51 protein-coding genes (2 of these 51 running past the window's edge) are annotated in these 56737 nt (G+C 71.2%); 18 read left to right on the forward strand and 33 right to left on the reverse strand.

Annotation, left to right across the window (positions count from 1 at the left end; all coding sequences use genetic code 11):
• The 14 genes from DEJ13_RS16450 to DEJ13_RS16515 form a co-directional block, all read right to left on the reverse strand.
• On the reverse strand, window positions 1-1094 hold the 5' portion of the coding sequence (locus DEJ13_RS16450; protein WP_056121391.1) for a hypothetical protein. 76 nt of this gene lie to the left of the window's left edge; the window shows 1094 of its 1170 coding nt (coding positions 1-1094); its start codon is at window positions 1092-1094; its stop codon lies beyond the left edge, outside the window.
• A gap of 49 nt (window positions 1095-1143) precedes the next feature.
• Entirely contained in the window at window positions 1144-1581 is a 438-nt protein-coding gene (locus DEJ13_RS16455) for a DUF6121 family protein (RefSeq protein ID WP_056121389.1), read from the reverse strand.
• Window positions 1582-1624: 43 nt separating this feature from the next.
• Window positions 1625-2215 (reverse strand): CBU_0592 family membrane protein, encoded by a 591-nt coding sequence (locus DEJ13_RS16460; protein ID WP_146245160.1) that lies wholly within the window; start codon window positions 2213-2215, stop codon window positions 1625-1627.
• A gap of 186 nt (window positions 2216-2401) precedes the next feature.
• Window positions 2402-3127: a type IV pilus inner membrane component PilO gene (locus DEJ13_RS16465; protein ID WP_111105948.1), complete on the reverse strand. Its 726-nt coding sequence runs from the start codon at window positions 3125-3127 to the stop codon at window positions 2402-2404.
• Between the two features lie 3 nt (window positions 3128-3130).
• Window positions 3131-3730 carry a hypothetical protein gene (locus tag DEJ13_RS16470; RefSeq protein ID WP_146245161.1) on the reverse strand — a complete coding sequence of 200 codons (600 nt, stop codon included), beginning with the start codon at window positions 3728-3730 and terminating at the stop codon, window positions 3131-3133.
• Window positions 3731-3915: 185 nt separating this feature from the next.
• Entirely contained in the window at window positions 3916-4968 is a 1053-nt protein-coding gene (gene pilM, locus DEJ13_RS16475) for a type IV pilus assembly protein PilM (protein WP_111105950.1), read from the reverse strand.
• Between the two features lie 42 nt (window positions 4969-5010).
• Entirely contained in the window at window positions 5011-5853 is an 843-nt protein-coding gene (locus DEJ13_RS16480; RefSeq protein WP_258374014.1) for a prepilin peptidase, read from the reverse strand.
• The gene (locus DEJ13_RS16485) at window positions 5850-7682 is read right to left on the reverse strand and encodes a hypothetical protein (RefSeq protein ID WP_258374015.1); all 1833 of its coding nucleotides are present in this window, start codon (window positions 7680-7682) and stop codon (window positions 5850-5852) included. The genes DEJ13_RS16480 and DEJ13_RS16485 overlap by 4 nt, the downstream gene beginning before the upstream one ends.
• The gene (locus DEJ13_RS16490) at window positions 7682-8389 is read right to left on the reverse strand and encodes a PilW family protein (protein ID WP_111105951.1); all 708 of its coding nucleotides are present in this window, start codon (window positions 8387-8389) and stop codon (window positions 7682-7684) included. Before DEJ13_RS16490 ends, DEJ13_RS16485 begins: the two co-directional genes overlap by 1 nt.
• Window positions 8386-9774, reverse strand: coding sequence for a type IV pilus modification PilV family protein (locus DEJ13_RS16495; protein ID WP_181436936.1), 1389 nt, complete (start codon window positions 9772-9774; stop codon window positions 8386-8388). Before DEJ13_RS16495 ends, DEJ13_RS16490 begins: the two co-directional genes overlap by 4 nt.
• A 97-nt stretch (window positions 9775-9871) precedes the next feature.
• Entirely contained in the window at window positions 9872-10330 is a 459-nt protein-coding gene (locus tag DEJ13_RS16500) for a type IV pilin protein (RefSeq protein ID WP_111105953.1), read from the reverse strand.
• A 244-nt stretch (window positions 10331-10574) separates the two neighbouring features.
• A complete protein-coding gene (locus DEJ13_RS16505) occupies window positions 10575-11798 on the reverse strand; it encodes a type II secretion system F family protein (protein WP_111105954.1) in 1224 nt (407 codons plus the stop codon).
• Window positions 11798-13441, reverse strand: a complete 1644-nt coding sequence (locus tag DEJ13_RS16510) for a PilT/PilU family type 4a pilus ATPase (protein WP_111105955.1) — start codon at window positions 13439-13441, stop codon at window positions 11798-11800. Before DEJ13_RS16510 ends, DEJ13_RS16505 begins: the two co-directional genes overlap by 1 nt.
• 15 nt (window positions 13442-13456) lie before the next feature.
• The gene (locus tag DEJ13_RS16515; protein ID WP_056121375.1) at window positions 13457-15124 is read right to left on the reverse strand and encodes a GspE/PulE family protein; all 1668 of its coding nucleotides are present in this window, start codon (window positions 15122-15124) and stop codon (window positions 13457-13459) included.
• A gap of 247 nt (window positions 15125-15371) precedes the next feature.
• Between DEJ13_RS16515 and DEJ13_RS16520 the strand changes: the two genes are divergently transcribed.
• Window positions 15372-15770 carry a VOC family protein gene (locus tag DEJ13_RS16520; protein WP_111105956.1) on the forward strand — a complete coding sequence of 133 codons (399 nt, stop codon included), beginning with the start codon at window positions 15372-15374 and terminating at the stop codon, window positions 15768-15770.
• Between the two features lie 76 nt (window positions 15771-15846).
• Here DEJ13_RS16520 and DEJ13_RS16525 read toward each other — a convergent pair whose 3' ends face one another.
• The 6 genes from DEJ13_RS16525 to DEJ13_RS16550 all read right to left on the reverse strand — a co-directional run bounded on the left by DEJ13_RS16525 (window position 15847) and on the right by DEJ13_RS16550 (window position 26828).
• Complete coding sequence (locus DEJ13_RS16525; RefSeq protein ID WP_111105957.1) at window positions 15847-19728, reverse strand: DNA-directed RNA polymerase subunit beta'; 3882 nt, start codon at window positions 19726-19728, stop codon at window positions 15847-15849.
• 46 nt (window positions 19729-19774) lie between these two features.
• Entirely contained in the window at window positions 19775-23263 is a 3489-nt protein-coding gene (rpoB, locus tag DEJ13_RS16530; RefSeq protein ID WP_056121369.1) for a DNA-directed RNA polymerase subunit beta, read from the reverse strand.
• Between the two features lie 360 nt (window positions 23264-23623).
• Window positions 23624-24205 carry a hypothetical protein gene (locus DEJ13_RS16535; RefSeq protein ID WP_111105958.1) on the reverse strand — a complete coding sequence of 194 codons (582 nt, stop codon included), beginning with the start codon at window positions 24203-24205 and terminating at the stop codon, window positions 23624-23626.
• 276 nt (window positions 24206-24481) lie between these two features.
• Window positions 24482-25138, reverse strand: a complete 657-nt coding sequence (locus tag DEJ13_RS16540; RefSeq protein ID WP_111105959.1) for a response regulator transcription factor — start codon at window positions 25136-25138, stop codon at window positions 24482-24484.
• The gene (locus DEJ13_RS16545) at window positions 25135-26331 is read right to left on the reverse strand and encodes a sensor histidine kinase (RefSeq protein ID WP_056121362.1); all 1197 of its coding nucleotides are present in this window, start codon (window positions 26329-26331) and stop codon (window positions 25135-25137) included. Before DEJ13_RS16545 ends, DEJ13_RS16540 begins: the two co-directional genes overlap by 4 nt.
• Window positions 26328-26828, reverse strand: coding sequence for a hypothetical protein (locus DEJ13_RS16550; RefSeq protein ID WP_111105960.1), 501 nt, complete (start codon window positions 26826-26828; stop codon window positions 26328-26330). Before DEJ13_RS16550 ends, DEJ13_RS16545 begins: the two co-directional genes overlap by 4 nt.
• A 130-nt stretch (window positions 26829-26958) precedes the next feature.
• Here DEJ13_RS16550 and DEJ13_RS16555 point away from each other — a divergent pair, with 130 nt between their 5' ends.
• From DEJ13_RS16555 to DEJ13_RS16575, 5 genes are all read left to right on the forward strand, one after another.
• Window positions 26959-27801, forward strand: coding sequence for a spermidine synthase (locus DEJ13_RS16555; RefSeq protein ID WP_056121358.1), 843 nt, complete (start codon window positions 26959-26961; stop codon window positions 27799-27801).
• Window positions 27802-27916: 115 nt separating this feature from the next.
• A complete protein-coding gene (locus tag DEJ13_RS16560; RefSeq protein ID WP_111105961.1) occupies window positions 27917-28657 on the forward strand; it encodes a DUF4064 domain-containing protein in 741 nt (246 codons plus the stop codon).
• Window positions 28658-28739: 82 nt separating this feature from the next.
• On the forward strand, window positions 28740-29624 hold the full coding sequence (locus tag DEJ13_RS16565) for a hypothetical protein (protein ID WP_111105962.1): 885 nt from the start codon (window positions 28740-28742) through the stop codon (window positions 29622-29624).
• Complete coding sequence (locus tag DEJ13_RS16570; RefSeq protein WP_111105963.1) at window positions 29621-30094, forward strand: SprT-like domain-containing protein; 474 nt, start codon at window positions 29621-29623, stop codon at window positions 30092-30094. Before DEJ13_RS16565 ends, DEJ13_RS16570 begins: the two co-directional genes overlap by 4 nt.
• A gap of 42 nt (window positions 30095-30136) precedes the next feature.
• Window positions 30137-30832: a CGNR zinc finger domain-containing protein gene (locus tag DEJ13_RS16575; protein ID WP_111105964.1), complete on the forward strand. Its 696-nt coding sequence runs from the start codon at window positions 30137-30139 to the stop codon at window positions 30830-30832.
• 7 nt (window positions 30833-30839) lie between these two features.
• Here DEJ13_RS16575 and DEJ13_RS16580 read toward each other — a convergent pair whose 3' ends face one another.
• Window positions 30840-31409, reverse strand: a complete 570-nt coding sequence (locus DEJ13_RS16580; RefSeq protein WP_146245162.1) for a hypothetical protein — start codon at window positions 31407-31409, stop codon at window positions 30840-30842.
• Between the two features lie 119 nt (window positions 31410-31528).
• Between DEJ13_RS16580 and DEJ13_RS16585 the strand changes: the two genes are divergently transcribed.
• A complete protein-coding gene (locus DEJ13_RS16585) occupies window positions 31529-32794 on the forward strand; it encodes an Nramp family divalent metal transporter (protein WP_502868703.1) in 1266 nt (421 codons plus the stop codon).
• Window positions 32795-33011: 217 nt separating this feature from the next.
• Here DEJ13_RS16585 and DEJ13_RS16590 read toward each other — a convergent pair whose 3' ends face one another.
• On the reverse strand, window positions 33012-33314 hold the full coding sequence (locus DEJ13_RS16590) for a DUF427 domain-containing protein (RefSeq protein WP_056121346.1): 303 nt from the start codon (window positions 33312-33314) through the stop codon (window positions 33012-33014).
• 46 nt (window positions 33315-33360) lie between these two features.
• The gene (locus DEJ13_RS16595) at window positions 33361-33957 is read right to left on the reverse strand and encodes a 2-phosphosulfolactate phosphatase (protein WP_258374016.1); all 597 of its coding nucleotides are present in this window, start codon (window positions 33955-33957) and stop codon (window positions 33361-33363) included.
• Window positions 33958-34052: 95 nt separating this feature from the next.
• Between DEJ13_RS16595 and DEJ13_RS16600 the strand changes: the two genes are divergently transcribed.
• The 4 genes from DEJ13_RS16600 to DEJ13_RS16615 all read left to right on the forward strand — a co-directional run bounded on the left by DEJ13_RS16600 (window position 34053) and on the right by DEJ13_RS16615 (window position 36486).
• Window positions 34053-34685, forward strand: a complete 633-nt coding sequence (locus DEJ13_RS16600; protein WP_111105967.1) for a GNAT family N-acetyltransferase — start codon at window positions 34053-34055, stop codon at window positions 34683-34685.
• A 59-nt stretch (window positions 34686-34744) separates the two neighbouring features.
• Complete coding sequence (locus DEJ13_RS16605) at window positions 34745-35221, forward strand: hypothetical protein (protein ID WP_111105968.1); 477 nt, start codon at window positions 34745-34747, stop codon at window positions 35219-35221.
• 298 nt (window positions 35222-35519) lie between these two features.
• Window positions 35520-36089 carry a DUF1684 domain-containing protein gene (locus tag DEJ13_RS16610; RefSeq protein WP_111106172.1) on the forward strand — a complete coding sequence of 190 codons (570 nt, stop codon included), beginning with the start codon at window positions 35520-35522 and terminating at the stop codon, window positions 36087-36089.
• A gap of 10 nt (window positions 36090-36099) precedes the next feature.
• Window positions 36100-36486 (forward strand): GntR family transcriptional regulator, encoded by a 387-nt coding sequence (locus DEJ13_RS16615; RefSeq protein WP_111105969.1) that lies wholly within the window; start codon window positions 36100-36102, stop codon window positions 36484-36486.
• Window positions 36487-36689: 203 nt separating this feature from the next.
• On the opposite strand, the gene DEJ13_RS16620 is transcribed toward DEJ13_RS16615, so the two are convergent.
• A complete protein-coding gene (locus DEJ13_RS16620) occupies window positions 36690-37511 on the reverse strand; it encodes an endo alpha-1,4 polygalactosaminidase (protein WP_111105970.1) in 822 nt (273 codons plus the stop codon).
• Between the two features lie 342 nt (window positions 37512-37853).
• Between DEJ13_RS16620 and DEJ13_RS16625 the strand changes: the two genes are divergently transcribed.
• The gene (locus DEJ13_RS16625) at window positions 37854-39458 is read left to right on the forward strand and encodes a DEAD/DEAH box helicase (RefSeq protein WP_111105971.1); all 1605 of its coding nucleotides are present in this window, start codon (window positions 37854-37856) and stop codon (window positions 39456-39458) included.
• Window positions 39459-39590: 132 nt separating this feature from the next.
• Window positions 39591-39791, forward strand: a complete 201-nt coding sequence (locus DEJ13_RS16630) for a CsbD family protein (RefSeq protein ID WP_111105972.1) — start codon at window positions 39591-39593, stop codon at window positions 39789-39791.
• 226 nt (window positions 39792-40017) lie between these two features.
• On the opposite strand, the gene DEJ13_RS16635 is transcribed toward DEJ13_RS16630, so the two are convergent.
• Window positions 40018-40566, reverse strand: coding sequence for an NUDIX hydrolase family protein (locus tag DEJ13_RS16635; RefSeq protein ID WP_056121333.1), 549 nt, complete (start codon window positions 40564-40566; stop codon window positions 40018-40020).
• A 73-nt stretch (window positions 40567-40639) separates the two neighbouring features.
• On the opposite strand from DEJ13_RS16635, the gene DEJ13_RS16640 reads away from it, so the two are divergent.
• Window positions 40640-41257: an alpha/beta hydrolase gene (locus DEJ13_RS16640; RefSeq protein ID WP_111105973.1), complete on the forward strand. Its 618-nt coding sequence runs from the start codon at window positions 40640-40642 to the stop codon at window positions 41255-41257.
• 79 nt (window positions 41258-41336) lie between these two features.
• Here the strand turns inward: DEJ13_RS16640 and DEJ13_RS16645 are convergent, their stop codons facing one another.
• Window positions 41337-41963: a PadR family transcriptional regulator gene (locus tag DEJ13_RS16645; protein ID WP_235515447.1), complete on the reverse strand. Its 627-nt coding sequence runs from the start codon at window positions 41961-41963 to the stop codon at window positions 41337-41339.
• Between the two features lie 168 nt (window positions 41964-42131).
• Between DEJ13_RS16645 and DEJ13_RS16650 the strand changes: the two genes are divergently transcribed.
• Window positions 42132-46859, forward strand: a complete 4728-nt coding sequence (locus tag DEJ13_RS16650; protein WP_111105974.1) for an ATP-dependent helicase — start codon at window positions 42132-42134, stop codon at window positions 46857-46859.
• A gap of 8 nt (window positions 46860-46867) precedes the next feature.
• Window positions 46868-47647, forward strand: a complete 780-nt coding sequence (locus DEJ13_RS16655; protein ID WP_111105975.1) for a DNA-formamidopyrimidine glycosylase family protein — start codon at window positions 46868-46870, stop codon at window positions 47645-47647.
• A gap of 42 nt (window positions 47648-47689) precedes the next feature.
• Here DEJ13_RS16655 and DEJ13_RS16660 read toward each other — a convergent pair whose 3' ends face one another.
• Window positions 47690-48727 carry an aldo/keto reductase gene (locus DEJ13_RS16660; RefSeq protein WP_111105976.1) on the reverse strand — a complete coding sequence of 346 codons (1038 nt, stop codon included), beginning with the start codon at window positions 48725-48727 and terminating at the stop codon, window positions 47690-47692.
• 134 nt (window positions 48728-48861) lie between these two features.
• On the opposite strand from DEJ13_RS16660, the gene DEJ13_RS16665 reads away from it, so the two are divergent.
• Window positions 48862-49407 (forward strand): TetR/AcrR family transcriptional regulator, encoded by a 546-nt coding sequence (locus DEJ13_RS16665; RefSeq protein ID WP_056121325.1) that lies wholly within the window; start codon window positions 48862-48864, stop codon window positions 49405-49407.
• 36 nt (window positions 49408-49443) lie between these two features.
• Here the strand turns inward: DEJ13_RS16665 and DEJ13_RS16670 are convergent, their stop codons facing one another.
• On the reverse strand, window positions 49444-50361 hold the full coding sequence (locus DEJ13_RS16670; RefSeq protein ID WP_056121323.1) for a LysR family transcriptional regulator ArgP: 918 nt from the start codon (window positions 50359-50361) through the stop codon (window positions 49444-49446).
• Between the two features lie 69 nt (window positions 50362-50430).
• Here DEJ13_RS16670 and DEJ13_RS16675 point away from each other — a divergent pair, with 69 nt between their 5' ends.
• On the forward strand, window positions 50431-51282 hold the full coding sequence (locus tag DEJ13_RS16675; protein ID WP_258374018.1) for a LysE/ArgO family amino acid transporter: 852 nt from the start codon (window positions 50431-50433) through the stop codon (window positions 51280-51282).
• A 97-nt stretch (window positions 51283-51379) separates the two neighbouring features.
• On the opposite strand, the gene DEJ13_RS16680 is transcribed toward DEJ13_RS16675, so the two are convergent.
• The 5 genes from DEJ13_RS16680 to DEJ13_RS16700 all read right to left on the reverse strand — a co-directional run.
• Window positions 51380-52855: an APC family permease gene (locus DEJ13_RS16680; RefSeq protein WP_056121318.1), complete on the reverse strand. Its 1476-nt coding sequence runs from the start codon at window positions 52853-52855 to the stop codon at window positions 51380-51382.
• A gap of 124 nt (window positions 52856-52979) precedes the next feature.
• Window positions 52980-53852 (reverse strand): hypothetical protein, encoded by an 873-nt coding sequence (locus DEJ13_RS16685; RefSeq protein WP_111105978.1) that lies wholly within the window; start codon window positions 53850-53852, stop codon window positions 52980-52982.
• A gap of 79 nt (window positions 53853-53931) precedes the next feature.
• Window positions 53932-54741: an alpha/beta fold hydrolase gene (locus DEJ13_RS16690; protein ID WP_111105979.1), complete on the reverse strand. Its 810-nt coding sequence runs from the start codon at window positions 54739-54741 to the stop codon at window positions 53932-53934.
• Window positions 54742-54905: 164 nt separating this feature from the next.
• Complete coding sequence (locus DEJ13_RS16695) at window positions 54906-55418, reverse strand: methylated-DNA--[protein]-cysteine S-methyltransferase (protein ID WP_056121313.1); 513 nt, start codon at window positions 55416-55418, stop codon at window positions 54906-54908.
• A protein-coding gene (locus DEJ13_RS16700; RefSeq protein WP_111105980.1) for an AlkA N-terminal domain-containing protein crosses the window boundary here: on the reverse strand, window positions 55415-56737 show its 3' portion. The gene runs 228 nt beyond the window's last position; only the last 1323 of its 1551 coding nucleotides appear in the window; its start codon lies off the right edge, out of view; the stop codon is at window positions 55415-55417. Before DEJ13_RS16700 ends, DEJ13_RS16695 begins: the two co-directional genes overlap by 4 nt.

Raw genomic sequence — 56737 nt, forward strand, 5'->3', positions numbered from 1 at the left:
TAGCCGCTGGCGTTGACGTTGATGGGCCCGGCAGTGGCGGTGCCGGCTCCGGCGGGTCCGGTGAAGTCCGCGGTGTACGTGGCGGAACCGAAGGACGAGGTCGTGACGGCCCACCCCTTGGACAGCCAGCCGTCGACGGAGATCGTGGGTCGGGAGTCGAGCGTCCACTTCTGGTTGGTGTACGTGTTCGCCGGGTTCTCGCCGTACGCGTAGAAGCTGCAGCCGTCGGGCTTGGTCGACGTCGACGCGACACAGCCGTCCACCCAGGCGTTGACCGCGTCCGTGGCGGCCTGTCTGCCCGCGTCGGTCAGCGTGGTGCTGAGCGACACCGGACTGCTCGCCGTGCCGGAGAAGCCCCGGACCGCCGCGGTCTGGGTGTCGGCGGTGAACCACTTGCCGCCGTCGACCGCCACCGGGTAGGAGCCCGGCAGGGCCGTGAGCGTCAACGCGCCGGACGCGTCGGTGGTCGCCCGCTGCCCGGCGACGGTGACCGTCGACTTCGGCGGCCCCTGGACCTGGACGTCGACCGCGCCGAGACGCGGAGCCTGCAGCTGCCACTTCGGGAACACGCCCCAGTCGGTGCCGGTCTTGTCGAGCGTGAAGGTCGCGGGGACCTGTCGGCCGGCCTGTGTCATGTACGCGCCCACCGTGGCGGTGTCGCCGTCCTGTCGCACGGCGGTGATGCGGTACCCGGTCACGCGGTCGTTCGCCTTGCGGTAGGCGGCGTCGGTCAGCAGGACGTCGGACTTGGTGTGCCGGACGCCGGCCGCGGTGAGCGCGTCGTCGACCCGGCCGGCCGACAGGTCGTCGAGGAAGGCCCGGACCGGACGGTCGGCAGAGTGCGAGTCGGTGCCGACGGCGTACCCGACGACACCGGCGACCAGCAGGAGGACGACGGCCGCGCCCCCGGCGACGATGCCGACCAGGGCGCCGCGTCCGAGGCGACGGCGCGGTCGTGACGCCGGTCCGGCGAGGGGCTGCGGGACGTCGTGAGCGCCGCTGATCGAGGACACCTCCGGGACGGACCCCCACCCGTCGCGGTCGTGTGCGTCCCCGGCGCCGGGGTTGTCCGGCGTGTGCTGCTGATCGGTCATCGGTCCCCCGTTGCGTCGTCGCCGGAGTCGCGCTCCGGCATCCTGCAGCCTAGCGACGACCCGCGTCACCCGGACTGTCGCGCTGGTGCCTGGCGACCGTGACACCGCCGACCACGGACAGGATCGCGACCACGACCGAACCGACGACGAACGGCCCGAGTGCGTAGCCGGCGGGGAAGACGAGCAGCTCCGTCACGTCACGGCGGATCAGGGCGTAGCCGACGGCGCCGACGCCGAGCATGACGAGGTACGTGGTCGCGGCGGCGACGAGCCCGGTGACGCCGGGGTTGCCCTCGCGCACGCCGAGCGCCGTCGCGATGAACACCACGACGGCGCCGCCCACGACCATCGCGGGGCCGAGGTAGGGGGTGGCGTCGGTCTGCGCGATGACCTCGACGTTCGCGAGCAGCGCCTCGAAGCCGGTCACCGCGATCACGAGGGCGATGAAGAGGACGGACGTCATCGTCGCCACGAGCCATCGGGACATGGGGTGATCGTATCGCCGGGGAGGGGCGGGTGCTGCCGGATGGTCAGCCGACGCGGTCTGCGGCCGTGGCCTGTTGGTCGTCCCGCCGGGCGCCGGGCTGCGCGTCGCGCTGCGCGCGGTGCTGCTCCTGGGCTGCGCTGACGAGGGCCAGTGCGATGGTCGCGGTGATGACGGGGACGCTCGCGGTCATCGGGGCGGCTGGCTCACGGTGGGCTCGCTCCGATTCGGTGAGCGCCGGCACGTCCTGGAGGCTCGGGGTGGCGTCCGTCACGGCCGTCGCCGCGGCGTCGTGCGCGTGGACGGCAGGGCCGATCACGGGCAGCACCGCGGTCGTCGCCGGCGGCTCGGCGTGCAGTTCTCTGGTGGGCTCGAGGCCGGTCCGTCGGGCGGCCCGGCGTGCTCTGGCCATCCGGACCAGGACGACGACCGCTACGATCGCCCAGATCCCGTTCACGATGGTGGACGGGACGGCGTGGTGGGCGGCGACGTTGATCGCGACCGAGACCCCTCCGACCAGGTTGAACAACTGGTAGACGGGGCCGTTCGGGAGCTTGCCCGTCGAGAACAGAATGTAACCAGCTAATACGGTTACGGCTCCGAACCAGCCGAGGAACTCCACGATTCCAGACAACACGCGCGACTCCGGGCACGACGAGGAACGACCGGATCGAGCTGGCCGTTCGCGAGGGTGGGGTGAGCCGCGGGACGCGGCATCACGAGCATCGTACGCACAGCGACAGGCGTTGCGGAAGAGGACCCGGCGCGGTGTGGACGGCCCCAGTTGGCGGGGTGCTGTGGAGGGGTGGTGTGGACGGGTGGGTCAGCCTGCGGCGGGGGTCACGGAGGAGGTCGTCGATGGATCAGCCAAGACGTAGATCGACCCACCGAAGGTCCATGTCGAATCGTCGGACGTCGAACCGTCCTCCCCGCTCTTCGCCGCGGACGAGACATTGGTCACGAGGAACAGACGACTGCCGTGCTGGATGCCGTCGACGAAGGTCAGGGCCTGGTCGAAGGTGCCGTCGACTGCGACCGTGACCGGGATGACCGAGAAGTTCTCGCCCGTGATCGCGCCGTTGGTGACCGCCTGGGGTGCTGCGGGCGCAGTCGGGACCGACGATGCCGTCGCGGAGGGAGACGCGCTCGGCGCAGGAGTGGCAGAACTCGCGGCACCCGACGTGCCGGCGGCAGCAGCGACCGGCGCGTAGGCGACGGCGTCGCTGGTCGTGTACGAGGAGATCTCCATGCCCGACGACGCGGCGACCGTGTTGAGGTCGGCGATGAACGAGGACAGGTCCGCAGTGTCGGGGACCGAAGCGGACAGCTGGGCGAGCTGCTCCTGCATCGCCGGGAGCTCGGCGGATCGTTCGCGCAGTCGTGTCAGTTCGGAGCGACTCGTCGAGTTCGTCTCTTCGACGCTCGACCGCTGGTCAAGGGCACTCGACGCGAGCGCCAGCTGCGGCTGCACGGCGAGGAAGAAGCCACCGACGGCGACGACGGCCATCGCGACGAAGGCGAGCAGCAGGCTCAGGCGGTTCCGTGACATCGATCAGTCCTTCTTCCGCGCTTCGGCGAACCGACCGTCGAGCGCTTTCTCGTCGAGGTGGATCGTGAGGTTCACCGTGTACTCGCCCGTCGTGTCGTCCCGGGTCACGGAGTTCGCGGTCGCGTCGACGAACCCGGTGACGGACTGCACCGAATCGAGCCACTCCGGCACGGCCGGGAGGCCCGAGGTCTTCGCGTCGATGGTCAGGGTCGCGATGCGCTGACCCTGCAGCGGGTCGAGGGACTGCACGTAGGCCGTGGTCGCCGACGCGGAGTCGATCGTGACGCCGCTGATCCGGACTCCGGTCGGCAGCTTGGACTGGACCGATCCGAGCATCTGCGACCAGTTGATCTCGGTCGATCCGCCGACCTGCTGAGCCGCCTGCAGCAGGCTGGTGTCCGACTCGGCGGTGCGCACGTCGCTGAACTGCCGCTGCTGCTGCAGGAGGCTGACCGTCTCGGCCTGCGCCGCCGCGAGTTGCGTGTCCTCCGAGCTCTTCGCCAGGCCCGCTGCGACCGCACCGATGCCGACCGCCATCGCGACGATGACGACACCGGCCCACGCTCGGCGGACGGCAGCGCGCTGCCGCCGGTGGACGTGCACCTCGGTCGGGAGGAGATCCGCGCGAGGCGCACCCCCGATGATCAGCGGCTGCTTGTTCTTGCCGGCTCTCGTCCGTTGCGCGACGTCCCGGATCGCCCGTTGTGCGGGCGCGGCGGCAACGCGTTTCGCTCCCGGGCGCCGACCGGGACGACGTCCCCCTGCGGGCGGTGCTTCGATCGTCCCGGTCATGCTGCACGGCTCCCGACTGCGAGGCTCCACGCCACCGCGATCGCGCTGCCTCGTTCGCGCAGGACTTCCGGCGTGATGCCGCGTGCGGTCCGTGCTGCGGCGAACGGGTCCCCGACCGCGACCGGCAGACCCGATGACTCACCGAGGCCTTCCCGGAGTCCGGGCATGGCCGCACCGCCGCCGGCGAGCAGGACGCCGCGGACCGGCTCGTCCGGACGGGTGTTCACGAAGTAGTTGACCGTGTTCCGGATGCTCTGCATGAGCTCGGCGACCGACTCACGGGTGACCGCCACGGCACGAGCGTCATCTGGCGTCTGCGGGATGCCCGCGAGACCGAAGTGGCGCTTCACCGCCTCTGCCGCCTCGACGTCGACCTCGAGCCGCGCGGCGATCGACTTCGTGATGTCCCATCCTCCGGTCGGGATGATCCGGACGAACTTGGGGACGCCGTCGGTGGCGATGACGACCGAGGTGGTCGTCGCACCGCAGTCGACGATCGCGAGCGTCCCGGCGCCAGCGACGCGGGGCGCGAGCACGCGGGTCAGTGCGAACGGGATGAGGTCGACCCCGACGGGGTTCAGGCCCGCGAGCTGCGCTGCGTTGACGTTCGCGAGGACGGCTTCCTTGATCGCCGCGACCAGCAGCCCGTGCACGACCGGCCCCCCGTCACCGTCACCCTCGGCGGTCGGGTAGAAGTCGAGGATCGCGTCGCCGACCGGGACCGGGAGCATGTCCTGCACCTGGAACGGCAGCGACTCCCGGATCTGCGCGAGGGGGGCCCGCGGGACCGTCAGGTCGCGCGAGAGCACGCGCTGGTTGCCCATGCCGAGCACGACGTCCTTGCTCTTGAACCTGCCGAGCGACCACAGGGAGCGCAGCGCACCCGCGACCGTGTTCGCATGGAGCACCTCGCCGTGCTTGGTCGACTCCGGCGGCGACGCGATCTCGGCCAACCGGAGGATCGTCGGCTGCGCCTTGTCGACGTCGGCGACCTCGACCGCGCGGATCACGTCCGCGCCGATGTCGATGCCGACGATGCTCTTCGCCATGTCGTGTCCTTCTGGGTCGAGTGCGGGTCTGCGGGGCCGGCGTCAGGCCAGGCCGAGGAGTGCGAGGTAGGCGTGCCAGAGCGGCACACCCACGAAGGCGCCGATCCAGGCGCCGAGGAGCATCCATGGTCCGAACGGGATACCGTTCCGACGACCCGTGCGACGCACGATCATCAGGCCGATGCCGAAGGTACCGCCGAGCAGGAACGCCGCGAAAGCACCCACTGCGAGGGGGCCCCATCCGAGGTACGCGAGTACCAGGCCGAGTGCGCCGGCGAGCTTCACGTCGCCGAGTCCCATGCCCCGTGGCACGGCGACCGCCAGCCCGAGGTACAAGCCGCCGAGCAGCGCCATGCCACCGACGGCGCGGATCAACGCCGACCAGTCGCCCGTCAGTGCGCTGCTGCCGGCGAGGAGCGTCGCGAGCACCGGGTACATGGGCAGCACGATGGCGTTCGGCAGCCGCTGGGTGTCGATGTCGATGAGCGCCAGGGCGACGCTGACCGCCGCCAGGTACAGGAGGGCCACGAGCAGGACGGCATGCCCCGCGATCGTCGCTCCGGTCGCAGCGGGGTCGGGCAGGAACCGGATGCCGACGACCAGGAAGAACACCCCGGTCAGGAGCTCCACCAACGGGTACCGGACCGAGATCGGTTCCGCGCAGTCGCGGCACCGCCCGCGGAGGACGAACCACGACAACACGGGCACGTTGTCGATGCTGCGGATCGGCGTACCGCACCTCGGGCACGCCGACGCGGGCGCGATCACGGACAGGCCCGCAGGGACCCGGTACACGACGACGTTGAGGAAGGACCCGATGGCGAGGCCGAAGACGGCACCGAGCGTGAGGACGGCGCCGGCCAGGGGCGCGAGTGACGCGGTCACGAGATCGGTCCTCCGTCCGCGTCGTACGCGGTCTTGGACTCGACCTGCGTCGCCACGCGGTAGGTCGTGACGGTCGGCTGGGGGAACTTCGGCGGGGTGTAGGTGGCGAGGCTCGAGTCGAAGCGGTAGTTCTTGTCGAAGCCCTGGCCACTCGCGAGCCCCACGGCGCCGCGGAAGTTCTGCGCGATGGAACCGCTCACGGTGAGGGTGCCGCGACCCGCGGTCGAGCCGCGGGTCCAGTTCTGCACGACGAAGGTGCCGAGGTTCGAGAGGATCGCGGCATCGACCTCGCGGTCCGCGGGGAGCAGTGGGGTACCAAGGGCGTTGACCGGGTTCCACACCCAGACGGCGCGCTGTCCGATCAGTCCGAGGACGGTCGACGCCGAGCGCGTACTGGGGTACTTGATGTCGCCCGTCACGTAGAGGTAGTTCTCCGCTGCGATCGTGACCGCCTTGTCCACCGTGCCCTGCACGAACGCGTCTCCACGATCGCAGCCGTAGGGCGTCGAGATGGTCGCGCCGCCACCGGCGGTCGGGTCGGCCTCCGAAGCCGAGGTCGAGCTCCCCACGTACGGGAACCCCACACCGTTCGACTTCAACGAGGTGGCCAGACTCGCTGTTCCCGGCGTGTCGCAAGCCGTCGGCAGGTTCTTCGTCTCGGAGTTGCCCTTCCAGTAGTTCGGGTCCTGCGCACTGCCGGCCGCGCGGACGCCCGGTTCGTTCTGGATGTAGATCATGTTGTTCTTCGGGACGGGGACGACCGCGCCGGACGCGCTCCTGAGCGCGGACACAGCGCCGCACTTGTCGGAGACGTCGCCCGCCGTGATCACCGCGCCGGAGGTCGCTGTCACTCCACGGACGACCGTCTTGATCGTGAGCGGTGAGACCACGGTCATCGTGCCGTTGCCGTTGAAGGTGATCTTGGTCGGGCCCGTGTACAGGCAGCCGGTGCCTTCGACCGTGTTGACGGTGGACGGCAGGTCGCTCCGCATGTAGTCGCGCAGATCGCCGATGGTGGACGGGGGCGTCAGGGTCGAGACGGTGGTCGGGTTGGCGGCGAACTTCGCCGCAGCCGTGCCGCACCCGCTGCTCGTCCACCCGTACACGCTCTGGAACGTGCTCTTGAACGTCGCCCCGCATGCCTTGATCTGGTCGTTCGATCGGACCGGGCCCTCGAGCACGTCGTTCTGCCCGAACTGGATCTGGTCACAGGTCGACGTGGTCGCGACAGGCCGGTACGCGCTCGTGCAAGCGCTCGTCCCGACACCCTTCTCGTTCGTCACGGTCGGGTCACCGGACTCGTAGTTCGTGAAGTAGAGGTAGTTCGAGAAGCCGTCCGGGCGGACGTTCGCCACGACGGTCCGCGTCGTGGCGCCGGAACGTCCGGTGGACTGCACGCGGATCACGCCCTGCGTCGAGAGCTTGCTGTTGTCGACCGCGTACCGGAACCCTGCGTTGCTCCCGCTCCCGTCTGCCGTCGGGACGGTCACCCACGGGGCTCCGGACTGGTAGTTGAAGGCGGCATTGCCACCGGTCCCCTTCGTGAAACGGCTGCCGCTGGCTTGGCTGAAGGGCGCGTTCGGCTGTCCGTAGAAGCCGTAGGTGTTGTCGGCATTCAGCCGGGACTGATAGTCCGCCACTCCGGCGTACGCGGCGGCTATCGCGCGGTTCCAGGCGGTGTCGGTCGACGTGACTCGGGCGCCGCTGGTGGCGACCGCGACCATCGTCGCGACGAGCAGCATGACGACCATGCCGATGGCGACGACGGCAGCGATGGCGACACCACGCTCGTCGTCCCGAGCACGCAGCGCGCGCACCAGACGGATCATCAGGAGGCCCCCATCACGATGTTCGGCATGCTCGCTGTGTTCTGCAGCGACACGGCGTTCGGGTCGTCGGCGCTCCGGCCGACCGCGACCGACAGCCCGACCTTGCGGATGTTCGCCAGATCGGCCTGACCGACCGGGGCCGTCGGTGAACCGAGCACGCCGTCGTCGCCATTGCTGTAGGTGAAGAGCGTCGTGCTCGTGACGGACGTCGCGAGCGTCCGCGTCGAGGTGGGCGTCGCTGAGAGCGCGGGCCCGGTCGCCAGCGGGAATGCGTAGTACGACGAGTTCCCGGCCACCGCGGTGCCGGTCCACTTCGTCTCCGTGATCACCTTGCGGGCCGGATCCAGGGTGACCTGCACCTCCACGGCCTGCGACAGGCTCGAGTCGAGGTTGACGTACGCGAAGAACCGCACGGATGTCGCACTGGCGTACTGGAACGCGAACTGCGAATCGTCACCGGTCGGCACCGGGTTGTCGGTCGCCGCACGCAGGTTGCGACCGATCTCGTTCATCGCCGTGGCGGCGACCCGCGTGTTGGCGCTGACGGCCCCGGCGACCTTCGCTGCTTTCTGCGACGAGACCAGGAAGGACCCCGCGACGGTGAGGATGAGGACCGACAGGCTCATCGCGACGATGAGTTCAGCGAGGGTGATGCCCGCTTCCTCTCGGCGTAGTCGCTCGAAGAACTGCCGGATCCGGACGTTCACGATGCCGGCACCGTTCGCGGATCGAGCGTCACGACGTTGCCGTTGACAGAGGCGTTCACGTTCAGGACGCCGGGTGTCGCGGACACCGTCTGGTTGTTCGTGCCGAGGATCGATCCGAGGATCGACGTGCTCCCGCGCAGGGTCCAAGACCCGTACGGCAGGGCGATCGTCGTCGGGGACGCACTGTTCAGCCCGGTGAATGTGTAAGTGGTCGACGGTGAGCACCCCGGGTCACCACCAGCGGCGCTGGTGTTCTTGACGGTGGCGAAGAGCACCGTGTCCAACCCGCCGAGCTTCACGTCGACGATGCCCATCGGGGCGCGCGCCACGGCGGCCGAGGTACTCGTCGGGTTGAAACCGGGAGTCCCCAGGGCGGTGTTGGAGTCGGTGAAGACAAAGGGTGAAGTGACGAGGTTCGCCGACGAGGTCGTCCACGCGCTCGGGTCGACGTCGGTGCACGTCGGGGAGTAAGCCCCTCCGAGAACGGTCCACCCATCGGTGTACGGGAAGAGCGTGGCGGAGGTCGACGTGGTCGTCTTGACGGTGCTGCCGTTTCGGAAACTGGTGGTGAGCCCGGTCGGGAACTTGGCGGCCTTGCCGTTCGCGTTGAGTGGAGCGCCGACCGAGACGCTGATGCCCTGGTCGTAGGTGAACGTCTTGTTCCCGATGCCGCCCGACGACGTCGTCACGTCGAAGTAGGGCGCGCTGGCACCGTCGGGGTCGACGTTGCCGCTCTTGGTGATGGTGATCCGGTACGTGCCTGGTGTGACACCCAAGGCGTAGCTGCAGCCGTTGCCGTCGGTCGCCGCGGGTTGCGCGGGCAGGCTCGTCGCCCCTCCCGACCTCGGGGTGATCGACACGCTCACGCCCTCGTTCGGCCCGCCGTTCGCGGTCGTGACACCGACCACGATCGTGGAGGCGGTCGCACTCGACACGGCGGCGGACGGCGACACGAGCGAGTCGAGCACGACGCTCTTCTGCTTCGGCGAAGCGCCACTCGACCAGGTGACGGTGATCGCGACGCGCTTGTAGGCCAGGACGCCGCTTCCCGCGCCGCACGAGTTGTCCGTGCCGTCGGAGTTGATCCAGTTCGTGGTGCGCTTGATCGTGTACGACTGCGCGCCGACGGACTGCGTGCTCAAGTCGTCGTCGAGGGTGAAGACGTCCTTCGTGCTGCGTGCCGCGTCGAGCGCCTGGTTCGCCAGGTTCAGCGCTGCTTCACGCGAGCGGTTGTCCTGCGTCAGGAAGAGCGTCGAGGCGATGCCCATGGCGACGCCGGCGGCGAACATCGCGAAGATGGTCATCGCCACCATGACCTCGATGATCGAGAAGCCGTCCTCGGCGTCGCGTGCCGCCTGGAGTCGGCGGGCGATGGTGGTGATCACGCGCGGCTCCTCTCGACGTGCTCGTGCAGAAGTGGTTGCGCTGAACGGGGCGGGTCGATCGCTCGACCCGCCCCGTTCAGAGGCAGTTTGGGTTGGGTCAGGAAGCCTTGGTGAAGACACCCGCGGCGCAGGTACCCTTCGCGGCGCCGGAGTTGTCCGTGATCCCGAAGCTCGTGCCGGACTTGCTCACGGCCGCGATGCAGAACGCCTTGCCGTCCGCGGTGGCCGTGTAGGTGACGGACGTCGAGCTGTTCACCGTCGCGCCGGCGGCCTTGTACTTCGTGTCCGTGTCCAGAGCGACCGAAGCCGGGTACGTCGCCGTGTTGTCAGCGGTCTGCACGGCGATGACCGCGGTCTTCGAGTTGGACAGGTCCGACTGCGCGGCCGAGTCCTTCGCGTTGTTCTGGATGCCGAGGTACACCGGGATCGCGATCGCCGCGAGGATGCCGATGATGATGACGACCACCAGGAGCTCGATCAGGGTGAAGCCCTTCTCGTTCTCGTCGAGGATGTTCTTGCGGCGAGCGTTCAGCTTGCCCATGAGCACGGAGTACATGACTCTTCCATTCTTTCGGGAATGTACTTGGAATGATTTCGGGGGCTAGCTCTGCCGCCGAGGTAGAGCGTATTCAGGCCCGATTGACGGCATAATCCCGAGAACGGGGGTCAATTGACTGCGAAATGCCCCCAGTCCCAGGGGTGCACTCGATGGAGGACACCCCCGTCCCGGGGTCGCCGAGGGCGCCCGGGCACCCCCGGGCGAACCAGGGCACCCGGGGGTGCCCTGCACTGGCGATCGACTACTTGATCAGCGTGGAGATCTGGAAGATGGGCAGGTACAGCGCCACGATCATTCCGCCGACCACCACGCCGAGGAATGCGATGAGTAACGGCTCGATGAGCGACGTCAATGCCTCGGTGGTCGATTCGACTTCATTGTCGTAGAACACCGCGATGCGCTCGAGCATCAATTCCATGGAACCGGCGTCCTCGCCCACCGCGATCATCTGCGCGACCATGGTCGGGAAGACGTTCTCACGTTCCATCGGACCTGCGATCGACTCACCTTTTCGCACGGAATCAGCGACGCGGTTGAGTGCCTTCTCGACGACGAAGTTGTTCGAGACCTGACCGGCGATGTTCAGCGCTTCGAGGATGGGGACACCCGCGCCGATCATGTTCGACAAGTTCCGAGCGAACCGCGCCATCACGATCTTGCGGTTGAGCTGCCCGAACACGGGCATCTTCAGCTTGACCGGGTCGATCGCACCTCGGACTCGGTCCGAGTTCTTGTTCGCCCGCCACCAGAACCATCCAACGACGATCGCCACGGCGAGCACCGGCCCGACGTAGACCATCGCGTGTGACATGTACACGAGCATCATCGTCGGGAGCGGCAGGGTCCCGCCGAGGCTCGAGAACATGTCCTGGAAGATCGGCACGATGAAGACGAGCATGACGATCACCGCGACGAGTGACATCACGAGCACGACGACGGGGTAGGTCATCGCCGACTTGATCGTCGAGCGGAGCTTGTGCTCCTTCTCGAAGTTGGTCGCGATGGAGTCCATCGCCTGGTCGAGGAACCCGCCGGTTTCACCGGCACGGATCATGTTGATCATGATCGGCGGGAAGTCGACCGGGTACTTCGCGACGGCATCGGAGAACGACGTGCCGCGCTCCACCTCGTCACGGACCTGCCCGAGGATCCCGCGGAGCTTCTTGTTGTCGGTCTGGTCAGTCAGGATTGAGAGCGCTCGGAGCAGTGACAGCCCCGACGACAACATGGTGGAGGCCTGTCGCGACATGATCGCCAGGTCTTTCAACCCGACGCCCTTCTCGAAGCCCGGGATCTTGATCTCGGTCTGCAGACCCGTGCCGGCCTTGGCCTCGGTGATGGCGATCGGCGAGACCCCCATCGTGCGCAGCCGCTGCACGACCGCCCCCTCGGACGCTGCGTCGAGCCGCCCCTTGACGAGCTTGCCGCCCCCGTCACGGCCCCGGTAGTCGAACGCGAGCGACATCAGTGGCCTCCGGAGAACTTGTCGCCGAAGTCGATCTCGCTCGCGGCGATGGCCGCGGCGGACGAGTCGGACGGGGACTCGACGCGCTGGACGAGCCGGTCGAACCCTTCGTGGTCGTGGACCTTCTCCATCGCGGCGGCGCGGGTGACGGTGCCGACGTTGACGAGCTCGGCGAGGTCCTGGTCCATCGTGTGCATGCCGAGGTCACGACCGGCCTGCATCGCCGAGGTGATCTGGTAGGTCTTGCCCTCGCGGATCAGGTTGCCGATCGCGGGGGTGGTGGTCATGATCTCGGTCGCGACGACGCGGCCCGAGCCGGTGGCCTTCGGTACGAGGGTCTGACAGACGACGCCCTCGAGCGTCGATGCGAGCTGGGTGCGGATCTGGCCCTGCTGGTGCGGCGGGAACACGTCGATCACGCGGTCGATGGTGCCGGGGGCACTCTGCGTGTGCAGGGTCGCGAACACCAGGTGTCCGGTCTCGGCGGCGGTGAGTGCCACCGAGATGGTCTCGAGGTCGCGCAGCTCGCCGATCAGGATGACGTCGGGGTCCTGCCGCAGCACGTGCTTCAGGGCCCGGGCGAACGAGTGCGTGTCCGCGCCGACCTCGCGCTGGTTGATGATCGCCCGCTTGTGGTCGTGCATGAACTCGATCGGGTCCTCGACCGTCACGATGTGGTCGGCGCGCGTCTCGTTCACCAGGTCGATGAGCGCGGCGAGGGTGGTCGACTTGCCGGAACCGGTCGGCCCGGTGACGAGCACGAGTCCGCGGGGCAGCTTGGCGAAGTCGCCGACGTGCTCGGGGATGCCGAGCTGCTTCAGCGTCTTGATCTTGGTGGGGATGATGCGGAACGCCGCGCCCCAGTTGCCGCGCTGCTGGTAGAAGTTGACGCGGAAGCGGTACTCGGGCGACAGCGAGTACGCGAAGTCGAGTTCCTGCTCGTGGTCGAACGTGCCGGCCTGCTCGACGGTCATCACGGTCTTCAGCGCGGCGATGACCTTGTTGCGCGACCAGGGTCCGCCGGGCACGGCCGGTCGGAGCGAGCCGTCGACGCGGACGGTGGGCGGGGCGTCGGCGGTGACGTGCAGGTCGGACGCCCCCTGGTAGACCACCTGGGCCAGGGCGGTGATCAGGTCGGGATCCGCGACCTCGCGCGCGTGGCGGCTGAAGTCGATCTCCTGCACGCCGACGGCGGCGCCGACGGTCGGGAGGACCGTGGTCGCCTGCACAGACGCCGTCGGCAGGTGCTGGGTCACCGCGTCGGCGTACCCGTAGCTGGCAGTGGACGGCGGCACCGCGGCGGACGGCGTCGCCGCACCGGACGGCGTCGCGGCACCGGACGGCTGCGCGACCGGGACGGCCACCGGCGCACCGGACGGGGCCGGCCATGCGGCGAGGTCGTCGGCCAGGTCGTAGACCGGGACCGCGGGTGCAGCCGGAGCAGCCGCCGGAGCCGCGGCCAGACCAGCCGCAGGGGCCGCGGCCAGACCAGCCGCCGGTCCGACGAACGGCTGCGCGTGTCCCTCGGCTGCCTGGGCGAGACGGGCCGCACGACGCGAGCCGACCTCGGTGCCCGGGCGGCCCGGGTGCCAGCCGGCGATCGGTTCGTTCGCGTCGGTGATGTCGTAGACGGAGTCGGTCATCGTTCTCTCCTCGGCCTACGCGACCACGCGCAGGATCTCGTCGACGCTCGTCAGACCGAGCTTCACTTTCTCCCACCCGTCCTGGCGGAGGGTGAGCATGCCCTGGTCCTGCGCGACCCGGCTGATCTCGGCGCTCGAGGCACGGGCGACGGCGAGCCGCTCGATCTCCTCGGTGACGGTCATGACCTCGTGCAGGGCGATGCGCCCGCGGTACCCGGTGTTCGAGCACACGGCACAGCCGATCGGCGCCCAGAAGTCCGGCACCGGGGCGTCGGCGCTCGGGATGAAGCCGAGCGCCGCGAGCTGCCCCGGCTCGTACACGGCGGGGGCTTTGCAGCGGTCGCAGAGCTTGCGGGCGAGGCGTTGCGCCACGACACAGTCGAGCGCCGAGCCGACCAGGAACGGCTCGATGTCCATCTCGGTCAGCCGGGTGATCGCCGAGGGGGCGTCGTTGGTGTGCAGCGTGGAGAGCACCAGGTGCCCGGTGAGCGATGCCTCGATCGCGATCTGCGCCGTCTCGTGGTCGCGGATCTCACCGAGCAGGACGACGTCGGGGTCGGACCGCAGGATGGAGCGCAGCGCCGAGGCGAACGTCAGGCCGGCCTTCGGGTTGACCTGCACCTGGTTGATGCCGGCCATCCGGTACTCGACCGGGTCCTCGACGGTGATGACGTTGATCTCGGGCCGGGCGACCGCGTTCAGGGTCGTGTACAGGGTGGTCGACTTGCCGGACCCCGTCGGTCCCGTGACCAGGATCATGCCGTACGGCTTGGAGTAGGAACGCTGGTACGCGGCCGCGTTCTGCGCGAGCAGGTTGAGGTCGGTCAGGGTCAGCGACGTGTTGGTGTTGTCGAGGATGCGCATGACGACCTTCTCGCCCCACACCGTCGGCAGCGTCGCCACACGGAGGTCGATCTGGCGGCCACCGTGCCGGACGGACATGCGGCCGTCCTGCGGCTTGCGTCGCTCGGCGATGTCGATGTCGCTCATGATCTTGAGGCGGCTGATGACGCCGTTCTGGATGTTCTTGGGCGCCGGAGCCATCTCGTGCAGCACGCCGTCGATGCGGTAGCGCACCCGGACCTCGTGCTCGCCGGGCTCGATGTGGATGTCCGAGGCGTGGTCCTGGATGGCCTGCGAGACGAGCAGGTTCACGAAGCGGACGATCGGGACGTCGTCGAGCGACCCCTCGGAGATGTCGGCCTGCTGGGTGGTCGACGACGCTTCTTCTTCGAGCGACGAGGTCAGGTCGTTCAGCTCGTCGTCGGCGCGCAGGTAGCGGTCGAGCGCGGACGCGAGGTCACGCTCGTCGACCTGCAGCGGACGGATGGCGCGGCCGCACGCGGCGCGGGCGTCGTCGATCGCGAGCACGTTCGACGGGTTGACCATCGCGAGCACGAGGACGTCGCCCTCGAAGCCGACGCCGAGGACCCCGTGCCGCCGGCAGAGCGCCGCGGGCAGGATCGACACGGCGGTGCCGTCGACCGGGTAGTCGGTGAGGGGCACGGTCTTGGAGTTGTTCGACGCCGCCCGCGCGGTGATGAACTGCGCTTCGCTGACGACCCCGCGGTCGACGAGCGTCCGGATCGAGCGTTCGTCGATCTCCTCGTCGCCGGTGAGCGAGTCGAGGTGCTCGATGGGGAGGGCTCCGTTGAGGATCAGGATCTCGGAGAGCGTGGCCATGTGCCTCGGAGCCTCCTTCTGGGTCGCGTCAGGGCGTGGACCGCGCCGAGCTTCGGGTTCGACGCCTGTCCACGCTACGGCCGGGACCATCCGGCCCCGCAGTCCCAGAATGAGGGGGCGGAGGGGGTCAACGCCCACCCAGAACAGGGGTCGGTGGACAAGTCCCCCGCGGCACGTGGTCGTGGAGGGATCGCTGGGCGGCAGGAATCCCCTCGACGCAGACCAGGCGCTCGGGCCATGATGAGCCATGGACATCACGAGCGTGACCGTGGGGCTGCCCGTCACCGACATCGAAGCGTCCTGCCTCTGGTACGGCGCCGTGTTCGAGCGGCTCGACCCCGACCTCGAGCCCGCCGCTGGCATCGCGGAGTACGAGATCGGCGGCATCTGGATCCAGCTCGTCGAGGACCCCGACGCCGAGGAGAACCCGGTCGTCGTGCGGTTCGGCGTCGACGACGTGGTCGCCCAGCGCACCCGCATCGCCGCGCTCGGCATCGACGTCGGTCCGGTGGAACGCGTCGACGGAGCCGTCGACTGGTTCGACGTCCACGATCCCGACGGCAACGTCCTCAGCCTGTACTCGCTCGTCGACGAGACGGGGCGAGGGTCCGGCGGCCACGACAGCGACGCGGGCCGCGCGCTCTGAACGCGACCGGACAACAGACAGGAGGCGCGGTGCCAGCTGGCACCGCGCCTCCTGTCTGTGTGGAGCTACTTCAGACTCAGTTGTAGGTCCCCGGCGTGAAGTCGTCCGACGAGAAGCTGTCGAAGTCGACGAAGCTCAGGTCGGCGTCCGAGAACGACGAGTCGTCCGCGAAGATGCGGTTGGGGTACCGCTCGGCCTTCGCTTCTTCCGTCGCGTTCACGTCCACGTCGCGGTACCGGCTGAGACCCGTCCCCGCGGGGATGAGCTTGCCGATGATGACGTTCTCCTTGAGGCCGACGAGGTGGTCCTGCTTGCCTTCCATGGCCGCCTGCGTGAGCACGCGGGTGGTCTCCTGGAAGGACGCGGCGGACAGCCACGACTCGGTCGCGAGGGACGCCTTGGTGATGCCCATCACCTCTTGGCGAGCAGAGGCGGTCTTGCGACCCTCCTGCAGCGCCGCGCGGTTGATCGCGTTGTAGCGCGACCGGTCGACGAGCTCACCCGGCAGCAGGTCCGTGTCGGCGTGGTCGACGACCGTCACCTTGCGGAGCATCTGGCGGACGATGACCTCGATGTGCTTGTCGTGGATCGGCACGCCCTGCGAGCCGTACACGTCCTGCACACCGTTGACCAGGTGCTTCTGGACCTCGCGCACACCCTTGACCCGGAGGACTTCCTTCGGGTCGACGGTGCCGGCGATGAACTGCTCGCCGAGCTCGACGTGCTGGTTGTCCTCGATCAGGAGGGTCGCACGCTTGAGCACCGGGTAGATGAACGGCTCGTCGCCGTTGTCCGGCGTGAGGATGATGCGACGGCCCTTGTCCGTGTCCTCGATGACGACGCGGCCGGGGGCCTCGGCGATCGGGGACGCGCCCTTGGGGGTACGAGCCTCGAAGAGCTCGGTGACACGGGGCAGACCCTGGGTGATGTCGTCGGCCGAGGCCGAACCACCCGTGTGGAAGGTGCGCATCGTCAGCTGGGTACCGGGCTCACCGATGGACTGGGCGGCGATGATGCCGACCGCCTCACCGATGTCGACGAGGTTGCCCGTGGCGAGCGAACGGCCGTAGCACTTCGCGCAGACACCGACGGCCGACTCGCAGGTCAGGACCGAGCGCACCTTGATGCTCTCGACACCGGCCGCGACCAGCTTGTCGATGAGGACGTCACCGACGTCCTCGCCTGCCTCGGCGACCACGGTGCCCTTCGCGTCCGACGCCGCGGTGGCGAGGGTGCGCGAGTACACGGTGTTCTCGACGCGGGCGTCGCGGACGAGCTTGCCGTCAGCGTCGACCGTGGCGATCGGCAGTTCGAGGCCACGCGTCGTGCCGCAGTCGTCCTCACGGATGATGACGTCCTGCGAGACGTCGACGAGACGACGGGTGAGGTACCCGGAGTCCGCCGTGCGCAGCGCCGTGTCGGCCAGGCCCTTGCGAGCACCGTGGGTGGCGATGAAGTACTCCGCCACGGTCAGGCCCTCGCGGTACGAGTTGATGATCGGGCGGGCGATGATCTCGCCCTTCGGGTTGTTCACCAGACCACGCATGCCGGCGATGTTGCGGACCTGCAGCCAGTTGCCTCGGGCGCCGGAGGACACCATGCGGTTGATCGTGTTGTCGATGGGGAAGTTGTCCCGCATCTCCTGCGCGATCTCGTTGGTGGCCTCGGTCCAGATCTTGATCAGGTCGGCGCGACGCTCGGAGTCGGTGATCAGACCCTTGTCGAACTCGCCCTGCACCTTGGCGGCCTGGATCTCGTAGCCCGCGATGATCTCCTTCTTGCGAGGAGGCGTCACGACGTCGGAGAGCGCCACGGTCACACCGGAGCGCGTGCCCCAGTAGAAGCCCGCGTCCTTGATCCGGTCCAGCGCAGCGGCCGTCTCGGTCTTGGAGTAGCGCTCGGCGAGGTCGTTGACGATCGCGGAGAGGGTGCCCTTGTCGGTGACCTTCTGGACGAACGGGTAGTCCGCCGGGAGGGTCTCGTTGAAGAGCGCGCGACCGAGGGTGGTCTCGAGCAGGATCGGCTGGCCGACCTCGTAGCCCTCGGGTGCTTCACCCTCGGCGAAGTGGACACCCGACATCCGGATCTTCACCGTCGCGTTGAGGTGCAGCGTGTTCTGGTCCTTCGCCATGATCGCCTCGGCGACCGAGGAGAACGAACGGCCCTCACCGACGGCGCCCTCGCGGACGGTCGTCAGGTGGTGCAGACCGATGATCATGTCCTGTGCGGGCAGGGTCACCGGGCGGCCGTCGGACGGCTTCAGGATGTTGTTCGAGGCGAGCATCAGGATGCGGGCCTCGGCCTGGGCCTCGACCGACAGCGGCAGGTGCACGGCCATCTGGTCACCGTCGAAGTCCGCGTTGAACGCGGCACACACGAGCGGGTGGAGCTGGATGGCCTTGCCCTCGACGAGCTGCGGCTCGAACGCCTGGATGCCCAGACGGTGCAGCGTCGGCGCACGGTTCAGCAGCACGGGGCGCTCGCGGATGATCTCCTCGAGCACGTCCCACACCTGCGGACGCGAACGCTCGACCATGCGCTTGGCCGACTTGATGTTCTGCGCGTGCGACAGGTCGATCAGGCGCTTGATCACGAACGGCTTGAACAGCTCGAGCGCCATCTGCTTGGGCAGACCGCACTGGTGGAGCTTGAGCTGCGGGCCCACGATGATGACCGAACGACCCGAGTAGTCGACGCGCTTGCCGAGCAGGTTCTGGCGGAAACGACCCTGCTTGCCCTTGAGCATGTCGCTCAGGGACTTCAGGGCGCGGTTGCCGGTACCCGTGACGGGGCGGCCACGACGACCGTTGTCGAACAGCGCGTCGACCGCTTCCTGCAGCATGCGCTTCTCGTTGTTCACGATGATCTCGGGGGCACCGAGGTCGAGCAGGCGGCGGAGACGGTTGTTGCGGTTGATCACACGACGGTAGAGGTCGTTGAGGTCGGAGGTGGCGAAGCGGCCACCGTCGAGCTGGACCATCGGGCGGAGCTCCGGCGGGATGACCGGGACCACGTCGAGGACCATCGCTGCCGGCGAGTTGCCGGTGGCGAGGAAGGAGGAGACGACGCGCAGACGCTTGATCGCGCGGATCTTCTTCTGGCCCTTGCCCTCGGCGATCTGCAGACGCAGCGACTCGGCCTCGGCGGTCAGGTCGAAGGCCTCGAGGCGCAGCTTGATCGCCTCGGCGCCCATGTAGGCGTCGAAGTAGATCCCGAAGCGGTCCTGCAGCTCGTGGAAGACGGCGTCCTCGGGCTTGAGGTCGCCCACCTTGAGGTTGCGGAAGTCCTCCCACACACGCTCGAGGCGGGTGATGTCCTCGTCGAACGACTTGCGGACCTGGGACATCTCCTTCTCGGCGGTGTCCTTGGTGCGGCGCTTGATGTCGGCCTTGGCGCCCTCTTCCTCGAGCGCTGCGAGGTCGTCCTCGAGCTTCTTGAGGCGGTCGGCGATGATCGAGTCGCGCTGGTTCTCGAGGTTCTTGATCTCGAGGCGCATCTCGTTCTCGAGACCCGGCATGTCAGCGTGCCGGCCCTCTTCGTCGATCGAGATGATCATGTACGCGGCGAAGTAGATGACCTTCTCGAGGTCCTTCGGCGCCATGTCGAGCAGGTAGCCCAGGCGCGACGGAACGCCCTTGAAGTACCAGATGTGCGTGACGGGCGCGGCGAGCTCGATGTGGCCCATGCGCTCACGGCGGACCGAGGACTTGGTGACCTCGACGCCGCAGCGCTCGCAGACGATGCCCTTGAACCGGACACGCTTGTACTTGCCGCAGGCGCACTCCCAGTCGCGGGAGGGACCGAAGATCTGCTCGCCGAACAGACCGTCCTTCTCGGGCTTGAGGGTGCGGTAGTTGATGGTCTCCGGCTTCTTGACCTCGCCGTACGACCACTGGCGGATGTCCTCGGCCGTGGCGAGGCCGATCCGCAGTGCGTCAAAGGAAGTTGCTTCGAGCAATGTTCTTCTCTCTTGCTGAATTCGAGACGTGACGGGCGGGGCGGGATCAGATGTCGTCGACGGAGGACGACTCGAACCGCGAGGAGATGTTGATGCCGAGCTCTTCAGCGGCACGGAAGACCTCGTCGTCCGTGTCGCGGAGGCTGACCGCCTGGCCGTCGGCCGAGAGGACCTCGACGTTCAGGCAGAGCGACTGCATCTCCTTCATGAGGACCTTGAAGCTCTCGGGGATGCCGGGCTCCTGGATGTTCTCGCCCTTGACGATCGCCTCGTAGACCTTCACGCGGCCGAGGATGTCGTCGGACTTGATCGTCAGGAGTTCCTGCAGGGCGTAGGCGGCACCGTATGCCTCGAGCGCCCACACCTCCATCTCGCCGAAACGCTGTCCACCGAACTGCGCCTTCCCACCCAGCGGCTGCTGCGTGATCATCGAGTACGGGCCGGTCGAACGGGCGTGGATCTTGTCGTCGACCAGGTGGTGGAGCTTCAGGATGTACATGTACCCGACCGAGACCGGCTCCGGGAACGGTTCGCCGGAGCGACCGTCGAAGAGCTGGGCCTTGCCGGAGGAACCGATCAGACGCTCGCCGTCACGGTTCGGGAGCGTCGAGTCGAGGAGGCCCTCGATCTCACGCTCGTAGGCGCCGTCGAACACCGGGGTCGCGACCTTGGTGCCGGGCTCCGCGCTGCGGGCAGCCTCGGGGAGAGCCGAAGCCCACTCCTGGATGCCGTCGACGTTCCAGCCCTGCTTCGCGAGCCACCCGAGGTGGATCTCGAGGACCTGGCCGAAGTTCATGCGGCCGGGGACGCCGAGCGGGTTCAGCACGATGTCGACCGGGGTGCCGTCCGCCAGGAACGGCATGTCCTCGACCGGCAGGATCGTCGAGATGACGCCCTTGTTGCCGTGACGACCGGCGAGCTTGTCGCCCGCGGTGATCTTGCGCTTCTGGGCGATGTAGACGACCACGCGCTGGTTGACGCCCGAGCCGAGCTCGTCGTCGCCGTCCTGCGCGTCGAACACCTTGACGCCGATGATCGTGCCCTCTTCACCGTGGGGCACCTTGAGCGAGGTGTCGCGGACTTCGCGCGACTTCTCGTTGAAGATCGCCCGGAGCAGGCGCTCTTCTGCGCTGAGCTCGGTCTCGCCCTTCGGCGTGACCTTGCCGACCAGGATGTCGCCGGGGCGGACCTCGGCGCCGATGCGGATGATGCCACGCTCGTCGAGGTCGGCCAGGAGGTCCGGGCTGACGTTCGGCAGGTCGCGGGTGATCTCTTCCTTGCCGAGCTTCGTGTCGCGGGCGTCGACCTCGTACTCCTCGATGTGGATCGAGGAGAGCGTGTCGTCCTTCACGAGGTTCTGCGACAGGATCATCGCGTCCTCGTAGTTGTAGCCCTCCCACGGCATGAACGCGACGAGGAGGTTCTTGCCGAGCGCGAGCTCGCCGTTCTCCGTCGCGGGGCCGTCGGCGATGACCTCGCCCTGCTCGACCCGCTCACCGGCGCTGACGACCACACGGTGGTTGTAGCTGGTGCCCTGGTTCGAGCGGTCGAACTTGCGCAGGTAGTAGGACTGCGTCCCGCCCTCGTCGAGCTGCACGGTCACGGCGTCGGCCGAGACCTCGGAGACGACACCGGCCTTGTCGGCGATGACGACGTCGCCGGCGTCGATGGCGGTGTAGCCCTCCATGCCGGTGCCGACGAGCGGCGACTCGGAGCGGAGGAGCGGCACGGCCTGGCGCTGCATGTTCGCACCCATGAGGGCGCGGTTCGCGTCGTCGTGCTCGAGGAACGGGATGAGCGACGTCGCGACCGACACCATCTGGCGCGGGGAGACGTCCATGTAGTCGACCTCGGCCTTGGCGACCAGTTCGACCTCGCCGCCCTTCTTGCGGACGAGGACCTTGTCGTCCTGGAAGTGGAACGTGTCCGTCAGCGGGGCGTTGGCCTGCGCGACGACGAACTCGTCCTCTTCCGAAGCGGTCAGGTAGTCGATGGTCTTCGTGACCTCGCCGTTGACGACGCGACGGTACGGGGTCTCGATGAAGCCGAACGAGTTGATCCGACCGAAGGACGCGAGCGAGCCGATCAGGCCGATGTTCGGGCCTTCCGGGGTCTCGATCGGGCACATGCGGCCGTAGTGCGACGGGTGGACGTCGCGGACCTCGACGCCGGCGCGCTCACGGGACAGACCACCCGGGCCGAGGGCCGACAGACGCCGCTTGTGCGTCAGGCCCGCGAGCGGGTTGTTCTGGTCCATGAACTGCGACAGCTGCGAGGTGCCGAAGAACTCCTTGATCGCGGCGACGACGGGGCGCACGTTGATCAGGGTCTGCGGGGTAATCGCCTCGATGTCCTGCGTGGTCATGCGCTCGCGGACGACGCGCTCCATGCGGGACAGACCGGTGCGGACCTGGTTCTGGATGAGCTCGCCCACGGCGCGGATGCGACGGTTGCCGAAGTGGTCGATGTCGTCCACGTCGAGGCGCAGCTGCACGGGCTCGCCGTCGCGGACGCCGTCCAGGTTGGTCTTCTCGGCGTGCAGCGAGACCAGGTACTTGATCGTGCGGACGATGTCCTGCACGGTCAGGACCGAGTCGCTCAGCTGCGCGTCGATGCCGAGCTTGCGGTTGAGCTTGTAGCGGCCCACCTTCGCCAGGTCGTAGCGCTTCGAGTTGAAGTAGAAGTTGTCGAGGAGCGCACGCGCGGCCTCGGCAGCGACCTGCTCGCCCGGACGGAGCTTGCGGTAGATGTCCTTGAGCGCCTCTTCCTTGGTGAGGATGGCGTCCTTCTCGAGGGTCGACTCGATGGAGGCGAAGCCCTGGAACTCCTCGAGGATCTCCTCGCTCGTCATGCCGAGGGCCTTGAGGAAGACCGTGACCGACTGCTTGCGCTTGCGGTCGATGCGCACGCCCACCTGGTCGCGCTTGTCGATCTCGAACTCGAGCCAGGCACCGCGCGAGGGGATGACGCGAGCGGAGTAGATGTCCTTGTCGGACGTCTTCTCCTGCTGGCGCTCGAAGTACACGCCCGGCGAGCGGACGAGCTGCGAGACGACGACGCGCTCGGTGCCGTTGATGATGAACGTGCCGCGCTCGGTCATGAGCGGGAAGTCGCCCATGAAGACGGTCTGCGTCTTGATCTCACCGGTCATGTGGTTCATGAACTCGGCGTTGACGTACAGCGGCGCGGCGTAGGTCTTGCCGCGTTCCTTGCAGTCGTCGATCGAGTACTTCGGGTCCTCGAGCTCCGGGGACGTGAACGAGAGCTGCATCGTCTCGCCGAGGTCCTCGATCGGGGAGATCTCCTCGAAGATCTCCTCGAGGCCGGAGTGCAGCGCGAGGTCGGTGCGACCCTGCTCCTGCCCCTCGGCCAGTCGGGCCTTCCAGACGTCGTTGCCGACGAGCCAGTCGAAGCTCTCCGTCTGGAGAGCGAGCAGATCAGGAACCGTGAGGGTGTCCGTGATCTTGGCGAACGAGAGTCGCGAGTGGTTGCGACCGTTCTTGGGGTTGGTGGATGCGTTGGGCGCAGCAGCCAAGGGTGTGACCTCCGGTTGGCCCCGTCGGGCCGGTACTGACGGGCAGCATGTAGGTGAGTGGATTGACGCTCGGCGCGACCCGATGACACGCACGCACGCTCGAGTCCGCAGGACAGAGGCGTGTGCGATGATCTGTGTGAGCGGCCCCCGCCGTCATGTGCGGGAGCGGCAGCACCAGGCCCGTCCGAGATGGACGTCGAGTCGACCGCAATATGACGACACGCAGCCAGGGAGCGCGAACTGTCATCATAGGCAGCGTCCGCGCACGATGTCCAGTCCTGGCTTGACCAAATTCGCTGGCGACGTGTATAAGCACCGCCGGGTCGCTCGCATTCCATGGTCTGCGCGCGGCGGGTCCGCTCAGCCGAGCCGTTCCCGCGATGCCGCTCCCGCTCCCGCCGCGGGTGCTCGATGCCCGGCCAGGGCCCGGAATGCGTCCTCCGGACGACGGGTCCGCACGAAGGTCACCGTGCCGCGGTCGTCGGTGAGCTCGATGCCGAGTCCGGGCGTCAGCAGCAGGGCACGGACACCGCGGTGGCGACGCAGCCCGATCCCGCCGTAGGTCGCGGCGTCGGCCTCGACCAGCCGTGCTGCGGTGATGCGACGGCGTGCGACACGACGCGGCGGCAGCGGTCGGAAGTGCAGGACGACGTCGTGTTCGGTGATCGTGAACCCGGACCGCGCGACCAGCAGGAGCAGGCCGACGACCATGCCGACCAGTCCGGGGACGACGAGGGCGATCTCCGGCGCGTCCCCCGGCCACGCGAGCACCGCCGCGGTCAGGCCGCCGCCGGCGACCAGCAGTGCGGCGCCGGTGACGCGCATCCACACCGGCGCGTCCTCGCGGTCCGCGAGCAGCGGACGGGAGGCCCGGGTCGGCCGGGTGGGTCGGCGCACCGGGGCGGGGCGGCGCGTCTGGGTGCTCATGGTGTCGGCGGACATCGGTCTCCTGCGGTGGTGCTCGTTCGGTGCTCCGGTGCGGTCTACGGCACGCGGAGGGGTGGCGGGCACGTCGGTGGTCCGCGAGGGGCGTGGGCGGGGAGCGCCCACGGGTGACGGCGGTGGTGACGCCCGTCACGGTCGGTCGGGACGCGGACCAGCGGGAGTGGGGACCCCGGAGGTCGACGCGTCCGGCACGACGACGATCGTCGACGGTACGCGACGACGCTTGGCGTTCACTGTTCGTTCACCCCCGCGGGGTGCCACACGAGGGGCCCGTCAGCGCAGGACGAGGGCGACCGCTTCGGCGCGGGTCCGGACGCCGAGCTTCTGGAACACCTGGTTGACGTACGACTTGACCGTCGGCACCGTCAGGAACAGCTCGGCGGCGATCTCCGGGTTCGTCCGGCCCTCGGCGATCCGCTCCAGCACGTCGGCCTCGCGCGGTGTCAGGTCCGGGAAGCGCGCACGGACCGGCGCGACACCGGCGGGTGCGGCAGCGGCGGGCACCGGCTGGTCGGCGAGCTGCGCGACGAGCCGCGCCCCGACCGCGGCGTCGAAGGTCGTCTGCCCCGAGGCGACTGCCCGCACCGCGGTCGCGATCTCGACCCGGCCGGCGTCCTTCGTCAGGTACCCCCGCGCGCCGGCCCGCAGCGCGGTCATGATCGACTCGTCGTCGGCGTACGTGGTCAGCACGAGGACGGCGACGTCCGGGTGCCGCTCGGCGATGCGGGCCGTTGCGGCGGCTCCGTCGAGCACGGGCATCCGCAGGTCCATCAGCACCACGTCGGGCAGGTGCTCGTCCACCGCGGCGACCGCCTGGTCCCCGTCCGCGGCCTCGCCGACGACCTCGAGGTCGGGGACCAGGGACAGCACCGTCACCAGGCCGTCGCGCACGATCGCCTGGTCGTCGACCACGAGGACCCGGATGCTCATGCGCCGTCGCCGTCCACGGGGGCGCTCGCGACCGGCAGGTGCATCGCCACGACGAACTCGTCCTCGCAGCGGGACGCCTCGACGGACGCGCCGCCGTCGAGTTCGGCGAACCGCTCGCGCATGCCGAGCAGCCCGTGGCCACCGGCGGCGAGCGGGTTCGCGACGACCACCGCGACGGCGTCGCCGTCGCGGGTGACGGACAGGGACACGGGGCGGCCGGGCGCGTGCCTGCGGGCGTTGCTGAGGGCCTCCCGGGTGGCTGCGACCACGGCGGACCGGTGGGCGTCGTCCAGGTCGGGGAGCGCCAGGTCGCCCTGGACGTGCACGGCACCGCCGAACGACCGGTGCGCGTCGACGAGCGCGGACAGGTCGGGACGGGAGGACCGGCTCGGCTCCGGCGCGGCCGCTGCGGCGGTCGGGACGGCCGGCCCGGTGTCGCCAGTCTCGTCACGCAGCGCGTGGACGGCCCGACGGGCCTCGGCCAGGCCGTCGACGGCGAGTGTCCGGGCGTCCGCGGCACGCCGCGTCGCCTCGTCGACGCGACCCGCCTCGAGGAGCGCCTCGACCGCGTCGAGCTGCAGCACCAGGCCGCCGAGCGAGTGCGCGAGGACGTCGTGGACGTCCCGCGCCGCCCGTGACCGGTCCGCCAGCAGGGCCGTCCGCTGCCGGTCCTGTTCGGCCTGCCGCGCCTGCTCCTCGGCCAGACGGAACTGCCGGCGGTTGACCCCGATCAGGACGCCCAGGGCGAGCCCACCTGCGCTGCCGAGGACGAAGGTGGCCGAGGTGCCCGCGACGTCCGCGCCGACGGCGATCACCACGAGTGCGACCAGCGCAGCGACCGCACCCAGCCAGGCCGGGAACCGCTGCCCGGCCTGCAGCGCGACGATCCCGATGATGACGGGCACGAGCATCAGGGCGTCGGTGGGGACGACGACCAGCGCGCCGGCGAGCACCATCGCCGACGCCGTCCAGACGACCGTGGCGGGCGTCCGCACGAACTCGCGCAGGGCCCAGGCGGCGAGCGCCACGCCCCCGACGACCCAGACCCAGGCGGCCTGCTCGAGCGCGAGCCCGTTCTTGACGAACCAGAACGTGACCGCGACGACGCCGACGGCGCTGAGCCCCCACCCGAGACGCGACCGCGGCCGGCCTCCGGGGAGGTCGGCCGGTCCGTCGCCGGAGAGCAGGGTCACCGGACCATCATGCCGCGGGTGCGTCCCGGGATGCGCTGGTCGAGCACCAGGGCGCGGGCGGCGCGGTTGATCGCGAGCATGAGCAGGATCGCGCCCGTCGAGGTGAGCAGGTGGGCGCCCATCTGCCCGCCGAGCACGTCGAGACCGACACGGACGGCGATGAGCACGAACCAGAGCGCTGCGCCGAGTCCACCGGTGCGCGACTGCAGCGTGCGCCCCTTGTCGTCCGGCGCTCCGGCCGTGCGGAAGGTCGTGATGCGGCCCATCGTCAGGCCGATGCCGATCGAGATGAGCGCCTCGATGCCCAGGAAGACGATGTCGGTCGTGCTGATGGTCGCCTTCGTCTGCGCCAGGACGACGACGCCGACGACGGCCATGACGAGCGGCATGCGCCAGATGCGCGCCGGGTCGAGGTACTGCCAGGTCGCCTGGCGGTACGCGAGGAACCCGACGAGGGCGAGCCCGATGACGATGTTCGCGAGGAGCTGGACGGACATGGTGTGCCTTCCTGGAGCAGATCGGGGCGGTCCCGATCCGGTGATCCCATGCTCGTGCGGCGTCGCCCGCGGCCCCACCACCCAGGGGTGGTGACCCGGGTGGGGATCGCGGTGGTGTTCGATGGACCCCATGGCTGACGCGTTCGACGGGTTCAAGCTCGGCACCGGGTTCGCGGTGATCGAGCCGGACCGACACCGACCGGGGTCCTTCACCCTCGTGGTCGACGGCACCCCGCAGTCGCACGTCGACCTCGAGGACCCGACACACCTGGCGTTCGAGTACATCCGGCGGATCGGGCACGCGATCGACCTGCTGCCCGACGGTCCCGTCACGGCGCTGCACCTCGGCGCCGGGGCCCTGACGCTCCCCCGCTACGTCGCGGTCACCCGTCCGGGTTCGCGGCAGCAGGTGATCGAGCTCGAGCGGGACCTGGTCGACCAGGTGCGCGACGTGCTGCCCTTCCCCCGGGGTGCGTCGATCCGTGTGCGGTACGGCGACGCCCGCGAGGTCCTGTCGAAACTGCCGGCCGGGCTGCGCGGCACGGTGGACCTGGCCGTCGTCGACGTGTTCGCCGGCGCACGGACTCCCGCGCACGTGACGAGCGTCGAGTTCCACCGCGAGGTCGCGGCCTTCCTGTCGCCGACCGGCATCGTCGCGATGAACGTGGCCGACGGCGCCGGGCTGGCGTTCGCCCGAGGCCAGGCGGCGACGCTGCAGTCGGTGCTCCCCTCGGTGGTGGCCGTCGCGGACACCGGGATGCTGAAGGGCCGGCGCTTCGGCAACATCGTGCTGCTCGGGTCCCCGTCCGACCTGCCCGTGGCCGACATGCCGCGGCGGTACTCCTCGGACCCGATGCCGGCGAAGGTCGTGCACGGCGCCGAGCTGCGGGCGTTCATCGCCGGGGCGCCCGTCGTCACCGACGCCACCGCGATCGGGTCGCCCGAGCCGAACCGGTCCGTCTTCGGCGCCTGACCACGGCGTCGTCCGCTTGGCGCGGTCGCCCTTCCCGGGCACCGTGCGGGTCGCGCTGCCAGGATGGGCTGCGAACGAGCGCGCAACCGTGCGACCGAGCCGAGACGGGGAAGTCATGACGAACGACGACCGGAACCACGACGACCGGACGGCCGACGGCCAGACCCCGAGCTGGGGGCAGCCGCAGGGCGACACCCCCCGGTACGGCGAGCGCATCACGCCGGCATCGGCTCCGCAGTACGGCGAGTCGGCCCCGCAGCACGGTGAACAGCCCCGCTGGGGTGAGCAGGCGCCCACAGAGCAGCAGTACGGGCAGCAGCAGTACGGCCAGCAGCCCCCGCAGTACGGGCAGCAGCAGCAGTACGGCCAGCAGCCCGACCAGTACGCGCAGCAGCAGTACGGCCAGCAGCACCACGGCGCGGGTGCCCCGGCCTGGCAGGCGCACGACGAGCAGAAGCCCAAGAAGAAGACCGTCGGTCGCATCGCCCTGCTCGTCGCGGTCATCGCGCTCGTCGTCGGGATCGTCGGCGGGTTCGTCCTGGGGAACGTCCTCGGGTCGAGCGGTGCGATGCGCGGTGTGCTCGACGGCAGCACGACCGGCGCCGACCCCCAGCAGCTGAGCCGCGACCTGGCCAACGACCCCGGGGTGCGGGGGCAGCTGACGCTCGGTTCCGTCCTGATGGGCGCGGGCACGCTCTTCGGACTGTGGGCGATCGTGCAGGGCATCGTCGCCGTCGCCACGAAGCGCGGCCGTGGGTGGGGCGTGTTCGCGATCATCCTGGCCGTCGTCGCGGCGATCGTCGCGTTCTCGGTGTACATCGGTGTCGCCGTCGCGATGTCCGGTGCCGCGTCCTGACCGCACCACTCCTGCGCGGACCGGAGATGACCGGCGTGTGGCACCGCTCCCTCCCGGCCGAGCGCGGATACCCTCGACCCTGATGTCCCTGCCGCCCGACGACCGCCAGCTCCCCGACCGCGACGACCGCGCCCGGGAGCCCCGCCATGCCGCCCCGGGTTGGACGAGCGCCACCCCCGGCAGCGCCTTCGCACCGATCAGCCTGCGGCCCGCCGTGGACGTGCAGGCGATCCAGGACCGCCTGCGCGACCTGGGCCACAGCCGCTCGACCGAAGCCCTCGCTGAGCGCGCCGAGCTGCTCCGGCTCCTCGGCCGCCTCGACGAGGCCCTGGTCGTGGCGGAAGAGGTCTTCCGGCTGACCATGTTCACCGGCGAGCGCGCGGACAAGGTCGCCGCCCGCATCCGCCGCGCCCACGTCCTGCACGACCTCGGCCGGTACGAACGTGCCGCCACCGAGTCCGCCCTGGCGCGTGACACCGCGACGACCGAGGAGTGGCCCGAGCTCGAGGGCGCTGCGGCGGAGATCGAGGGCTGGTCCCTGTTCGAGCTGAACCGCTTCGACGAGGCCCGCCAGGCCCTGGGCCGCTCGTACGACGCGTTCCGTGCCGCCGGTGCCCCCGCCGAACGGACCGAGGCCCTGCGTTCCGCCGTCGAGGCAGCGATGCGCGCATCGATCGCCCGTCCCCCCGTCGAGCCCGAGCGACCCCGCCCCGACGGAGCCCGGACCGAGGCACCCCGGACCGGGACCGCCGGGACCGACCACGACGGCTCCGACCGGCCCCGGACCGCCCGCGAGGCCGCGATGCGCCGCGCGACCGACCCGGAGACGCGCGTCGCCGAACCCGTCAAGGAGATCCCGCCGGTCCGCCGACGTGTCCTCGGAGCCCCCGATGCCGCCCGCACCGAGGCCGACACCCTGTGGGGCAAGCTGACCGACCGACGACGTCCCGCCGACCGCGACCAGTGACCGCGCTCGACCTCGTCCGGGCACGGGCCGACGAGCTCATGGGCGCACACCTCGGTCACGGCACGTGGACGTTCGCCTTCGACCATGCCAAGACCCGCGCCGGGCAGTGCGACTTCGCCAAGCGCCGGATCACGGTGAGTCGCCACCTGGCCGCACGGTTCTCGGACGCGGACGTCGACCAGGTGCTGCTGCACGAGATCGCGCACGCGCTCAGCGGTGCCCGCGCCGGACACGGACCGTCCTGGCGCCGCACCGCCGCCGCGATCGGGTACACCGGCTCGCGGCTGCACGACGGACCCATCGCCAGCGAGCTCGCGCCGTGGGTCGGCACCTGCCCCGCCGGGCACGAGCACTTCCGGTACCGCACGCCCACCCGGCCGCTGGCGTGCGCGCGGTGCTCCCGCCGGTTCGACGAGCGGAACCGCATCACGTGGCGTCGTCGGGACGCGCGGACCATGGCGAGCGTCTGACCCGTCCGGCACGGCGCGTCGCGCAGCGGTTAGCCTTGCCCGATGCAGACGGGGCAGCACATCCGCACGGACTCGGGGTCGTCGTGGTTCTTCGACGCCGGACGGATCGCCCTCGACTTCGCGCACACGGGCGGCTTCGCCGACGATCCCGACGGCCGTCGCCCGCGCGCCCAGCTCGGGGAGCTCCTGATGACGCCGGCCGACCTCGACGAGTGGTTGACCGACCACACCGAGCCGATCGACGTCGGCGCCAGTGCCCGCGAACTGCAGGACGCCCGTGCGCTCCGCGCCGCGATCGGCCGACTCGCGGCAGCGGCGGCACCCGCCCCGGCGTCGTCGGCGGCCGAGCGCAACGCGGTCGCGGCGGGCCTGCGGGCCGGGACCGGCCGCACGCGCCCCGCGCCCGATGACATCGACACGGTCAACCTGTTCGCCGCCCTGCCGGACGTGCCCCCGAGCCTCCCGGGTGGACGTCGCCGGGCCGGAGCCAACCGGGTCCGGCTCGCACAGGCGCTGTCGAGCCTGGCTCGCGATGCCGTCGCCCTGTTCACCGAGGTCGGCTTCGACGACGTCGAGGCCGACGGCCGACCCGCCCGGCTGAGCCGGTGCTCGGCGCCGGACTGCGGACTCGTGTTCTACGACTCCTCGCGCGGCGGGACGCGTCGATGGTGCGCGATGCAGCGGTGCGGCAACCGCGCCAAGGTGCGGGCGCACCGGGCACGCCGGGCCGCCGCCTGAGGCGTCCCTACGAGTCCGACGCGCGCCAGGTGATCGTCGCGTTGCCCGCCGGACCCTCGTCCACCGGGGCGGCACGCAGATAACTGACGGCGTCGACGGTGCTGCCCTCCGGCGCGAGGAGCACGGCGCAGACGTCGGCCGTGCCGTCGGCGGTGAGTGCCGCCGCGATCGCCGTCCGGTCGAAGGGGCACGCGTCCCGCAGCACCGCGTTGCGGTCCGACGCCGCGAGCTCCGGTCCGGCCTGCAGCCGGTCGTCCGCACGGAGCCCCCAGGCGTCGTTGGCGAGGTCGCCCACGGCATCGGGGTCGAACGCGCCGCGGACCCGCTCGACCGTGAAGTGCGCCAGGTAGGCGTCGTCGCCACGCGCGCGCAGGCCGAACTGGTCGAGTGCGTCGTCGGTCACCCGCTCGACCTCGGTCGCGGTGATGGCGAGCTGCCCGTGGAAGGCCGAGCCGTTGAGGCTCGTGGTGACGCTCTCGCCCATCTCGTGGCCGCCCTGCGCGCACCCGCTCAGCGCCAGCACGGCGGCGGCCGCCAGCACGGTCGCCGTGGTCAGTCGTCCTCTGGTCCCCTGCATGGTCGCCACGGTACGGACCCGGGAGGCCCGGGGCACGTCGACGACGGATCCCCGCCCCGGACGCACTGCAGTTCGCGCACTTGCCGAACTCTTGTTTTCGGTACGCCGAATCCTCTGGCATGCTGGGCGTCGTGACCGACACCGCCGCCCCACGCGTGGCTCCCCCGTCCGCCCCGCGGCGGCGGGGGGCGGGGCTGACGCTGCTCGGGCCGGCGTTCGTCGCGGCGATCGCCTACGTCGACCCCGGCAACGTCGCCGCGAACCTGACCGCGGGGGCGAAGTACGGCTACCTGCTGCTCTGGGTCCTGGTCGCGGCGAACGCGAGCGCCGTCGTCGTGCAGTACCTGTCCGCCAAGCTCGGGGTCGTGACGGGCAAGTCGCTGCCCGAGCTGCTCGGCATGCGGATGCGGCGCGCACCCCGGCTGCTGTTCTGGGCGCAGGCCGAGGTCGTGGCCGCGGCGACCGACATCGCCGAGGTGATCGGCGGCGCGCTGGCCCTGCACCTGCTGTTCGGGCTGCCCCTGGTCGTCGGCGGGGTCATCACGGGCGTGGTCTCGATGGCGATCCTGGTGCTGCAGAGCCGGCGGGGCGCACGCACCTTCGAGGTCGTCGTCACGGCGATGCTCGTGGTCCTGACGATCGGGTTCTGCGCCGGCCTGCTGTTCGCCCAGGTCTCCCCCGGCGAGCTCGTGTCCGGCCTGGTGCCGCGCTTCGAGGGCTCCGAGTCGGTGCTGCTCGCGGCGTCGATGCTCGGCGCGACGGTGATGCCGCACGCCGTGTACCTGCACTCGGCCCTCGCCCGCGACCGGCACGGCGACACCCCCGCCGGTCCCGAACGACGCCGCGTGCTCCACATGACGCGCTGGGACGTCGCCCTCGCGCTCATCGTCGCCGGCGGCGTGAACGTCTGCATGCTCGTGCTCGCCGCGGCGACGCTGCCCGGCGTCCCGGGCACGGACTCCATCCCGGGCGCACAGGCCGCGATCGCCACGCACGTGGGGCCCGTCGTCGGCGTGCTGTTCGCCGTCGGGCTGCTGGCGTCCGGGCTGGCCTCGACCTCGGTCGGCTGCATGGCCGGCGCCGAGATCATGCACGGACTGCTGCACGTGCGGGTGCCGCTGCTCGCACGGCGCCTGGTGACGCTCGTGCCGGCGATCGTGCTGCTCGCGCTGGACGCCGACGCGACGATGCTGCTCGTGGTGAGCCAGGTCGTGCTGAGCTTCGGGATCGCCTTCGCGATCGTCCCGCTGGTGACCTACACCTCACGGCGCAGCGTGATGGGCTCGGACGTCAACGCGGTGCCCACACGGGTGGTCGCGTGGGTGATCGCCGCGGTCATCGTCGCGCTGAACGTGGCCCTGGTGGTGCTGACGCTCGGCGGCTGACCGGCGCCGCGGGCGGGCGGCGGGCGGGCGGCGGGCGCCCGGCGGGCGGCTGCGCCAGCGGGCGGCTGCGCCAGCGGGCGGCTGCGCCAGCGGGCGGCTGCGCCGGCGCGGAGTGGCGTGGCACAACGGAAACCGGTCCGCACCACGCGATTGCGTGGTGCGGACCGGTTGGTGTTGTGCGAACGACAGCCGCCGGCCGTCAGCCGCGGCGCGCGTCCTACTCGACGACGCGGACGCCCTTCCAGAACGCCACGTAGCCGCTGTAGTCCTTGCCGACGCGGTCGAAGGACGACGGGATCGGCGTGGGGTACGACCATGCGCTGTCCTGCAGCGCCTGACCGTCGACGTTCACGGTGTAGTACTGCGTGTCGCCCTTCCACGGGCAGTGGTACTGGGTGTCGCTCTCGGTGAAGAGCTCGGTCTTCACGCTCGACGGCGGGAAGTACCAGTTGCCCTCGATCTGGATCAGGTCGTCCTCGGGTGCTTCTGCGATGACGGTGTCGCCGGCGACTGCCTTCATGGTGTGCTCCTTCGCTCGTGAGCGGTCTGCTCGACCAGCAGCAACGCTACGCGCGGGGGCTGTGTTCCCCGGGTCGGACCACGACGAGCTCCGGCCCCGCGGCGAGCGCCGCGCGGGCACGGTCCGGCCCGATGGCACGCGCCGTCTCGGACGCGGACACGAGGTGCCGCACCGCCCCCCGCAGCCCCGTGTAGGCGGCACATGCCGCAGCCGCCTCGGGCGAGCAGTGGTCGATCCCCACGGCGGACAGCGCGTCGACGACCGCACCGGCGCCGAGCAGGTCCTCCACCGCGGGGTCGGGTGCGTCCGGCACGTCGGCCGACTCGCCCGCGGCCTCGGCGACGCCGTCGAACGCCGGCCCGTGGTGGGTCCCGGCTGCCACGACCGCGACGACACAGCGGTCGCCCAGCGCGGCCTGGAGGCTCGTCACCCGGTCCGCGACCGCCGCCGCGTTGGCCAGGTGGCCGAGCACGACCTCGGGCCCGGCCGGGAGCTGCCGGCCGACGGCCCGGTGGTCCACGGCGGGTCCCTCGGGGAGCACGTCCACCCAGACGACCACGTGGGCGCCGACCGCGACCCGACGGGCACCGGCCACGCCCCACCCGAACCGGACCTGGTACTGCTGCTGGCCTCGTTCACGCACCCGGTCACGATATCCGCTGTGGAGCACCTGTCCCTTTGCACAGGCGAGGACCCTGCGGCCGATCCCCCACGAGCCCGCCAGTACGATCGAGTCCCATGGAGATCGACCCCGTACCGACCCTGACCGGCGACCGCGTCACGCTCGAGCCCCTCGCGCACGAGCACGCGGACGACCTGCGGGCTGCGGTCGCGGACGGGGACCTCTGGCGCACCTGGTACAGCTCGATCCCCGCTCCGGCCCAGGTCGACGCCGAGATCGACCGCCGCCTGGGCGAGCACGAAGCGGGCCGCATGGTGCCCTTCGCGGTGCGCGACCGCCCCACCGGCCGCGTGGTCGGTGCGACGACGTTCATGCACATCGACACCGACAACCGACGGGTCGAGATCGGGCACACGTTCCTGGCGAAGTCGGCGCAGCGCAGCGGCATCAACACCGAGTCCAAGCTGCTGATGCTGTCGCACGCGTTCGAGACCTGGCAGTGCATCGCGGTCGAGTTCCGGACCCACTGGCACAACGTGCAGTCGCGCACCGCGATCGCCGGCCTCGGCGCGAAGCAGGACGGCGTCCTCCGCAACCACCAGATCGGTCGTGACGGCACCCTGCGCGACACCGTGGTCTTCTCGATCACCGCGTCGGAGTGGCCGACCGTCCGGCTGTCGCTGGCGGAGCGCCTGCGCCAGCACGACCGGGCCGAGGGTTCCCGGCGCCGGTCCGCCCGCCACGCCTGACACACGGCGGTCCCCGCGCGCCTGGGACCGGTCCGGGGCGTCCGGGTAGCGTGCGCGGCATGCACGTCGGTCTCCGTCTCGTCCTCGATGCCCCGCTCGACGTCGTCCGCGACGCCCTGCTGTCGCCCGCGGTGATGGTCGGGGTGACGAAGCCGTTCCTGGTGTACCGCTCGCTCGACCCCGCGGGCTTCCCGCACCGCTGGACCCCGGGGCAGCCGCACCCGATCGCCGCGAGCGCGTTCGGCGTCGTGCCGAGCGGCGAGAGCCACGTCGACATCGACCTGTACGAGGTCGACGGCGTCCCCGTGCAGCGCGACAACGGCGGCGGCACGAGCGGCCTGTTCGCCCGGATGGACATGCGGCACCGGATGGCAGTGTCGGCGCTGCCAGACGGCACCACGCTGTTCGTCGACCGCCTGGACTACCGGATGCGCCCCGCGGCACTCGGGTTGGCGCTCTGGCCGGGGATGTGGGTCATCTGGCAGTGGCGTGCCCTGCGTATGCGGCAGCAGGCCCCGACCTGGCCGCCCGCCTGACGCGAGCACCGCGTCGGGCGTCGGCCGCGCCTCCCGTCTGCTCCGGACGCGGTGTTTGCCGGCGTCGCACCCCCTGACGGACGTCGCACCCCGGTGCGACGGGGCGCGACGCCCGTGGCGGGGTGCCATGCGCCCGGTGTCGACTGCCCGACCCGGTGACACGCCGTGCCGGGGTGGGGCGGGCCTCCCGTTCGTCACCGGGCGGGCGTAGCCTCGTCCCGTGAGCCAGACGCGCCCCCAGGAGCCGACGACCGACGACCGCGTGCACAGCACGCTGGCGACCGTGGACTGGCGGCGGATGACCTTCGACCTCTACCGCCGCGTCCGCGCGACCGCCGATCCGGAGACCGCACACGCGATGTGGCGCGAGTCCCGCGACGCGATGTTCGCCGAGCACCCGGCCAGCCCGCTGCTGGACGAGGACGCAGTCGACTTCGAGGAGCTCCCCGTGCCGGCGTACGACCCGGAGTGGCGCTTCCGCGCTCGTGTCGAACCGGCCGAGGCCCAGGCGATGGACGTCGAGACCGGCACCGACGGCACCGTCCACTTCGACCGTCTGGGTGTCGTGCGCCTGCCCGGGATCGGCACGCTCGACGTGTGGTCGCACGGCGGCTACGCGGGCGGCGTGTTCGTGCCCGTCAAGGACGCCAGTGCCGGCAAGGCGCGGGGCACGTACGGCGGCGGCCGCTACCTGCTCGACACCATCAAGGGCGCGGACCTGGGCGGGGACGACGGTGAACTCGTCCTCGACTTCAACTTCGCGTACAACCCCTCGTGCGCGTACGACCCGGCGTGGGCGTGCCCGTTGGCGCCTCCGGGGAACACCGTGCCCGTGGCGATCCCCGTCGGCGAGCAGTACGACTTCTAGGGCGGACACGATGTCTTCCAAGACGGCAACCGGGACGACGAGCGGCCTCGTGGCGATCGACGCCGGCGGGCGCATCCCCCCGTTCGAACAGGTGCGGTCGCAGATCGCGGCGCAGATCGCGGCCGGCTACCTGGTGGACGGGCAGCGGCTGCCGAGCGTCCGGGCGCTGGCCGAGGAACTCCGGCTCGCTCCCGGCACCGTGGCCAAGGCCTACACCCTGCTCGAGGAGTCCGGGCTCGTGCACACCGCACGCGGCGCCGGCACCCGGGTCGTCCGGCCGGCCGACGTGCCGGCGGACGTCGCCGACGCCGTCCGGGCCCTGGTCGGCACGGCACGTGCAGCCGGGCTGTCGGCGGACCAGACCGCCACGGCGCTGCGGGACGCCTGGCCCGCGTAGCGCCGGCGGCGCGGACGCGCACCGTGCGAGGTTGCGAGTGCGTGCGAGGTTGCGAGTGCGTGCGAGGTTGCGAGTGCGTGCGGGGCTGCCGGTGCGTGCGAGGCTGCGAGTGCGTGCGAGGTTGATCGCGTGGTGCGGGGCAATAACCTCGCACCACCCGACCACGGCGACACGGAGGACCAACCACGCACCGTGCGCAGCCCTCAGCAGTGCTCGAACACGTACGCGGAACCGCCCCGGGCCACCAGGTCGCGGTCCCGCAGGATCGTCATGGCGGGCCGGTCACGTCGAGCGCACACGTCCGACCAGTCACCGTCGGAGTCGCCCGCGTACTCGACGTCGATGACCCGGTCGCCGTACACCTTCGTGTAGGCACCGCACTCGTCGTAGGTCACGCACTCCTCGGCGACGGCGAAGTCGAACCCGGCGTCACGCTTGCCCGCACTGCCGAGCTGCGGGGTGTTCTTCTGTCCGGCGGCCAGCCCGTGCTCGTGCGCGACGTCGACCAGTGCCGTCGCGAGCGCCAGGTTGCCGGAGCGGGTCAGCGCGCCGTGCGACCGCGTCCACGAGTCGAGGTTGTCGAACTCGACCGCGTCGAAGCCCCGGTCCGCGCACCGGGCGATCGACCTCGTCAGCACCGACACGATGGTCTTCCGTGCGTCGGCGCGCGACGTGTCGAGGAGCATCTCGTCCGGCCAGCCCGGGTCCGAGACCGGGTCACCGTCGTCGTTCCGCAGCAGTGCGGCGGGGTGGTCGTCCTCCCACATCGCGGCGTCCTCGGGCTGGGTCTGGAACCCGTTGACGTAGCAGACGCCGTACGCGTCCGGGGCCGGGTGCGCGGTGCTGTCCCGCTCGACGATCGTCACGCCCGACGGCGGTGTGTACGCCCCGCCCAGCTGGTAGTCCGGCACGCCCGAGGTGGGGAAGGCCCGGACCGCGTCACCACCGGCAGCGGCGCACCCACTGACGCCGAGGACGGCCACGACCGACAGGACGACGAGGGGCAGGACGGAACGGTGCGACACGGAGCGAATCCTCGCACGCCGGAGCCACCTCTTCCGGCGGACGCCGTCGGAGCGCTACACTGGTCGTACTCGAGGCGCCGATCGCCTCGTGCGTCGTACGGACGCCCCCGAAACCTCCCGGTCGAACTCGACCGATGCGTATCGCGCACCACCGCTCCCCCGGAACCCGTCCGGGCGGGGCACCGGTGCCAGGCTCTCTGCTGCGGCGACAGTGCCCGCACCTCCACGCCCGCTCCAGCAGCGGACGAGTCCGCTCCCCGAGCAGACGACGGACGCGGACACGATCCCGCCCGCGCGCCGATCGAGCGCGCACCACGGCCGAATCCGGCCCGAAAGGTCGTCATGACCAACCCCATCGAAGACATCCGTTTCTCGGACCTCGGCGTCCCCGCCCCGATGGTCGACGTGCTCGTCGCCCAGGGCAAGGAGAACGCCTTCCCGATCCAGGCGGACACGCTCCCCGACTCCCTCAAGGGCAAGGACGTGCTCGGCCGCGGTCGCACCGGCTCCGGCAAGACCATCGCGTTCGCGATCCCCCTCGTCGCCCGGCTCGCGGCGAACCCGCAGAAGCGTCGCCCGGGTCGCCCCCGCGCCCTGGTCCTCGCCCCCACCCGCGAGCTCGCGACGCAGATCGACGCCGTGCTCGCTCCCCTCGCGAAGGCCATGGGCCTCACCACCACGACGATCTTCGGCGGCGTCGCGCAGGGCCGTCAGGTCGACGCCCTCCGCAGCGGCGTCGACATCGTCGTCGCCTGCCCCGGTCGGCTCGCCGACCTCATGCAGCAGGGCCACGCCCACCTCGACGCGATCGACGTCACCGTCCTCGACGAGGCCGACCACATGGCCGACATGGGCTTCCTGCCCGGCGTGACGAAGATCATGCAGGCGACGCCGGAGCGCGGGCAGCGCATGCTGTTCTCGGCCACGCTCGACAACGGTGTGGACAAGCTCGTCAAGAAGTTCCTGCACAACCCGGTGATGCACTCGGTCGACGACGAGTCCAGCCCCGTCGAGGCGATGACCCACCACGTGTTCGAGGTCGCCGACGCCGACGGCAAGAAGGACCTCGTCCGCACCCTCGCCTCGGGCACCGGTCGCCGCATCCTCTTCATGCGCACGAAGCACCACGCCAAGCGCCTGGCGAAGCAGCTCTCCTCGCAGGGCATCCCCGCGGTGGACCTGCAGGGCAACCTGTCCCAGGGCGCCCGCGAGCGCAACCTCGCGAAGTTCTCCGCCGGCGAGGCCCTCGTCCTCGTCGCCACCGACGTCGCCGCCCGCGGTGTGCACGTCGACAACGTCGAGCTCGTCGTGCACGTCGACCCGCCGACCGAGCACAAGGCGTACCTGCACCGCTCGGGCCGCACCGCGCGTGCCGGGTCGTCCGGTGACGTCGTCACGGTGGTCATGCCCGCCGAGCGTCGCGACGTCGCGCAGATGATGCGCAAGGCCGCGATCACGGTCACCCCGCAGCAGGTCACCCCGAACTCCGCCCCGGTCCTGTCGCTGGTGGGCGAGATCGCCCCGATCCGTCACGTGGCCGAGGCCCCCGTCCAGCAGCAGCAGCCCCGCCGCCAGCAGTCCTCGGACGCCGCCGGTCAGGGTCGTGGCCGCGGTCGCGGCGGACGAACGGGAGGCTCGGCTGCAGCCGCGCAGACCGGTTCGGCCGCCAGCAGCTCGGGTGGCGGTCGTCGCGGCGGTCGTTCCGCCGAGGCTGCCGGTGCTGGGCGGGGCCGCTCCGGTGACGCCGGTGGTGCCGCTGCCGGTGGGCAGCGCCGGTCCGGTGGTGGCCGCCGCGCGTCGAGCGACACCGTCCGCGGTGGCTCGGCTCCGGTCTGGTCGTCGGACGGCGGCTACGCCCCCGGGCGCAGCGCCGCGAACGAGTCCGGTGGCAACCGTCGCCAGGGTGGCTCGCGTCGCGCTTCCCGCCCCGCGGGTTCCACGCGCTGAGCCGGTGCCGGTGGCGTCGACAGCAACCTTGACGCCACCTGCACGGCAGCCACCCTTGCGGGGTACGGTCTGATCCACCAGAGGACGCGCGAGCGTCGCTGGTGACATGTCCGTTGACGGAAGGAGCCGCCTATGGCTGGCATCGATGACATCAAGAACGCTGCCGAGAAGGCAGCCGGCAAGGCCAAGGAAGCCGTCGGGAACGTGACGGACAACGACCGTCTCAAGGCCGAAGGCCAGACCGACCAGGCGAAGGCCTCGGCGAAGCAGGGCGCGACCGACGTCAAGGACGCCGCGCACGGCGTGGCCGACAGCTTCAAGGACAACAAGTAAGACCAAGTGCAGTCATCCCGACCGCGCTGCGAAGCCCCCGGGTCCCATGTGGACCCGGGGGCTTCGTCGCGTTCGGGTCGCGGTGGCGCGGTGTCCTTCGCGGGGCGCCGTGGTGCCGTTCGGCGGGGCACAACGGAAACCGGCTCGAACCACGGACGTCCGTGGTTCGAGCCGGTTTCCGTTGTGCGAGTCCGGTTGGCGCCGGGCACGGCGCGGCGAACGAGGGCTACAGCAGCGCGCCGACCGAGGCCAGCCCTGCACGCATGAGCGCGCCGCGGCCGCCTTCCATCTCGTCGGAGACCGCGACGGACGCGGCTTCCATCGGGCTCATCCACGTGAGCTCGAGGGCGTCCTGTCGCGGTTCGCACGTGCCCGTGACCGGGACGACGTAGGCCAGGGAGATCGCGTGCTGCCGCTCGTCGGTGTAGACCGAGGCGCCGGGCAGCGGGAAGTACTCGGCGACGGTGAACGGTGCCGGGTTGGAGGGCAGCTGCGGGAACGCCATCGGCCCGAGGTCCTTCTCGAGGTGGCGGAACAGCGCGGTGCGGATGGACTCGCCGAACATCACGCGGCCCGACACCAGGGTGCGCGCGATCGAACCGCTGGGGGCGACGCGCAGCAGCACGCCGACCTCGGTCACGACGCCGAGGCCGTCGGTGCGCACCGGGATCGCCTCGACGTAGCAGATCGGCAGACGACGACGGACCGACGCGAGTTCTTCGTCGGACAGCCAGCCGGAGTCGGGATCGGGGTCGGGGGTTCGCGTCGAGGCCATGCACCGTGTCTACCAGCCGGTCCGGCGAGTTCGGCGCGCCGCGCGCTGGTTGTGGACGGCTACCGTCGTCCACATGATCGACACGGACATCGTGCAGTGGACCCGCCCCGAGCGGGAGCGCGCCGGCACCCCCCTGCTCGTGACCATGCACGGGGTCGGGTCGAACGAGCGCGACCTGCTCGGGCTGGCACCCGCGCTGCCGCCGACGTGGACGATCGCCTCGCTGCGGGCGCCGACGGCATGGGGACCCGGCTTCAGCTGGTACCCGCTCGGCACCCCCGGCTCGCCGGCGCTCGAGCCGGTCGACGCCGCGGTGCAGGGTGTCCTCGACTGGGTCGACACCGTCGCGCCGGACCACCCGCGGATCGGGCTGCTCGGGTTCTCGCAGGGCGGGTCCATGGCGCTGCAGCTGCTGCGCGCCCGACCGTCCGGGTTCGCCTTCGCCGTGTCGCTGTCCGGGTTCGTGGTGCCCGGAGTGACGGACTCCCGCGACGAGGCCGTCGTCGCGGTGCGCCCGCGCGTGTTCCTCGGGCACGGGGATGCCGACCAGGTCATCCCCGCCGACGCCACCGCACGCACGAGCGCCTGGGCAGCGGCGCACACGGACGTGACGGACCGGACCTACGCCGGGCTGCCGCACGCGGTGTCCGCCGCCGAGCTGGCGGACGCCGCCGCCTTCATCGGCGACTGACGGCGCGTCGGAGCGCCACGACGACGACGGGAGGCCCGGTGCCAGCTGGCACCGGGCCTCCTGTCGGTGTGTCGCCGCGTCAGTCGGCGAGGATCTGCAGCAGGTCCTTGCGGAGCTGGTCGACCTTGGCGGCGGCCGCCTTGGTCTGCTCCTCGGTCGCACTGGTGCGGTACATGTGGAGCACGCCCATCGTCTTGCGGAGCGCTTCGACGAACTCGCGCTGCGAGTCCGGGACGCCGGGCGTGGACTCCCACGCCGCGGCGATCTCGTCCGCCTTGGACTCGGCCTCGGCCTTGCCGGCGTCGGTGAGCTCGAAGAGCGTCTTGCGGCCGTCGCCCGTCGAGACGACGAGGTCTTCGTCGACGAGCTGCTGGAGCGTCGGGTAGACCGAGCCGGGGCTCGGCTTCCAGGCGCCGCCGGTGCGCTCGGCGATCGTCTTGATCACGGCGTAGCCGTTCTGGGGGCCCTCGGCCAGCAGGCCGAGGATGGCGAGGCGGACGTCGCCGCGGCGGCGGCGCTCGCGGCCGAAGCCGGGACCGCCGGGGCCGCCGAAGCCCGGGCCGAAGCCCATGCCGGGACCGAAGCCCCCGCGTCCGCCGAAGCCGGGTGCGTGGTGGTGGCGCGGGCCGCCGAAGCGGGAGCCGCGCTGGCCGCGGTGGCCGCGGTCCTGGGTGGAGTCGTGTTCGTCGTTCGAGTAGTCAGTCATGGGGCGCATGATGACTCCTTCCTGGGTTCGTGTTCGAAGTGAGCTCGCGTTACGGAACTGTTCCGTCCGTGTCGCGATGGGTCAACGATAGATCGGTAACTATCGTTCTGTCAACCCCGATCTGTGCTGGGCTGCTTGTCGGGGGTGGCGGGCAGGATGGGACGGACCATGACGGACGTCCTCGAGCGCTTCTCCCCCGCCACCGCCGCGTGGTTCCGCGGCGCGTTCTCGGCACCGACGGCCGCACAGTCCGGGGCGTGGGACGCCATCTCGACCGGTCGGCACGCGCTCGTGGTGGCCCCGACCGGGTCGGGCAAGACGCTCGCGTCGTTCCTGTGGTCGATCGACCGGCTGATCAGCTCGACGGACCACCCGCCGGCCAAGCAGCGCACGCGCGTGCTGTACGTCTCACCGCTCAAGGCGCTCGGGGTCGACGTCGAGCGGAACCTGCGCAGCCCCCTGGTGGGCATCACCCAGACCGCCCGTCGCCTCGGCCTCGAACCCCCGGACGTCACGGTCGGGGTCCGCAGCGGGGACACCCCGTCGTCCGACCGACAGAAGCTGCTGCGGCTGCCGCCGGACATCCTCATCACGACGCCCGAGTCGCTGTACCTGATGCTGACGTCGAAGGCGCGCGAGACGCTCGTCAACGTGGACACGGTCATCATCGACGAGGTCCACGCGGTCGCAGCGACCAAGCGCGGCGCGCACCTGGCGGTGTCGCTCGAACGGCTCGACGACCTGCTCGACAAGCCCGTCCAGCGCATCGGTCTGTCCGCGACGGTGCGACCAGCGGAAGAGGTCGCACGGTTCCTGGGCGGCCGCGCGCCCGTCGAGATCATCGCTCCGCCCGCGCAGAAGACGTTCGACCTGCGGGTCGTCGTGCCGGTGGACGACATGTCCGAGCTCGGGGCGCCGCCCGTCGGGGCCGACTCCTCCGAGGCGCCCACGAACGGGTCCATCTGGCCGCACGTCGAAGAACGCGTGGTCGACCTGGTCGAGCAGCACCGCTCGACGATCGTCTTCGCGAACTCGCGGCGGTTGGCAGAACGCCTCACCGCGCGGCTCAACGAGATCCACGAGGAACGCGTGGCGGCCGCCGCCGGAGACGGCGTGCTCGTGCCGGCCGGGGTGACGCCGGACGACGTCGGGCTGCCGAGCGGCCGGGCGCAGTCGCCGGCGCGGGCCTCGGCGCACGCCCCGGTCGCACAGCCCAGGCGGCCCCCGGCCGAGGTCATCGGGGCCTCGGGGCAGACCGCCGGGTCGCTGCCGGTGCTGGCACGTGCCCACCACGGCTCGGTGTCGAAGGACCAGCGCGCGATCATCGAGGACGACCTGAAGTCCGGCCGGCTGCGCTGCGTGGTCGCCACCAGTTCCCTCGAGCTCGGCATCGACATGGGCGAGGTCGACCTGGTCGTCCAGGTCGAGGCCCCACCGTCGGTCGCCAGCGGCCTGCAGCGTGTCGGTCGTGCGGGGCACCAGGTCGGGGAGATCTCCCGGGGTGTGCTGTTCCCGAAGCACCGCGCCGACCTCGTCCACAGCGCCGTCACGGTCGAGCGCATGGTGTCCGGGCAGATCGAGTCCATCTCGGTCCCCACCAACCCGCTCGACGTCCTCGCGCAGCACACGGTGGCGGCGGGGTCCATCGACACCCTCGACGTCGAGCACTGGTTCGAGCTGGTGCGGCGCAGTGCCCCGTTCAGCGGGCTGCCGCGGTCCGCCTTCGAAGCGACGCTCGACCTGGTCACGGGCCGGTACCCCAGCGACGAGTTCGCGGAACTCCGACCCCGCCTGGTCTGGGACCGAGTGCACGGCACGCTGACCGGGCGCCCCGGAGCCCAGCGGCTCGCGGTGACCAGCGGTGGCACGATCCCGGACCGCGGCATGTTCGGCGTGTTCATGGTCGGCGAGAAGGCCTCGCGCGTCGGTGAGCTCGACGAGGAGATGGTCTACGAGTCGCGCGTCGGCGACGTCTTCGCGCTCGGTGCCACCAGCTGGCGCATCGAGGAGATCACGCACGACCGGGTCATCGTCAGCCCCGCGTTCGGACAGCCCGGGCGGGTGCCGTTCTGGAAGGGCGACGGCATCGGGCGTCCCGCCGAACTCGGCCGCGCGACCGGCGCGTTCATCCGCGAGGTCGAGGGCGCCTCGGACGAGGACGCCCGCGCCCGCGTGTCCGCCGGCGGCCTGGACGAACGGGCCGTGACGAACCTGCTGACCTTCCTGCGCGAGCAGCGCGCGGCGACCGGACACGTGCCGAACGACACGACCCTCGTGGTCGAGCGGTTCCGCGACGAACTCGGCGACTGGCGGATGATCCTGCACTCGCCGTACGGCATGCAGGTGCACGCGCCGTGGGCGCTGGCCGTCGCCGCACGACTGCGCGAACGGCACGGCATCGACGGCGACGCGATGGCCGCGGACGACGGCATCGTGGTCCGCATCCCCGAGACCGACGCCGAACCACCGGGTGCCGACCTGTTCGTCTTCGAGCGCGACGACCTCGAGGCCCTGGTCACCGACGAGGTCGGCGGTTCGGCCCTGTTCGCCGCGCGGTTCCGCGAGTGCGCCGCCCGCGCACTGCTGCTGCCCCGACGTGATCCCGGTCGTCGCTCGCCGCTCTGGCAGCAGCGCCAGCGGGCGTCCCAGCTGCTCGAGGTCGCGCAGAAGTACCCGACGTTCCCGATCGTGCTCGAGACCGTGCGCGAGGTCCTGCAGGACGTGTACGACGTCCCGGCCCTGCTCGGCATCGCGGACGAGATCAACCGCCGCGGCATCCGGATCGTCGAGACCGAGACCGAGACGCCGTCGCCCTTCGCGCGGTCGCTGCTGTTCGGGTACGTCGCGGCGTTCATGTACGAGGGCGACTCGCCCCTGGCCGAGCGTCGTGCCGCGGCCCTGTCGCTGGACTCGACGCTGCTCAGCGAACTGCTCGGTCGCGCCGAGCTGCGGGAGCTCCTCGACCCCGCGGTGATCGCCGCGACCGAACGGGACCTGCAGCGCCTGTCGCCCGACCGCCGGGCGCGCGACGCCGAGGGCCTGGTCGACGTGCTCCGGCTGGTCGGCGCGCTCGACCTCGACGAGGCTGTCGACCGGAGCTGGCTCGCCGACGACCAGGACCGGACCGCGGCGCGCGAGACGCTCCGGACCACGCTCGAGTCGTTCGAGCGCGACCGCCGCGTGCTGTCCTTCTCGCACGCCGGCACCACGCGCTACGCCGTCATCGAGGACGCCGCCCGGCTCCGGGACGCCCTCGGCGTGCCCCTGCCCATCGGTGTCCCCACGGCGTTCATCGAGCCCGTGGCCGATCCGCTCGGCGACCTGGTCGGCCGGTACGCCCGCTCGCACGGACCGTTCGCGGCACAGGAGGCAGCGTCCCGCCTGGGGCTCGGGATCGCCGTCGTGCAGGACACCCTGCGGCGGCTCGCGGCCGACCGTCGGCTGGTCGAGGGTGAGTTCCGGCCCGACCGCCAGGGGGCCGAGTGGTGCGACTCCGAGGTGCTCCGGCGGATCCGCACGCGGTCCCTCGCCGCCCTGCGGCACGAGGTCGAACCGGTCTCGACCGACACCCTCGGTCGCTTCCTGCCCGCGTGGCAGCACGTGCGCGTCCCCGGCACGCGCGGAGGTCTGCGCGGCATCGACGGCGTGCTGCAGGTCATCGACCAACTGGCCGGCGTCGCCCTGCCCGCCAGTGCATGGGAGGCGCTCGTGCTGCCCGCGCGCGTGTCCGACTACGCGCCGAGCATGCTCGACGAGCTCACCGCGACCGGCGAGGTCCTGTGGTCCGGTGGTGGCACGCTGCCGGGCAACGACGGCTGGGTCCGACTGCACCTGGCGGACACGGCCGCCACGACACTCGCCGAACCGTCCGGCGACGACACGACCGAACTCCAGCGGGACGTGCTCGGCGCGCTGGCCGGTGGCGGTGCCTACTTCTTCCGCCAGCTCGGCCAGGCGGTGGGCAGCACCGACGACGGGGCCCTGACCACCGCACTCTGGGACCTCGTCTGGGGCGGCCAGATCACGAACGACACGTTCGCGCCCCTCCGCGCGATGCTCGGTGGACGAGCCAAGAGCACGACGACGCCGCGCACCCGCGCCTACCGAGGTCGCCGACGCCCCACGCTGCCGACGCAGTCCGGACCCCCGAGCGTCGGCGGACGCTGGTCCCTGCTGCCCCTGGCCGAGGCCGACGGGACGGTGCGCGCCGCGGCGACCGCGGAACAGCTCCTCGAGCGGTACGGCGTGGTCACCCGCGGGGCCGTCCAGGTCGAGGGCGTCCGGGGCGGGTTCGCCGGGGTGTACCGGGTGCTCGCGCGGTTCGAGGAGTCCGGCCGGGCCCGACGCGGCTACTTCATCGAGGGACTCGGCGCAGCGCAGTTCGCGACGAGCCCGACGATCGACCGGCTCCGCACGTACGCCCGGGACCTCGACGACGACGAGCGGGCGAACCAGGACCGGGCGCGCGAGGTCCTGACACTCGCCGCCACCGACCCGGCGAACCCCTACGGTGCGTCGTTGCCGTGGCCGACGGACGCCGCTCCCGAACCAGACACGGCGGTGCCCCCGGCGGCGAGCGCGGCACCACCCACCACCGAGGGCGCGAAGGCCCGCGGGCACCGGCCGGGGCGCAAGGCCGGCGCACTCGTGGTGCTCCTCGACGGCGAACTCGGCGTCTACGTCGAGCGCGGCGGCAAGTCGGTGCTGACGTTCACCGACGACCCCGCCGACCTCACCGCCGCGGCTGCGTCCATCGCGGCGACCGTCCGGAGCGGGCTCGGCAAGCTGTCGGTGGAACGCGTGGACGGCGTCTTCGTGCTGGAGTCGCCGCTCGGGGACGCCCTGCGCGCCGCCGGGTTCGCCGCGACACCGCAGGGGGTGCGGCTGCGTGCCTAGGGACGACCGTGCCTGAGGGCGACACCGTCTTCCGCGCCGCGGCCCGTCTGCACGCGGCGCTCGCGGGCAAGGTCCTGACGCGCAGCGACTTCCGGGTGCCGGCCTTCGCGACGCTCGACCTGGTCGGGCGCACCGTCGACGAGGTCGTCCCGCGCGGCAAGCACATCCTGCACCGCATCGGCGACCTGACCGTGCACTCGCACCTGAAGATGGAGGGCCGGTGGGACGTCTACGGGCCGGGTGACCGTTGGCGCCGTCCCGCACACCAGGCCCGGGCGGTCCTGGACGCCGCCGACGTCTCGACGGTCGGCTTCACCCTCGGCGTGCTCGAGGTCGTCCCCCGTGCCGACGAGGCCGAGATCGTCGGGTACCTCGGCCCGGACCTGCTCGGGCCGGACTGGGACCCCGCGCTGGCCGAGGCGAACCTGACGGCCGACCCCGAGCGTCCGGTCGGCCTCGCGCTGCTGGACCAGCGCGTGCTCGCCGGTCTCGGCAACGTCTACCGGAACGAGCTCTGCTTCCTGCGTGGTGTGCTGCCGACCAGACCGGTCGGGCAGGTCCAGGACCCCACGCGGATGATCGCGCTGGCGCACCGGCTCATCCTGACCAACCGCGACCGGAGCGCCCGGGTCACGACGGGTGTCGACCGGCCGGGTTCCCGCTTCTGGGTCTACAACCGGCGTGGCAAGCCCTGTCTGCGGTGCCGGACACCGATCCGTGCGGGTGCGCTCGGCGAGTCCGACCTGACGCTCCGCGACACGTACTGGTGCCCGCGCTGCCAGTCCTGACGCCGTGCGCCTGGGTCCGGCTCGGCAGACGCTCGCGCGCTGTCAGGCGGAAGCGGGGCGCTCGGCGACCGGACGGCGACGGAGCGGCGCCTGCAGCAGCGCCGGCGGGGAGTACTGCTGGTCGAGGCGGCCCACGTCGGTGCCGGGCGGGACGATCGCGTCGATCCGGTCCAGGACCTCGTCGGACAGCACGACGTCGGCACCGGCGAGCAGGTCGTCGAGCTGTTCCATCGACCGCGGACCGATGAGCGCGCTGGTCACGCCGGGGTGCGCGATGACGAACGCCAGGGCGAGGTGGGTCATCGGGATCCCGGTGTCCTCCGACAGCGCCACGACCTGTTCGACGGTGTCGATCCGGCGCTCGTCCCGGTTGTGCCGGAACATGTCGACCCGGGCCAGGTCGCTCTCCTGGCCCTTGCGGAACCGGCCGGTCAGCATGCCACCGGCGAGGGGACTCCACACGAGGGTCCCCATGCCGTGACGCTGCGCCGTCGGCAGGACCTCGCGTTCGATGCCGCGGTTGAGGATCGAGTAGGTGGGCTGCTCGGTGCGGAAGCGCTCGAACCCACGCCGTTCCGACGTCCACTGCGCTTCGACCTGCATCGACGCGGGGAAGTCCGACGTGCCGATGGCACGGACCTTGCCGCTGCGGACCAGGTCGGTCAGGGCGGAGAGGGTCTCCTCGAGGTCGACGGAGTCGTCCGGGCGGTGCGCCTGGTACAGGTCGATGTGATCGGTCTGCAGACGGCGGAGCGAGTCCTCGACCGCCCGCATGATCCACCGCCGGGAGTTGCCGCGTCGGTTCGGGTCGTCGCCCATCGGGCCGTTGAACTTCGTGGCGAGCACGACGTCGTCGCGGCGGCCGGCGATCGCCTTGCCCACGAGGGACTCCGATCCGCCCTGGGAGTAGCGGTCGGCCGTGTCGATGAGGTTGATGCCGGCGTCGAGGGCGCGGTGGACGATCCGGATCGAGTCCTGTTCGTCCTCGTTCCCGATGCTGCCGTCCGTGCCGAGCATCATGGCGCCGAGAGCAAACGGGCTGACCTGGATGCCGGTGCGGCCGAGTGTGCGGTACTGCATGAGCGGTTCCTCCTGTCGGTGGCACCCCGCGGTCCGGTACAGTGTGGAGACCGGAAGCGGAATGCTCTTCCGGAAGCATACGGAATGCTTTTCCGTTTACGCAAGCGATCCGTCGACCGATCCCAGGAGGAATCGTGCGAGCCGATGCCCGGCGCAACCTCGACGCCCTGGTCGACGCCGCACGCCAGGTCTTCGCGGACCAGGGAGTCGATGCACCCGCGAAGGTGATCGCCGACCGGGCGGGAGTCGGCGTCGGCACCCTCTACCGGCACTTCCCCCAGCGCTCGGACCTGGTCGTCGCCGTGTTCCACCAGGCGGTCGAGGCCTGCGCCGACGCCGCCGACGAGCTCAGTGCCGGCCACGGCCCGGACGAGGCCCTCGCCCTGTGGCTCCAGCGGTTCACCGAGTTCGTCGCGACCAAGCGGGGACTCGCGGCCGCGCTGCAGTCCGGCGACCCGGCGTTCGAGGGGCTGCACCCCTACCTCATGGAACGACTCGGGGGCGCGCTGACCGGGCTGCTCGACGCCGCATCGACGGCCGGGACCATCCGGAACGACCTCGACGCGCCGCAGCTGCTCCGCGCCGTCGCGGACCTGTGCCACGGGGCACCGACGGTCGAGCAGAGCCAGCACCTGGTCGGCCTGCTGGTCGACGGACTGCGGTGGCGCGCGACGGCCTGACGAGGGCGCCGGCGACGTCCGCCGCGGGGCGGGTCGTCACTCCGCCTGGTGCAACCGCTCCTGCGCGGTGGCCCGGACGGCCTCGGTCACGCGTTCGAGCAACGGTGACGCCAGGTTCCAGCGCTGCCACCAGAGCGCCACGTCCGCCCGCCGACCCGGGGTCAGTTCCACCAGCGTGCCGTCCCCGAGCCCGGCGAGACACTGCGCCTCGGGGAGCAGCCCCCATCCGAACCCGAGCGTGACGGCTCGGGCGAAGTCGGCCGACGTCGGGACGAAGTGCCGCGGCGCCCGGGGGGCGTGACCCACCACCCGGCGCAGGAACCCCTGCTGCAGGTCGTCGTCGTGGTCGTAGTCGACGAGGGGCACCCGGTCGAGGCGCTGGAGCATCCGTCGCTCGGTGTCGGCACCGCCCAGGTAGCGGTCGACGAACGCCGGCGCGGCCACGGCCCGGTACCGGTCGACGCCGAGGCGGACCGACGAGCACCCCTGGACGGGCTCGGACTCCGCCGTCACCGCGGCCATCACGGTGCCGGAGCGCAGCAGCTCGGCGGTCCGGTCCTGGTCCTCGCGGTGCAGGTCGAAGACGACCTCGGTGTCCGAGCGCACCAGGGCCAGGGCATCGAGGAACCAGGTCCCGAGCGAGTCCGCGTTCACCGCGAGCGGGATCGACGGGACCGCGTCGTCGGGTCCCGTCGCGTCGCCGAGGGACCGGGCGGTCTCCTCGTCGAGCAAGCGGACCTGGCGCGCGTGCCGCAGCACGACGGCGCCGGCGGCCGTCGGGAGGATCGGGGTCGTCCGCTGCAGGAGCACGCGCCCGACCTGCGACTCCATCGCCTTCACCCGTTGCGACACCGCGGAGGGCGTGATCGACAGCGCGCGAGCGGCGGCGTCGAAGGTGCCGGAGTCCACCGCCGCCAGCAGGGTCTCGAGGTGGTCACGCTGCAGCCGGAGCATGAGCGGAGCTTACGGCACGTCAGGAACATGAGCTGTACTGCATGGTGGACCCGCCGTACGGTCAGGGGTGTGAACGCGCTGCTCCCCGCTCTGTCAGGCCTCGGTACCGGGCTCGCGCTGATCGTCGCGATCGGCGTGCAGAACACCTACCTGCTCCGCCTGGCAGTGTCCGCGCGTCTGCGGGTCGTCGTCGCGGCGGTGCTCGTGTGCGCGGTGTCCGATGCCGTGCTCATCGTCGCCGGGGTCCTCGGCGTCGGGGCCGTCGTCGAGCGGTTCCCGGTGGCAATCGTGGTCGTCCGGTTCGTCGGGGCGGCCTTCCTGCTGACGTACGGCGTGCTCGCGGCCCGACGGGCGCTGCGACCCTCGGACGAGGCGATCCGGGTCACTGCGGACGACGACGGGGTTCCCGTTCCCGTCCACGACGACGGCGCCGCCGTCCCCGTCCACAACGGTCACGTCGCACCCCGCGATGGACGTGGCGCCCCGGCACACGCGGGCGCGACGTCCGTGGCGGGGCGCGACGCGGCGGTGGAGGTGGTCACGGCCACGGCAGCGCCGACGGGACGGACGGTTGCCGGGCCTCCCGACCGGACGGACCGGACGGACCGGACGGACCGGACGGCAGCGCCCACCATGCGGACCGCGGTCCTGACCATGCTCGTGTTCACGTGGGCGAACCCGCACGTGTACCTCGACACGCTGGTGTTCCTCGGCTCGGTGGCGAACCAGCAGGGTGTCGACGACCGCTGGTGGTGGACCCTCGGCGCGGTCGCCGCGAGCTGCCTGTGGTTCGGCGCACTCGGGTTCGGCGGGCGGCTGCTCCGACCGCTGTTCGAGCGACCGCTGACCTGGCGGGTGTTCGACGGCTGCGTCGCCGTGGTCATGCTCGCCTTCGGCGTCCTGCTGGTCGTCGGCGCCTGAGGGGCCCGGCCGACGAGCCGAGACGCCGCAGAACGCACGAGACGCCGCCCCACGGGGCGGCGTCTCGACGCTCGGGCGTCGTCTCGCACCCGGAGCGCTACTGCAGCCCGCGCCCGACCCGGCTGTTGCGACGGCTGTACCCGAAGTAGATCGCGAAGCCGATGACCAGCCAGACCACAAAGCGCAGCCATGTCTCGACCTCGAGGTTGAGCATGAGCCAGAAGCACAGCGCGGCCGACAGGATCGGGACCACGGGCGACCACGGCACACGGAACGAGCGCGGGGCGTCCGGCCGGGTGCGACGCAGCACGATGATGCCGATCGACACGAGCACGAAGGCGGAGAGCGTGCCGATGTTGATCATGCCCTCGAGCTTGTCCACCGCGGTGAACCCGGCCAGCAGCGCCACGACGACACCGGCGACGACCTGCACCCGCACGGGCGTCTGCGTCTTCGGGTTCGTCACCGAGAACCAGCGGGGCAGCAGACCGTCACGGCTCATCGAGAACACGATGCGCGACAGGCCCAGCAGCAGCACCATGACGACCGTGGTCAGGCCGATGAGGGACCCGATCGCGATGATGCCGGACGCCCAGTCGAGCCCGACGATCTTGAAGGCCGAGGCGAGTGAGGGTGCGTCCTCCTGCGCGAGCCGCTTGTACGACACCATGCCGGTGATCACGATGCTGACGCCGACGTAGAGCAGCGTGACGATGCCGAGCCCGATGAAGATGCCGCGGGGCAGGGTCTTCTGCGGGTTCTCGGTCTCCTCGGCGCTGGTCGCCACGACGTCGAACCCGATGAACGCGAAGAACACCAGGGACGCGGCCGCGAGCAGGCCGAACACGCCGTACTGCGCGGGCTCGGACCCGGTGGCGAAGGACACGAGCGACTGCGTCCACACGCTGCCCTCGGCGCCCTTCGACGGCTGGGCGGCGGGGATGAAGGGCGTGAAGTTCGCGGCCTTGACGAAGAACGCGCCGACCACGATGACGAACAGGACGATGGCGACCTTGATGACGGTGATCACGGCCGACACCCGGCTGGACAGCCGCGTGCCGAACGCCAGCAGCGCCGTGAAGATGCCGACGATGAGCACCGGCCCCCAGGTGAAGCCGATCGGGCCGATCGCGATCGTGCTCGGCAGCGAGATGCCGAACACCTCGAAGGCGGTGCTGAGGTAGATGCCCCAGTACTTCGCGATCACGGCGCTGGCCGTCAGGGTCTCGAGGATCAGGTCCCACCCGACGATCCAGGCGAGCAGCTCGCCCATCGTCGCGTAGGTGAACGTGTACGCCGAGCCGGCGACCGGGATCGTCGAGGCGAACTCGGCGTAGCACATGATCGCGAGGCCGCACGTGACGGCGGCGAGCAGGAACGACACGATGACACCGGGGCCGGCGAAGTTCGCGGCGGCGTTCGCGCCCACCGAGAAGATGCCCGCACCCACCGCGACGGCGATCCCCATGGCGGCGATGTCGAAGGTCTTCAGGGAGCGCTTGAGGGAGCGACCCTGCTCGTCGGCATCGGCGAGCGAGGCCTCGATCGACTTCGTGCGGAGCTTCGTTGCCATGGGGTGGATCCCGTCATCGGCTGGCGGTGGACCCCGGAAGGGTACTGGTGTACCACCGTGTCACGCAAAGCGTCCGAACGGACGGTGGTTCCGATGCGGAACCGGTCGGGAGGCCCGGTGCCGGTCAGCGCCCCGCGCGCCAGTCCGCCAGGAACCGCGCGCCCGCCTCGTCGTGGATGACGCCCTCGGGAGCGGTGAGCACCGGGTAGGGCGTCGCCGGGACCCCGTCGGACGGCCGGACGTCGACGTGCGCGACGTCGTGCCCGTTGGCGTGGAGCCAGTCGGCCATCGCGTAGTCGCTCCGTGAGTCGCCCATCGTGCGCCAGGCGAGCGGGAGCTCGCCGTCCTCGGCGAGCAGCTCGAGGGACCGCTCGGCGCCCATGTCCTTGCCGCTGCGGTCGGACTCGACGTCGGTGGAGATGATCGTCGGGTCGATGCGCCACTGCACCGCACCGTCGGCGTCGGGGCGGACGTCGTCGAGCCGGCGCACGCCGAGACCTCGGCGCTCGAGGGCCGCCATCGCGCGCTCGTCGAACTCGGGCTGGCGTGCCAGGTACGTGGCGTTCGGGACCTCGACGCGCTGCTCGATCGACACCATCGCGCGCTTGGTCTCGTCGAAGAACACCAGGTCGGCGTAGTCGGTCCGCACCAGTTCGCGCATCTCGTCGGCGTAGTCACGCGGCAGGGCGAGGTCCTCGGCGACCGTGAGGTCCCCCATGCCGTCCGGGTACTGCGGGCCGATCGAGCACCAGACGGCGCCCTTCTCGCACACCGCGTGGACCCGGCCCCCGGCAGCGAGGCCGCCGGCGAGCAGGGGCCCGACCACCTGTTCACGGATGAAGGCGTCGCTCCGCCCCGTGTTGAAGACGACGGGGATGCCCTCGGCGGCGAGCGCGACGAGGTCCTCGACGATGGCGGGGATCGCGATGGTGCGGGAGACGGGACTGGCGATGGGGCCGTCGACGTCCAGCAGGAGTCCGAGTCGGGGTGCGCTCACCGGACCATCCTCTCGCACTCGGCGAGACGGGCCGCGTTCAGTGCTGGGCGGCCCGTGGTCAGTGCTGGGCGGTCCGTGGTCAGTGCTGGGCGGTCCGGACCCGCGCGAGCAGCGCTCCGAGGGCCTCGGGGTCGGGGACGTGCCCCTGCCCGGGGACGACGGTGTGCTCGGAGCCGGGGATCGCCTCGGCTGCGGCGCGGGCGGCCGGACCCATCCAGCTCGGGGAGTCGGTGCCGGACGCGACGAGCACGGGGACCCCCACGGACGCGAGGGCCCGCTCCGGGATCGCGAGCCCATTGAGCATCCGGACGTCGCGGGCCAGGACGTGGGCGTCGGCGAGCAGCGCCCTCCACAGCGTGGGCTTGAGGCGCAGCCCGGCGATCTGTCCCATCGGCACGTCGAGGACCTGCGCGAGGAAGGCGCGGACCGCGGCGCCACGACGTCCGGCCGCGACGTGCTCGTCGAGCACGTCGGCGAAGACGACGTCTTCGGCGTGCGGGTCGACGCTGGCGCGGTACGGCGGTTCCCAGAGCAGGGCGGCGTCGACCGGGGCACCGGAGGCGATGCCGTGCAGGACGACGCCGACGCCGACGCAGATCCCGACGGCGGTGACCGGCGACGCGAGGCTCTCGGTCACGGCGCGGAAGTCGTCGGCCTCGCGGTCGATCGCCCACGTGTCGGTGTCGCCGCTGGCGCCGCGGCCCCGTCGGTCGTAGGTGACGACGCGGTGGTCGCCGGAGAGGGCGTGCACGACGCGGTCGAGGTACGGCGTGCCACGGTGGTCGAACGCTCCGCCGACGACCGCGACCGCCGGACCGCTGCCTGCTTCGGACACCGCGAGGACGGTGCCGTCAGCGGAGACGACCGTTCGGTCGACTGGAGCGAGCATGGCGTCCTTCAGGGTGGATACGGCGGCACGTGTCGGACCCTCGGGGTCGGACGGCGCACGTCGTCGGTTGCGTCGAGTGTGGCAGTCCCCACGTCGCGCGTCTCCCCCCGGTTCCAGGGGCAGACACAGCGCGCGGTCAGGAACCGCACCGGGCAGCGCCGCCGTCAGACGAGCGCGCCGGAGCCGACTGCCTCGTGTTCGAGCAGCGACCGCTTGACGTCGAGCCCCCACGCGAACCCGCCGAGCGACCCGTCGGACCGCAGCACCCGGTGGCACGGCACGAACAGCGCCGGGGCGTTGCGCGCACACACGCTGGCGGCCGCCCGGACCGCTTCCGGGCGGCCCATCGCGGCCGCGAGTTCGGTGTAGGTCAGGGTCGAACCAGCGGGGATGCGGCGCAGCTGTCGCCAGCCCTCTTCGAAGAGCTCGGTGCCGAGCTGTCGCACCGGGACCTGCATCGCGTGGTCGACGTCGCCCGCGTAGAAGGCGTCGACGGCGTCGGCCGAGGAGAGCGTGCCCTCGGTGATGGTGACCGGACGGTGGCGTGCGGGGACCCGGGCGACGACCCGGTCGAACGAATCCGTCCACCCGGAGGCCAGGACGCGGCCCTGGTCGTCTTCGAGGACGGTGAACGACCCGTCGGGGGTCTGGAGCGTGGCGATCACGGCGTCGGTCATGGGGTGTCCTTCCGGGACTTCGTGTGGGCTGGGCGGGCCGCTGCGCGGGCAGCGGCGGTGGCGCGGTCGACGATCGGCCGCCAGCAGTGCATCGTGAGGTAGCTCCGCCAGGGCGCCACCTGTCCCGACCATAGGGAGAGCTCGCGTGCCGTCCCGGGCAGCCCGAGTTCCTGTGCACCGTTCCGTACGGCGAGGTCGCTGTGGAGGAAGACGTCCGGGTGGTGCCGCACCCGCAGCGCGACGTAGTCGGCGGTCCACGGGCCGATCCCCTTGACCGCGAGCAGCCCGGCGCGGAGCTCGTCCAGCGACTGCCCGCCGTGCACGACGAGCGACCCGTCGGCGAGCGCCGCCGCGACGCGCAGGATCGTGTCGACGCGGGCAGCGGGTCCGCGGAGCACCGAGGCCCCGTCGGCCGCGATGCGCTCGGCCGACGGGAACAGCAGCCCGTCCGGGTCGATGGCCGCCGGGACCGGGTCACCGAGCGCCGCCACCAGCCGCGTCTGCGCGGTCCGTGCGGCAGCGACCGAGACCTGCTGGCCGATCAGGGTGCGGAACACGACCTCGTGCGCGTCGACGGCGCCCGGCAACCGGATGCCCGGCACGCGCTGCACCGCCGGCGCGAGGGCGGGGACACCACCGAGGACGGTGTCGACCGCGATGGGGTCGGCATCGAGGTCGAACAACGCCCGCACCCGCGCCACCAGCGTCGGCAGGTCGCGCAGCTGCGCGACCCGGACGACCAGGTCGATCCCGGCACCACGGCCGGCGCCGTCGGGGACCGCGGCCGACGCGCGGAACCAGCCCGGCCCTCCTGGGAGGTCCACCGACCGGCCGTACGACCGCACCGTGCCGTCGTCACCGACCACCACGTGCTCGAGCCCCGGGAGCGCGTGCAGGGCGTGCCAGTCGAGCAGCCCCTGCGCATCGAAGGGCGCGCGGGCCGGCAGGTGCACGTGCAGCCCGCCGTCGGGCGTGGGCGGGACCCGACGGCGCGCGCGGAGTTCGGTCGGGGTGACCGCGAAGACCTCGCGCACGGTGTCGTTGAACTGGCGCACGCTGGCGAACCCCGCGGCGAAGGCGACGTCCGCGATGGGCAGGTCCGACGAGGTCAGCAGGGTCCGCGCCGTCTGTGCCCGGTGTGCGCGGCTGAGTGCCTTGGGGCCGGCGCCGAGTTCCTCGGTCAGGATGCGGCCGAGGTGCCGCTCGGAGTACCCGACCCGGGCGGCGAGGCCGGGGACGCCCTCGCGCTCGACCACGCCGTCGAGCACGAGCCGCATCGCCCGGCCCGCGACGTCCTCGCGCAGGTCCCACTCGGGGCT

The organism is Curtobacterium sp. MCLR17_007, assembly GCF_003234655.2.
In the GTDB taxonomy this organism is placed as follows: Bacteria; Actinomycetota; Actinomycetes; order Actinomycetales; family Microbacteriaceae; genus Curtobacterium.

Bases quoted from the DNA above. Each gene is read 5' to 3' on its own strand.
- DEJ13_RS16555 (WP_056121358.1), top strand. From the start codon at position 26,959: ATGGCTGACGCGTTCGACGGGTTCAAGCTCGGCACCGGGTTCGCGGTG.
- DEJ13_RS16635 (WP_056121333.1), bottom strand. From the start codon at position 40,566: ATGGCCTCGACGCGAACCCCCGACCCCGATCCCGACTCCGGCTGGCTG.
- DEJ13_RS16680 (WP_056121318.1), bottom strand. From the start codon at position 52,855: ATGGCAACGAAGCTCCGCACGAAGTCGATCGAGGCCTCGCTCGCCGAT.
- DEJ13_RS16660 (WP_111105976.1), bottom strand. From the start codon at position 48,727: ATGCAGTACCGCACACTCGGCCGCACCGGCATCCAGGTCAGCCCGTTT.
- DEJ13_RS16500 (WP_111105953.1), bottom strand. From the start codon at position 10,330: ATGTACTCCGTGCTCATGGGCAAGCTGAACGCTCGCCGCAAGAACATC.
- DEJ13_RS16650 (WP_111105974.1), top strand. From the start codon at position 42,132: ATGACGGACGTCCTCGAGCGCTTCTCCCCCGCCACCGCCGCGTGGTTC.
- DEJ13_RS16615 (WP_111105969.1), top strand. From the start codon at position 36,100: ATGTCTTCCAAGACGGCAACCGGGACGACGAGCGGCCTCGTGGCGATC.
- DEJ13_RS16455 (WP_056121389.1), bottom strand. From the start codon at position 1,581: ATGTCCCGATGGCTCGTGGCGACGATGACGTCCGTCCTCTTCATCGCC.
- DEJ13_RS16560 (WP_111105961.1), top strand. From the start codon at position 27,917: ATGACGAACGACGACCGGAACCACGACGACCGGACGGCCGACGGCCAG.
- DEJ13_RS16515 (WP_056121375.1), bottom strand. From the start codon at position 15,124: ATGGCCACGCTCTCCGAGATCCTGATCCTCAACGGAGCCCTCCCCATC.
- DEJ13_RS16690 (WP_111105979.1), bottom strand. From the start codon at position 54,741: ATGCTCGCTCCAGTCGACCGAACGGTCGTCTCCGCTGACGGCACCGTC.
- DEJ13_RS16520 (WP_111105956.1), top strand. From the start codon at position 15,372: ATGGACATCACGAGCGTGACCGTGGGGCTGCCCGTCACCGACATCGAA.
- pilM (WP_111105950.1), bottom strand. From the start codon at position 4,968: ATGGCGAAGAGCATCGTCGGCATCGACATCGGCGCGGACGTGATCCGC.
- DEJ13_RS16585 (WP_502868703.1), top strand. From the start codon at position 31,529: ATGCTGGGCGTCGTGACCGACACCGCCGCCCCACGCGTGGCTCCCCCG.
- DEJ13_RS16670 (WP_056121323.1), bottom strand. From the start codon at position 50,361: ATGCTCCGGCTGCAGCGTGACCACCTCGAGACCCTGCTGGCGGCGGTG.
- DEJ13_RS16695 (WP_056121313.1), bottom strand. From the start codon at position 55,418: ATGACCGACGCCGTGATCGCCACGCTCCAGACCCCCGACGGGTCGTTC.
- DEJ13_RS16485 (WP_258374015.1), bottom strand. From the start codon at position 7,682: ATGATCCGTCTGGTGCGCGCGCTGCGTGCTCGGGACGACGAGCGTGGT.
- DEJ13_RS16550 (WP_111105960.1), bottom strand. From the start codon at position 26,828: ATGTCCGTCCAGCTCCTCGCGAACATCGTCATCGGGCTCGCCCTCGTC.
- DEJ13_RS16465 (WP_111105948.1), bottom strand. From the start codon at position 3,127: ATGTCACGGAACCGCCTGAGCCTGCTGCTCGCCTTCGTCGCGATGGCC.
- DEJ13_RS16640 (WP_111105973.1), top strand. From the start codon at position 40,640: ATGATCGACACGGACATCGTGCAGTGGACCCGCCCCGAGCGGGAGCGC.
- DEJ13_RS16630 (WP_111105972.1), top strand. From the start codon at position 39,591: ATGGCTGGCATCGATGACATCAAGAACGCTGCCGAGAAGGCAGCCGGC.
- DEJ13_RS16605 (WP_111105968.1), top strand. From the start codon at position 34,745: ATGCACGTCGGTCTCCGTCTCGTCCTCGATGCCCCGCTCGACGTCGTC.
- DEJ13_RS16625 (WP_111105971.1), top strand. From the start codon at position 37,854: ATGACCAACCCCATCGAAGACATCCGTTTCTCGGACCTCGGCGTCCCC.
- DEJ13_RS16610 (WP_111106172.1), top strand. From the start codon at position 35,520: ATGACCTTCGACCTCTACCGCCGCGTCCGCGCGACCGCCGATCCGGAG.
- DEJ13_RS16540 (WP_111105959.1), bottom strand. From the start codon at position 25,138: ATGAGCATCCGGGTCCTCGTGGTCGACGACCAGGCGATCGTGCGCGAC.
- DEJ13_RS16505 (WP_111105954.1), bottom strand. From the start codon at position 11,798: ATGTCGCTCGCGTTCGACTACCGGGGCCGTGACGGGGGCGGCAAGCTC.
- DEJ13_RS16575 (WP_111105964.1), top strand. From the start codon at position 30,137: ATGCAGACGGGGCAGCACATCCGCACGGACTCGGGGTCGTCGTGGTTC.
- DEJ13_RS16580 (WP_146245162.1), bottom strand. From the start codon at position 31,409: ATGCAGGGGACCAGAGGACGACTGACCACGGCGACCGTGCTGGCGGCC.
- DEJ13_RS16645 (WP_235515447.1), bottom strand. From the start codon at position 41,963: ATGACTGACTACTCGAACGACGAACACGACTCCACCCAGGACCGCGGC.
- DEJ13_RS16510 (WP_111105955.1), bottom strand. From the start codon at position 13,441: ATGACCGACTCCGTCTACGACATCACCGACGCGAACGAACCGATCGCC.
- DEJ13_RS16565 (WP_111105962.1), top strand. From the start codon at position 28,740: ATGTCCCTGCCGCCCGACGACCGCCAGCTCCCCGACCGCGACGACCGC.
- DEJ13_RS16590 (WP_056121346.1), bottom strand. From the start codon at position 33,314: ATGAAGGCAGTCGCCGGCGACACCGTCATCGCAGAAGCACCCGAGGAC.
- DEJ13_RS16535 (WP_111105958.1), bottom strand. From the start codon at position 24,205: ATGTCCGCCGACACCATGAGCACCCAGACGCGCCGCCCCGCCCCGGTG.
- DEJ13_RS16600 (WP_111105967.1), top strand. From the start codon at position 34,053: ATGGAGATCGACCCCGTACCGACCCTGACCGGCGACCGCGTCACGCTC.